The organism is Streptomonospora halophila (genome assembly GCF_039542725.1).
In the GTDB taxonomy this organism is placed as follows: Bacteria; Actinomycetota; Actinomycetes; order Streptosporangiales; family Streptosporangiaceae; genus Streptomonospora; species Streptomonospora halophila.
The window spans coordinates 1-56,389 of the sequence record NZ_BAABIK010000003.1; the positions used below are offsets into that span (position 1 = coordinate 1).

The 56,389-nt window shown below is 71.9% G+C and carries 51 protein-coding genes (1 of these 51 cut by a window edge); 29 read left to right on the forward strand and 22 right to left on the reverse strand.

All coding sequences use genetic code 11. From position 1 onward, the window contains the following. The coding region (locus tag ABEA15_RS03550) for an acyltransferase family protein (RefSeq protein ID WP_345555465.1) at window positions 1-1,599 on the forward strand (1,599 nt) is incomplete at its 5' end. 281 nt (window positions 1,600-1,880) lie between these two features. Here ABEA15_RS03550 and ABEA15_RS03555 read toward each other — a convergent pair. Continuing rightward, window positions 1,881-3,077, reverse strand: coding sequence for a DUF418 domain-containing protein (locus ABEA15_RS03555; RefSeq protein ID WP_345555466.1), 1,197 nt, complete (start codon window positions 3,075-3,077; stop codon window positions 1,881-1,883). 60 nt (window positions 3,078-3,137) lie between these two features. Between ABEA15_RS03555 and ABEA15_RS03560 the strand changes: the two genes are divergently transcribed. Further along, a complete protein-coding gene (locus ABEA15_RS03560; protein ID WP_345555467.1) occupies window positions 3,138-3,653 on the forward strand; it encodes a helix-turn-helix domain-containing protein in 516 nt (171 codons plus the stop codon). Between the two features lie 348 nt (window positions 3,654-4,001). Here ABEA15_RS03560 and ABEA15_RS03565 read toward each other — a convergent pair whose 3' ends face one another. The 3 genes from ABEA15_RS03565 to ABEA15_RS03575 all read right to left on the reverse strand — a co-directional run bounded on the left by ABEA15_RS03565 (window position 4,002) and on the right by ABEA15_RS03575 (window position 6,458). After that, window positions 4,002-4,613: a DUF1707 SHOCT-like domain-containing protein gene (locus ABEA15_RS03565; RefSeq protein ID WP_345555468.1), complete on the reverse strand. Its 612-nt coding sequence runs from the start codon at window positions 4,611-4,613 to the stop codon at window positions 4,002-4,004. 143 nt (window positions 4,614-4,756) lie between these two features. Then, window positions 4,757-5,956 carry an alpha/beta hydrolase gene (locus ABEA15_RS03570; RefSeq protein ID WP_345555469.1) on the reverse strand — a complete coding sequence of 400 codons (1,200 nt, stop codon included), beginning with the start codon at window positions 5,954-5,956 and terminating at the stop codon, window positions 4,757-4,759. Window positions 5,957-6,017: 61 nt separating this feature from the next. Continuing rightward, on the reverse strand, window positions 6,018-6,458 hold the full coding sequence (locus ABEA15_RS03575) for a DUF6069 family protein (protein ID WP_345555470.1): 441 nt from the start codon (window positions 6,456-6,458) through the stop codon (window positions 6,018-6,020). Between the two features lie 224 nt (window positions 6,459-6,682). Between ABEA15_RS03575 and ABEA15_RS03580 the strand changes: the two genes are divergently transcribed. The 4 genes from ABEA15_RS03580 to ABEA15_RS03595 all read left to right on the forward strand — a co-directional run bounded on the left by ABEA15_RS03580 (window position 6,683) and on the right by ABEA15_RS03595 (window position 10,834). Next, window positions 6,683-8,005 carry a sensor histidine kinase gene (locus ABEA15_RS03580; RefSeq protein WP_345555471.1) on the forward strand — a complete coding sequence of 441 codons (1,323 nt, stop codon included), beginning with the start codon at window positions 6,683-6,685 and terminating at the stop codon, window positions 8,003-8,005. Then, entirely contained in the window at window positions 7,993-8,655 is a 663-nt protein-coding gene (locus tag ABEA15_RS03585) for a response regulator (protein WP_344140974.1), read from the forward strand. The genes ABEA15_RS03580 and ABEA15_RS03585 overlap by 13 nt, the downstream gene beginning before the upstream one ends. A 135-nt stretch (window positions 8,656-8,790) precedes the next feature. Beyond that, window positions 8,791-10,017, forward strand: coding sequence for a helix-turn-helix domain-containing protein (locus tag ABEA15_RS03590; protein WP_345555472.1), 1,227 nt, complete (start codon window positions 8,791-8,793; stop codon window positions 10,015-10,017). A 526-nt stretch (window positions 10,018-10,543) separates the two neighbouring features. Further along, window positions 10,544-10,834 (forward strand): hypothetical protein, encoded by a 291-nt coding sequence (locus ABEA15_RS03595; RefSeq protein WP_345555473.1) that lies wholly within the window; start codon window positions 10,544-10,546, stop codon window positions 10,832-10,834. A 55-nt stretch (window positions 10,835-10,889) separates the two neighbouring features. Here ABEA15_RS03595 and ABEA15_RS03600 read toward each other — a convergent pair whose 3' ends face one another. Both ABEA15_RS03600 and ABEA15_RS03605 read right to left on the reverse strand, forming a co-directional pair. Further along, complete coding sequence (locus tag ABEA15_RS03600) at window positions 10,890-11,816, reverse strand: YDG/SRA domain-containing protein (protein ID WP_345555474.1); 927 nt, start codon at window positions 11,814-11,816, stop codon at window positions 10,890-10,892. Window positions 11,817-11,923: 107 nt separating this feature from the next. Next, on the reverse strand, window positions 11,924-12,424 hold the full coding sequence (locus tag ABEA15_RS03605; protein WP_345555475.1) for a GyrI-like domain-containing protein: 501 nt from the start codon (window positions 12,422-12,424) through the stop codon (window positions 11,924-11,926). Between the two features lie 414 nt (window positions 12,425-12,838). On the opposite strand from ABEA15_RS03605, the gene ABEA15_RS03610 reads away from it, so the two are divergent. From ABEA15_RS03610 to ABEA15_RS03630, 5 genes are all read left to right on the forward strand, one after another. Beyond that, on the forward strand, window positions 12,839-13,876 hold the full coding sequence (locus tag ABEA15_RS03610) for a LacI family DNA-binding transcriptional regulator (protein WP_344140960.1): 1,038 nt from the start codon (window positions 12,839-12,841) through the stop codon (window positions 13,874-13,876). A 224-nt stretch (window positions 13,877-14,100) separates the two neighbouring features. Continuing rightward, window positions 14,101-15,423, forward strand: a complete 1,323-nt coding sequence (locus ABEA15_RS03615; RefSeq protein WP_345555476.1) for an extracellular solute-binding protein — start codon at window positions 14,101-14,103, stop codon at window positions 15,421-15,423. Window positions 15,424-15,486: 63 nt separating this feature from the next. Continuing rightward, window positions 15,487-16,485 (forward strand): carbohydrate ABC transporter permease, encoded by a 999-nt coding sequence (locus tag ABEA15_RS03620; protein WP_344140958.1) that lies wholly within the window; start codon window positions 15,487-15,489, stop codon window positions 16,483-16,485. Beyond that, the gene (locus ABEA15_RS03625; RefSeq protein ID WP_344140957.1) at window positions 16,478-17,317 is read left to right on the forward strand and encodes a carbohydrate ABC transporter permease; all 840 of its coding nucleotides are present in this window, start codon (window positions 16,478-16,480) and stop codon (window positions 17,315-17,317) included. Before ABEA15_RS03620 ends, ABEA15_RS03625 begins: the two co-directional genes overlap by 8 nt. Before the next feature lie 135 nt (window positions 17,318-17,452). Then, entirely contained in the window at window positions 17,453-18,253 is an 801-nt protein-coding gene (locus ABEA15_RS03630) for a potassium channel family protein (protein WP_345555477.1), read from the forward strand. 257 nt (window positions 18,254-18,510) lie between these two features. Here the strand turns inward: ABEA15_RS03630 and ABEA15_RS03635 are convergent, their stop codons facing one another. After that, complete coding sequence (locus ABEA15_RS03635) at window positions 18,511-19,329, reverse strand: IclR family transcriptional regulator (RefSeq protein WP_345555478.1); 819 nt, start codon at window positions 19,327-19,329, stop codon at window positions 18,511-18,513. A gap of 101 nt (window positions 19,330-19,430) precedes the next feature. On the opposite strand from ABEA15_RS03635, the gene ABEA15_RS03640 reads away from it, so the two are divergent. From ABEA15_RS03640 to ABEA15_RS03660, 5 genes are all read left to right on the forward strand, one after another. Then, complete coding sequence (locus ABEA15_RS03640) at window positions 19,431-20,645, forward strand: CaiB/BaiF CoA transferase family protein (protein ID WP_345555479.1); 1,215 nt, start codon at window positions 19,431-19,433, stop codon at window positions 20,643-20,645. A gap of 6 nt (window positions 20,646-20,651) precedes the next feature. After that, entirely contained in the window at window positions 20,652-21,434 is a 783-nt protein-coding gene (locus ABEA15_RS03645) for an enoyl-CoA hydratase-related protein (RefSeq protein ID WP_344140952.1), read from the forward strand. Window positions 21,435-21,595: 161 nt separating this feature from the next. Then, window positions 21,596-22,597, forward strand: coding sequence for a Bug family tripartite tricarboxylate transporter substrate binding protein (locus tag ABEA15_RS03650; RefSeq protein ID WP_345555480.1), 1,002 nt, complete (start codon window positions 21,596-21,598; stop codon window positions 22,595-22,597). After that, window positions 22,597-23,346, forward strand: a complete 750-nt coding sequence (locus ABEA15_RS03655) for a tripartite tricarboxylate transporter TctB family protein (protein WP_345555481.1) — start codon at window positions 22,597-22,599, stop codon at window positions 23,344-23,346. The genes ABEA15_RS03650 and ABEA15_RS03655 overlap by 1 nt, the downstream gene beginning before the upstream one ends. A 42-nt stretch (window positions 23,347-23,388) precedes the next feature. Further along, complete coding sequence (locus ABEA15_RS03660) at window positions 23,389-25,077, forward strand: tripartite tricarboxylate transporter permease (RefSeq protein ID WP_345555482.1); 1,689 nt, start codon at window positions 23,389-23,391, stop codon at window positions 25,075-25,077. 137 nt (window positions 25,078-25,214) lie between these two features. Here the strand turns inward: ABEA15_RS03660 and ABEA15_RS03665 are convergent, their stop codons facing one another. Further along, a complete protein-coding gene (locus tag ABEA15_RS03665; RefSeq protein WP_425579352.1) occupies window positions 25,215-27,173 on the reverse strand; it encodes a heavy metal translocating P-type ATPase in 1,959 nt (652 codons plus the stop codon). A 104-nt stretch (window positions 27,174-27,277) separates the two neighbouring features. Between ABEA15_RS03665 and ABEA15_RS03670 the strand changes: the two genes are divergently transcribed. Next, entirely contained in the window at window positions 27,278-27,676 is a 399-nt protein-coding gene (locus ABEA15_RS03670; RefSeq protein ID WP_344140948.1) for an ArsR/SmtB family transcription factor, read from the forward strand. A gap of 226 nt (window positions 27,677-27,902) precedes the next feature. Here the strand turns inward: ABEA15_RS03670 and ABEA15_RS03675 are convergent, their stop codons facing one another. Beyond that, on the reverse strand, window positions 27,903-28,526 hold the full coding sequence (locus tag ABEA15_RS03675; RefSeq protein ID WP_345555484.1) for a class I SAM-dependent methyltransferase: 624 nt from the start codon (window positions 28,524-28,526) through the stop codon (window positions 27,903-27,905). A 453-nt stretch (window positions 28,527-28,979) separates the two neighbouring features. Here ABEA15_RS03675 and ABEA15_RS03680 point away from each other — a divergent pair, with 453 nt between their 5' ends. Then, complete coding sequence (locus ABEA15_RS03680; RefSeq protein ID WP_345555485.1) at window positions 28,980-29,231, forward strand: hypothetical protein; 252 nt, start codon at window positions 28,980-28,982, stop codon at window positions 29,229-29,231. 1,412 nt (window positions 29,232-30,643) lie between these two features. Here the strand turns inward: ABEA15_RS03680 and ABEA15_RS03685 are convergent. The 4 genes from ABEA15_RS03685 to ABEA15_RS03700 all read right to left on the reverse strand — a co-directional run bounded on the left by ABEA15_RS03685 (window position 30,644) and on the right by ABEA15_RS03700 (window position 34,287). After that, window positions 30,644-31,282, reverse strand: coding sequence for a response regulator (locus ABEA15_RS03685; RefSeq protein ID WP_345555486.1), 639 nt, complete (start codon window positions 31,280-31,282; stop codon window positions 30,644-30,646). Next, a complete protein-coding gene (locus tag ABEA15_RS03690) occupies window positions 31,270-32,751 on the reverse strand; it encodes a sensor histidine kinase (protein ID WP_345555487.1) in 1,482 nt (493 codons plus the stop codon). The genes ABEA15_RS03685 and ABEA15_RS03690 overlap by 13 nt, the downstream gene beginning before the upstream one ends. Window positions 32,752-33,097: 346 nt before the next feature. After that, complete coding sequence (locus ABEA15_RS03695; RefSeq protein ID WP_345555488.1) at window positions 33,098-33,673, reverse strand: GNAT family N-acetyltransferase; 576 nt, start codon at window positions 33,671-33,673, stop codon at window positions 33,098-33,100. A gap of 140 nt (window positions 33,674-33,813) precedes the next feature. Next, entirely contained in the window at window positions 33,814-34,287 is a 474-nt protein-coding gene (locus ABEA15_RS03700; protein ID WP_345555489.1) for a nitroreductase/quinone reductase family protein, read from the reverse strand. Window positions 34,288-34,635: 348 nt separating this feature from the next. On the opposite strand from ABEA15_RS03700, the gene ABEA15_RS03705 reads away from it, so the two are divergent. Together ABEA15_RS03705 and ABEA15_RS03710 are read left to right on the forward strand one after the other, a co-directional pair. After that, window positions 34,636-35,286, forward strand: coding sequence for a PadR family transcriptional regulator (locus ABEA15_RS03705; RefSeq protein WP_344140941.1), 651 nt, complete (start codon window positions 34,636-34,638; stop codon window positions 35,284-35,286). Between the two features lie 201 nt (window positions 35,287-35,487). Next, complete coding sequence (locus tag ABEA15_RS03710) at window positions 35,488-36,711, forward strand: FAD-dependent oxidoreductase (protein WP_345555490.1); 1,224 nt, start codon at window positions 35,488-35,490, stop codon at window positions 36,709-36,711. A gap of 289 nt (window positions 36,712-37,000) precedes the next feature. Here ABEA15_RS03710 and ABEA15_RS03715 read toward each other — a convergent pair whose 3' ends face one another. Continuing rightward, entirely contained in the window at window positions 37,001-37,396 is a 396-nt protein-coding gene (locus ABEA15_RS03715) for a hypothetical protein (protein WP_345555491.1), read from the reverse strand. Window positions 37,397-37,555: 159 nt separating this feature from the next. Between ABEA15_RS03715 and ABEA15_RS03720 the strand changes: the two genes are divergently transcribed. Further along, window positions 37,556-38,233 carry a TetR/AcrR family transcriptional regulator gene (locus tag ABEA15_RS03720; RefSeq protein WP_345555492.1) on the forward strand — a complete coding sequence of 226 codons (678 nt, stop codon included), beginning with the start codon at window positions 37,556-37,558 and terminating at the stop codon, window positions 38,231-38,233. A 1,098-nt stretch (window positions 38,234-39,331) separates the two neighbouring features. Here the strand turns inward: ABEA15_RS03720 and ABEA15_RS03725 are convergent. The 3 genes from ABEA15_RS03725 to ABEA15_RS03735 form a co-directional block, all read right to left on the reverse strand. Next, a complete protein-coding gene (locus ABEA15_RS03725; RefSeq protein ID WP_344140936.1) occupies window positions 39,332-40,960 on the reverse strand; it encodes a peptide chain release factor 3 in 1,629 nt (542 codons plus the stop codon). 16 nt (window positions 40,961-40,976) lie between these two features. Beyond that, the gene (locus ABEA15_RS03730; protein ID WP_344140935.1) at window positions 40,977-41,390 is read right to left on the reverse strand and encodes a MerR family transcriptional regulator; all 414 of its coding nucleotides are present in this window, start codon (window positions 41,388-41,390) and stop codon (window positions 40,977-40,979) included. Between the two features lie 444 nt (window positions 41,391-41,834). Next, window positions 41,835-42,836 (reverse strand): LacI family DNA-binding transcriptional regulator, encoded by a 1,002-nt coding sequence (locus ABEA15_RS03735; RefSeq protein WP_345555494.1) that lies wholly within the window; start codon window positions 42,834-42,836, stop codon window positions 41,835-41,837. A 149-nt stretch (window positions 42,837-42,985) separates the two neighbouring features. On the opposite strand from ABEA15_RS03735, the gene ABEA15_RS03740 reads away from it, so the two are divergent. The 5 genes from ABEA15_RS03740 (at window position 42,986) to ABEA15_RS03760 (ending at window position 48,833) form a co-directional block, all read left to right on the forward strand. Further along, entirely contained in the window at window positions 42,986-43,549 is a 564-nt protein-coding gene (locus tag ABEA15_RS03740; RefSeq protein ID WP_345555495.1) for a TRAP transporter small permease subunit, read from the forward strand. Continuing rightward, window positions 43,546-44,820 (forward strand): TRAP transporter large permease, encoded by a 1,275-nt coding sequence (locus tag ABEA15_RS03745; RefSeq protein WP_345555496.1) that lies wholly within the window; start codon window positions 43,546-43,548, stop codon window positions 44,818-44,820. The genes ABEA15_RS03740 and ABEA15_RS03745 overlap by 4 nt, the downstream gene beginning before the upstream one ends. A 118-nt stretch (window positions 44,821-44,938) precedes the next feature. Then, window positions 44,939-45,937: a DctP family TRAP transporter solute-binding subunit gene (locus ABEA15_RS03750; protein ID WP_344140930.1), complete on the forward strand. Its 999-nt coding sequence runs from the start codon at window positions 44,939-44,941 to the stop codon at window positions 45,935-45,937. Between the two features lie 47 nt (window positions 45,938-45,984). Then, the gene (locus ABEA15_RS03755; RefSeq protein ID WP_345555497.1) at window positions 45,985-47,889 is read left to right on the forward strand and encodes a bifunctional sugar phosphate isomerase/epimerase/4-hydroxyphenylpyruvate dioxygenase family protein; all 1,905 of its coding nucleotides are present in this window, start codon (window positions 45,985-45,987) and stop codon (window positions 47,887-47,889) included. Then, on the forward strand, window positions 47,886-48,833 hold the full coding sequence (locus ABEA15_RS03760) for a shikimate dehydrogenase (protein WP_425579353.1): 948 nt from the start codon (window positions 47,886-47,888) through the stop codon (window positions 48,831-48,833). The genes ABEA15_RS03755 and ABEA15_RS03760 overlap by 4 nt, the downstream gene beginning before the upstream one ends. Window positions 48,834-49,521: 688 nt before the next feature. Here ABEA15_RS03760 and ABEA15_RS03765 read toward each other — a convergent pair. Next, the gene (locus ABEA15_RS03765; protein ID WP_345555498.1) at window positions 49,522-50,085 is read right to left on the reverse strand and encodes an ATP-binding protein; all 564 of its coding nucleotides are present in this window, start codon (window positions 50,083-50,085) and stop codon (window positions 49,522-49,524) included. A 229-nt stretch (window positions 50,086-50,314) separates the two neighbouring features. On the opposite strand from ABEA15_RS03765, the gene ABEA15_RS03770 reads away from it, so the two are divergent. After that, window positions 50,315-51,169 (forward strand): helix-turn-helix domain-containing protein, encoded by an 855-nt coding sequence (locus tag ABEA15_RS03770; RefSeq protein ID WP_345555499.1) that lies wholly within the window; start codon window positions 50,315-50,317, stop codon window positions 51,167-51,169. Continuing rightward, complete coding sequence (locus tag ABEA15_RS03775) at window positions 51,166-51,558, forward strand: DUF397 domain-containing protein (RefSeq protein ID WP_345555500.1); 393 nt, start codon at window positions 51,166-51,168, stop codon at window positions 51,556-51,558. The genes ABEA15_RS03770 and ABEA15_RS03775 overlap by 4 nt, the downstream gene beginning before the upstream one ends. A 39-nt stretch (window positions 51,559-51,597) precedes the next feature. Here ABEA15_RS03775 and ABEA15_RS03780 read toward each other — a convergent pair whose 3' ends face one another. The 4 genes from ABEA15_RS03780 to ABEA15_RS03795 all read right to left on the reverse strand — a co-directional run bounded on the left by ABEA15_RS03780 (window position 51,598) and on the right by ABEA15_RS03795 (window position 55,866). Beyond that, on the reverse strand, window positions 51,598-52,479 hold the full coding sequence (locus tag ABEA15_RS03780) for a tripartite tricarboxylate transporter substrate binding protein (protein ID WP_345555501.1): 882 nt from the start codon (window positions 52,477-52,479) through the stop codon (window positions 51,598-51,600). 128 nt (window positions 52,480-52,607) lie between these two features. Beyond that, a complete protein-coding gene (locus tag ABEA15_RS03785) occupies window positions 52,608-54,230 on the reverse strand; it encodes a tripartite tricarboxylate transporter permease (protein WP_345555502.1) in 1,623 nt (540 codons plus the stop codon). An 18-nt stretch (window positions 54,231-54,248) separates the two neighbouring features. Continuing rightward, complete coding sequence (locus ABEA15_RS03790) at window positions 54,249-54,842, reverse strand: tripartite tricarboxylate transporter TctB family protein (protein WP_345555503.1); 594 nt, start codon at window positions 54,840-54,842, stop codon at window positions 54,249-54,251. Window position 54,843: 1 nt separating this feature from the next. After that, on the reverse strand, window positions 54,844-55,866 hold the full coding sequence (locus tag ABEA15_RS03795) for a Bug family tripartite tricarboxylate transporter substrate binding protein (RefSeq protein WP_345555504.1): 1,023 nt from the start codon (window positions 55,864-55,866) through the stop codon (window positions 54,844-54,846). Window positions 55,867-56,122: 256 nt separating this feature from the next. Here ABEA15_RS03795 and ABEA15_RS03800 point away from each other — a divergent pair, with 256 nt between their 5' ends. Continuing rightward, window positions 56,123-56,389, forward strand: the start of a protein-coding gene (locus ABEA15_RS03800) for an ATP-binding protein (RefSeq protein ID WP_345555505.1). The gene runs 1,368 nt beyond the window's last position; the window shows 267 of its 1,635 coding nt (coding positions 1-267); its start codon is at window positions 56,123-56,125; its stop codon lies beyond the right edge, outside the window.

Sequence of the window (56,389 nt, forward strand, 5' to 3'; positions counted from 1 at the left end):
TTCTGGTCGCTGGCGGTGGAGGAGCAGTTCTACCTGCTGTGGCCGCTGCTGTTCGTGGCCTGGGCGGCGGGCGGCCCGCTGTGGGGGCGCCGGCGGGCGATCCTGGCGGTCACGGCCGGGGTGTTCGCGGTGTCGCTGGGGTTCTCCGCGGTGCTGACCGCCTCCGACCCCCAGTCGGCGTACTTCCTGCCGCAAACGCGGATGTGGGAACTGGCCGCGGGCGGCGTGCTGGCGGTCGCCGCCGCGCGCATCTCGTGGCCGGCGGCGGCGCGCTGGGTGCTGGGGTGGGCCGGTCTGGCCGCGATCGGCTATGCGGCGCTGAACTACAACGACCAGACGCCGTTCCCGGGGCTGGCGGCGCTGGTGCCGGTCGCGGGGGCGGTGGCGGTGATCGCCGCCGGGCAGAACGGCGAGCACTGGTCCACCTACGCGCTGCTGGCCGGCCGTCCGGCGCGCTTCGGCGGCGACCTCTCCTATTCGCTGTACCTGTGGCACTGGCCGGTGATCGTGTTCGCGCTGGTGATGACGGGCTCGTCGGAGCTGGAGCCGCTGTATGCGGGGCTGGCGGCGGTGGTCTCGGTGCTGCTGGCCTGGGCCACGAAGGTGGCCGTCGAGGACCCCGTGCGCCGGTGGGGGCTGCTGCGCTCGGGCAGGCACGCGGCGGCCTTCGCGGTGGCGGCCGCGGTGGTGGTCGGCTTGATCGGCGCCGGTCAGGCGGCGCGGTACACGTGGCTGCAGAACACGGAGTTCGATCCGGTGCAGCATGTGGGGCCGGCGGCGCTGGGCACGTCGGAGCCGGCGGGATCGGGCGATGCGCCGCTGTATCCCTCGCCGGTGGCCGCGGGTGACGACCTTCCCGACGTCTGGGCCCGATGCCAGGCCGATCCCGGGGCCGTGAAGCTGCAGTCGTGCGTCTACGGCCCCCAAGACGCCGATACCACCGTCGCTCTGGTGGGCGACTCCCACGCGGCCCAATGGGCGCCCGCGCTGCGCAGGATCGCCGAGGAGCGCGACTGGCGGCTGCACGTCTACGCCAAGTCCTCGTGCTCCTTCACCCTCACCACGTTGGGGCGCGACGGCAAGGCGTACAGCGAGTGCACCGAGTGGAACGAGGCCCTCTTCGACGAGCTGACGGGTGAGGTCGGGCCCGACATCCTGTTCACCACCTCCAGCGCCAACAACGAGGCGGCCTCGGCGGCGACGCAGTCCGAGGGCGCCGTCGACATCGCCGCCGGCATGAACCGGCTGTGGGGGCCGCTCGAGGACGCCGGAACCGACGTCGTCGCCATCCGCGACACCCCCCGCATGGCAACGCGCCTGCCCGAGTGCGTGGCGCTGCACAGCGAGGACCTGTCGAAGTGCGAGAGGTCGGCCGAGGACGCCTTCTCCAACGAGGACCCGCAGCTGCTCGCCGCCGAGAACGACGCCGACGCCGACGTCGTCGACCTCACCGACGAGTTCTGCATCGGCGACACCTGCCTCCCGGTGATCGGCAACGTCCTGGTCTACCGCGACAGCAACCACATCACCGCCACCTACTCCGAGCTGCTCGCCCCCAAGCTCTCGCAGGCACTCGACGGAGTCCTCCCGGCCCCCTGACCCCCGCCACCCCGCCCCCACCCCGCCCCCACCCCCACTCGGTCATCCACCCATATCCGAGGCGCGGGAGGGCTCCGCGCGCCCCTCCGCCGGCTCCGGCCGGTCCGGCAGCGGTTTCGGCCTGGTCCTGCGGGTGTCCTCGACTTCGTGCCCGACACAGGTGAGGCGCGGGCCGTCGCCGCCGGATGGTGGCCGAACCGGCTCAGGGGCGCTCGCGGAGCGCGGAGGCTCTGCGAGGTCGAAGCACGTCGTGGGCGCGTGAGGGGTGCGTCCGGACGCCACTACGACGCGGCGGGTGGGGACGGGCGGCCGTAGGTCATGCGGCGCAGGAGCCACTCCGCGGGGCCGCCGCGGAGCCCGGCACGCCGCATGGCGTCGGCGAGCAGGACCGTGGCCAGCCACACCCCGGCACCCAGGGCGACCGCACCGGTGTCGTTCCACCCGGGCCCGAGGCCCAGAGCGTAGGGCGGGACCAGCACGGCCCAGGCCGCCGACTGGAGCAGGTAGCAGGTCATCGAACGCTGCCCGGTGGCCGCCAGCGCTGTGACGACGGGGCCGCGCCGAGCGCCGGAGCGGTTGTCCAGCCAGTGGGCGGCCAGCGCGATGAGGGCGGCGTAGCCGAACCCCGCCGCGTAGCCGGTGAGCAGGTGCAGCCAGAAGACCGCGGTTGCGGTGACCGGGCCGACGTGCCACACCTCGACGTTGATCAGGGCTTGCGGCACACCGCCGGCGACCCCCGCCGCGATCCCCCAGGCGGCGGCGCGCCGCAGCAGGGGCAGGTGGTCCTGCGGCCGCTCCAGCAGGCGGCGGCGTCCGGCCCACACGCCGACGAGGAACGGGAACACCGAGATGGCGACCATCAGCGGCAGGAAGAACGGCAGCACGGCAAGGCGCATGAGCGCGTCCGACAGCCAGGTGACCTCGGCCCCGGCGTTCTCCGAGGCGGCCGGGAAGAGCTGCGTGGACACCAGGGCGTAGGCGAGGGTGCCCGCCGCCATCCAGGCGGAGGCGTGGACGAGCAGCCGCCGGTCGCCCATCCGCATGGCCGCGGTGAATGCCAGGGCGATCAGGCCGTAGGCGGCGATGATGTCGCCGTAGAACAGCAGGCCGGTGTGCGCGACTCCGATGGCCACCAGCGCGAGCCCGCGCCGGCGCAGCAGGCGGTGGACCCACGGCCATTCGCGTCCCTCGGCTGTTCTCCGGCGGTGGATCTGCGCGAGCCCGTATCCGAAGAGGGCGGCGAACATGGGGTAGCCGCGGTTCTCGGCGAAGAGCGCCATCACGGCGGTGACGCCGGTGTCGGCCGGGCCCTCCAGAGAGAATCCGCCCGCGCCCGCGACCTGCCGGAACAGGTGCGCGTGTACGGTCGCGATGATGAGGAGCATGACGCCCCGGGCCAGGTCGGGGGCGAGCGAGCGCTGCCCGGCGGGCAGCGCTCCGGGAGCCGACGGCGATTCGCCGCGGGTGGTGTGGGACATCGACCGGTCCTCGCAGGTGAGGGGAACAGCAAGCTACGCTTGCGTATCTAATGAGCGGAGTTGGAGGAGGCCGTCTACACGGCCGCCCTGGAGGAGACCGCCGAGCTCGGCTTGGCGCGCGTCACCATGGAAGGCATCGCCCGCCGGGCCGACACGGCCAAGACCTCGCTGTATCGGCGCTGGTCGTCGCCGGAGGACATCGTGCTCCGCGCGCTGTACCGGGCCTATCCGGTGGAGCAGCCCTCGCCGGGCGCCGACGATCTGCGCGGCGACAGCGAAGCCCAGCGCCGTCCTGACCTGCACGAACGCCTGTATGCAGAGGTCTTCGACGCCCGCGGCAGCCGCTTTACCCGCACTGTGCTGCGGCACTACGCCGACAACGGGCAGATCGACCCGGCCCGGCTCACCCCCGTTGTGGCGGACATCGGCGAGGCTTTGATGCTCAAGTACGGCATCGACTCGATGGAGCTGCCCGGCGACGACTACATCGCCGCCATCGTCGACCAGGCCATCCTCCCCGCGGTCGGCCGCGCCCCCGACGCGCGGGACGAAGACCGGCGGGGCCGCCTTGAGTAGCCGCTGGGTTGTCAGTCGGCGCCCATGGCCATGGCGGCGTCCGATGGTTCCCGTCAACTGGGAGGACGGCGCCATGGCCGACTGGTCCGGACGAGTGATCACGATCGTCGGCGAGTCGCCTGAATCGGACGGCTGTGGGGATTTTCCAGCTCCGCGAAGACGACGGATTTGGCGACACCTTCCGCAGCGCGGCCGTGAACTCGCCCGCGCCCTCGACCGCCTGGCCGGTTTCACCGGCTGACCCGGGACCCGGCGGAGCCGAGTGCTCCCCCCGCGCTTGCCGCAGCGATCGGCGCAGCCGCGCCCCATGCGTGCCCCGGGCGGGCAAGCCCGTTCGTGGCGGCTCCCTCAGGCCGGGCGCCGCAGCAGCCAGGCCCAGAAGCCGCGGCGCGGATGGCGCGCCTTGATCGTGCCGGACTTCACCGTGCCGCTGACCCGCAGCCCGGATGCCCCGGGAGCAGGCGGCCCCTTCACCTTGTTCACGACGGTGCCGCTGGAAGCCGACGCGTCGTCCAGATTCACCCACCAGCCGCGCGGCACCACCAGTACGACCGAACCCGACTTCGCGTGGGCCTCGACGGCGACCTCGCGGTGCGGGCACTCGGCCGCCGTGAAGTCGAGCTTGACCGCGCCGGACGTGCACTCGACCGTGATCCGGTCCGGCACCTGCCAGTAGCCGTCACGCTTCAGGCTGCCGCTCGTGGTCTCCAGCACCAGCGGTGGCGCCTCGCCGCCGGACCGGGGCGCTGTGGGCTCGGCGGGCAGATCGGCGGTGAGCGGTTCCAGATCGGCCCGGGTCTTGGCCGAATACACGGCGGAGAGGCGCTCGTCCAGTTCGGCGAGCTCAAGGCGGCCCACGGCCACCGCCTCACGCAACCGTTCGGCGGCGGCGTCGCGATCTTCGTCGGCGATCCGCAGAGCCGGCGCAGCGGGCGCCGGTCTCTCCTGTGCATCGCTCACGTCCGGCTCCCAACCAGTTCGGGTCGCGCCCTCTACCCCTATGAGCATACGACCCGCGGGCCGCCGCTCACGGGCCGCCGGCGGAGCGGGGCGCAACGGCGCCTTCGGTCCCGCGGCGGCGGATCGGCGGTACGCAACACCGGCTATGACCCCCGCTCGGTCCGGTCGCGCGACCGGACCCAGGCGGTGAACGCCTCCACCGCGTCGACCACCGCTTCGAAGCGCAGGGAGTGGACGATGTCGAACGCGTGCTGGGCGCCGGGAAGCTCCGCGTAGACGACCGGCTCGGCCGAAATCCCGCGCAGCGCGGCCGTGAACCCGCGGGCGCCCTCCACCGGCACGACGGTGTCCCGGTCGCCGTGTACGGCGAGGAACGGGGGCGCGCCGGTGTGCAGGTGGTCGGCGGGCGAGGTGGGCGGGTCGGCCGCGGCGCCCGGCCGGGCGTAGTAGCGGCCGTAGTAGCCGTACAGCGAGACCGCGGCGGTCACCGAGGTGTCGGCGTCCTCGAACCCGGGCTGGAACGCGGCCTCGCCCGGCGTCAGCGCGGCGATCGCCGCCAGGTGGCCGCCGGCGGAGCTGCCCGCGGCGACCAGCACCGACGGGTCGGCGCCGTAGCCGGGGCCGTGCTCGCGCGCCCACGCGATCGCCTTCTTGAAGTCGGCCACGTGCTCGTCGAAGCCAGCATGCGGACGCAGCCGGTAGTTCGCGCTGACGCAGACCCACCCCCGGCTCGCCAGGCGGTAGAGCAGCGGGCGCCCCTCGCGGTCCTTGCGGCCGCTGAAGTAGCCGCCGCCGTGCGCGTAGACCAGCACCGGGCCGCCCGCCGGCCGCGAGCGGTGGCGGTAGACGTCCAGCCGGTGGCGCTTTCCGGCGTCGCCATAGGCGATGTCGGCGATGCGCTCGACGTCGCGGCGGCGCACCAGGAACGGGCGGAGCAGGATGCGCGCATAGGGCGGGCGGCGCCGCAGCCCCGCGGCCAAGTCCTCCCGGATCGCGGACCGCCAGTCCGCGCCGAGGCCGTCGTCCAGCGCGCGCTCCAGTACCCGGCGAGCGCGCGTCCCCCTGCGCACGATCACCGCGAGGCCGACGGCGGCCAACCCCGCCAGGGCGGCCACCGTCCAGGCGGCGGCACTGCGGAGGTCGCCCTGGGCCCAGGCCAGCCCGGTCGAGGCGAGCAGGCAGTACAGGGCGAAGACGGGCATCTCGTTGATCACCAGTCCCAGCCGGAAGCTCACCGCGTCCCACGGGCGCGGACGGCGCAGGGGAGCCAGCGCGAAGGCGGTGCACACCGCGACGATCGCGACGGACACGAGGTAGCCGTAGGGCAGGTAGCCGAAGGGCATGGTCACCCCCGAGTGCGGCCGGTCGGCGGGCCGGCCCCGGGGGACCGGCGGTGTTCGGCGCTCATGGACGGCGCGCCGTGGGTGCCAGAACGAGGATGACCACGGCGCCCACGACCAGGTGCATCCCCAGGAGCACGACCATGCTCGCGGTGTCGGCGGCGGAGACCACCGGTCCCGCCAGCGACAGCAGCAGCACCGCGGCCGCAACGGAGGTCCAGATCGGTCCCGGCCGTCGCGTCAACCGCTCCAGCACCGCGAGCAGCGCCCAGCCGGCCAGCCCCATCATCAGGGCCGAGGCGCCGATGGACACGGGACCGATGGGACCGACGGTCCCCGCCCGGTCGCCCGCGACCTCGATCCCCGCGATCGGGACCGCCACCGCCCACACCGCCAGTGCCGCGACGGCCGCCCCGACCCCCGCCAGTACGCGGCGCAGGAGGCGGCCGCCGCCCGCGGGGGCGGTGTTCTCAGAGGCGCGTGCGGCCTCGGATCGACTGGTCATCCCTCTGTCTCCTTCCGCCCGCCGGGGACGCCTGTCCCGCGGGCCGGACTGCTGTGCGGCGGGGCCGCCGGCTGCGCCGCCGTCCCACCCGGACCTTTGCAGACTCCCAAGGGAGCCGGTGCCTGCGCATCGGGCGGGCGAACATCCTCGCCTCGACTCCCGACGGGAGCACCCCCTACTTCGGTCGGTGTCGGCCGCGCGGCCCCGGCGGTTAGCCTTGCCCGGTGAACGAGGAGGTCATCGCCGCTTCGGCGAGCGAACCCGAAGTCCCGGCGGCGCGCAGGCGGCGCGCCGCGGTCGGCGTAACCGCGGTGTCGGCCGTCCTGGTCGCCCTGACGATCTGGGCCCGCCACGGTGCGCAGCCCGACGCCGCGACGCTGACCCTGGACATCGCTGTCGGCGCGCTCGGGTGCGCGCTCACGCCGCTTCTCATGTGGCGCCCGGTGACCGGCGCGCTGGGATTGGCGGTGCTGGCGGCGCTGTCACCGGCGGTGACGCCTCCGGCCACGCTCGCGGTGCTGCAGGTCGCGCAGCGGCGGCGGCTGCCGGTCGCCGTCGCGGTCGCCGCGACGGGCGTCGCCGCGCACGCCGTTCAAGGATTGTGGCAGCCCAACAGCGGGCTCTCCTACGGCTGGTGGCTGGTGCTGATCACCGCGGGGTACGGGGGGCTGGTCGGCTGGGGCGCTCTGGCCCGGGCCCACCGCGCCCTGGTCATGTCCCTGCGGGAGCGGGCCCGGCGGGCCGAGACCGAGCAGGGCCGGCGGGTGGCCGAGGCTCGCATGGCCGAGCGCACCCGCATCGCGCGCGAGATGCACGACGTGCTCGCCCACCGGCTGTCGCTGCTGGCCACCTACGCCGGCGCGCTGGAGTACCGCCCCGACTCGCCGCCCGAGCGCCTCGCCCAGGCTGCGGGGGTGGTCCGCACGGGAGTGCACCAGGCGCTGGAGGAGCTGCGGGAGGTCATCCTGGTGCTGCGCGACGAGGACGCGGCCGAGGAGGCCGCACGTGTCGCCGGCCGCAGCCCGGTGCTGGCCGACGTCCCCGCACTCGTCGAGGAGTCGCGCGGCGCCGGGGTCCGTGCGCGGCTGCGCGACGAGGCGGCCGAGCCCGAGAACGTGCCCGCCGCTGTCAGCCGGACCGCCTACCGCGTGGTCCAGGAAGGGCTGACCAACGCCCGCAAGCACGCGCCGGGGCGGCCGGTCGAGGTGGAGCTGAGCGGGCGTCCGGGAGAAGGGCTCGCGGTGACGGTGACCAACCCGGTCGGGGGAGCGGACGACGGGAGCGGTGCGGACGGCGCGAACGGCGCCGACGGTGGTGCCGGAGCTGCTGGTGCGACCGGTCACTCGGACGCTCGGGCGGTCGGCGGCGGGCGCGGCGCCGCGCCCGCGGAGGCGCAGCGTGCCGCGGCGCAGGCAGCGGCGGCGGTGGGCAGCGGGACGGGTTTGGTGGGCCTGACCGAGCGCGTGCACCTCGCCGGGGGCGTGCTCGACCACGGCCTCCACGGCGACCGGTTCCGCCTGCACGCCCGGTTACCATGGCCCGCATGAGTCGTGCGCTGCGGATCCTCATCGTCGACGACGACGCCCTGGTCCGCGGTGGGCTGTCGATGATGCTCGACGGTGTCGACGGCATCTCCGTGGCGGGCGAGGCGGCCGACGGCGACGAGGTCGCGGCCGCCGTCGACAGGCACACGCCCGACGTGGTGCTGATGGACCTGTGCATGAAGCGGGTCGACGGCATAGCCGCCACCCGCAAGGTGCGCGCGCGGCCGCACGCGCCCGAGGTCATCGTGCTGACCACCTTCGACAGCGACGAGAACATCCTGCACGCCCTGCGCGCCGGAGCGGGCGGGTTCCTGCTCAAGGACACCGCGCCACCGGAGATCGTCGACGCGATCCGCAAGGTGGCCGTCGGCGACCCGATCCTCTCGCCCCGCATCACCCGCCGCCTGATGGACCGCGCCGCAACCCAGGCGGGCACCTACGAGCAGGCCCGCGCATCGCTGGAAACCCTGAGCCCGCGCGAACACGAGGTGGTGGTGGCGGTCTCGGAGGGCCGCTCCAACGCCGAGATCGCGGCCCGCCTCTACATGAGCGTCCCGACGGTCAAGGCCCATATATCCAGCATCCTCACCAAACTCACCCTCGACAACCGCACCCAGATAGCCCTCCTGGCCCACGACGCGGGGTTGGCGTAGACCCGACTTCCTGGAGGAGGCGGGAACGCGGGGAGCTCCGCAGCGGGACGAGGATAGAGCACGGAACATCTGACGAATGAGAAACCCCGCCCTTATGCTGGCGAGTGTCGAGCCCTCTGGCAGGACGGGGATCTGATGACAGAGCGTGTCCCAGACCAAGCACTGACGTTCGGCCAGCGTGTCCGCCGCTTGCGCGAGCGCAACGGCCAGACCCGAGCGGTTGTGGGCGGCTTGGTGGGCCGCTCGCCCGAATGGGTCAAATTCATCGAGTCCGGACGGCTTCAAATGCCACGGCTTCCTCTGCTGCTGCGCCTCGCTGATGCTCTTGGGGTGGACGAACTATCCGACCTCACTGGAGATGAGCGACTGGCTGCAGCAACGTTCACAAAGGCGGCCCATGACGCGCTGCCCGCTATTAAGGATGCGCTGAGCACCTACCGGTTCGATGCCCCGGCCGAGGAGCAGCAGACGGCTGCCGAGCTGGCTGAGCGGGTGCGGCACGCGTGGCAACTCTGGCACGGGGCTCGCGCTCATCGCAGCAGAGTAGCCGCCGTGCTCCCCGACCTCCTGCGCGATCTCCAGCAGGCCGCGCGTCATCTGGACGGACGCGATCGGCGCCGCGTACTTGTGGCATCGGCTGAGGCTTACCACCTCGCTCAGCTCTTCCTCAGTTTCCAGCCGACACCGGAGCTCGTGACCCTCACTGGCGATCGGTCCATGTCCGCCGCTCAGGACGCTGACGACCCGCATGCCATCGCCGTGGCGGCCTGGTATCTGAACCATGTCTTTCGCGATGCCGGAGAGCAGCACGAAGCGCGAGTCGACCTCGCGATGCGCGCCGCCGGACTTCTCCATCCGGACAACGATCCTGAAGACCTTGCCCGGTGGGGTCTTCTCCACCTCGCCGCCGCGCTGTCGTTTGCGAAGGTCGGCCGCTCTGGAGACGCATGGCGCTTCTGGGATCGGGCCGAGAGCGCGGCTCGGCGCTTGGGCGAGCGGTATAACCACCAGTGGCTCATCTTCGGCTTGGGCATGGTCCATGCGTACGCCATCACGATGAACAACGACCTCATGAAGCCGGGAGCCGCAGTTGAGGTGGCCGAGCGCATCGATCTGGCTCCGATGCCGTCAGCAACTCGGCGGAGCTTCCACCTCATCGAATCCGCACGCGCCCACAACATGAAGGGCGAGGACATCGCCACCGTTCATCTCCTCCATAAGGCGTATGACGAATCACCCGAAACCGCCCGATTCAACCTTTTCGCTCGGTCGGCTGTTTCGGAGCTTAACGTCTCGGGTCGCGCGATGATTCGGGATGACATTCGCAACCTTGCACGCAAGATCGGCGTCCAGGCAGCCTAAAGGTACAACCTGTACCTGCCGAAGAAGGGGTAGCTTTGCTACCCCTTTCTTTGTGCGCGGTGGCTTAATGTCTCAGCCGTAATAGACCCCCGCGACGGTGTGGGCCGTCCGGGGGCGCGGCCACCAGCTAGCTAGGAGCTGATGACATGAGGCAGAGTAGCCGTCTAGGTAGGAAGTCCGCGAGGCGGTGGGGCCGTTCACCCGAGCACGCGGCCGCCCACGCGGCTGCCGCCAACCTCCAGGCCCGTCACCCGGGCTCTGTGATCTGGTTCGGCGAGATCTCGCACCGGTACTACGTCATGGACCCCGCCGGTCTCCATGAGTTCCCTGACACGGACGCCGTCCGGGTGTACCTCTGGGGCGGCCTTGGGCGTCGCCGGGTACACGCCGAGGACCGCGCAGTCCGCTTCGGGGACGGCCTCGACGACCTCCGCAGTGACCTCAGCGGTCCACTGCGCGCGCTTGTCGCAGTCCGTCCGGACGCGCGCCCCATTCCCGCACCCATGGCGGGGGCGAGGTGAGCACTGTGACTACATCCGACACCGACGCGGTCCTCCTCGCCATGCTGAAGGCCCGCTACGGCGACCAGTGGAATATTCGCCGCACCGAACACCTGTGGCTCGCCACAGCCAAGGACCCGGATACCGACAACGCTCCCACCATCGTGCAACCCGACGTAGAGGCCTTCGTCCGCGAACTGGAGAACCCACCGCCCCGAGCAGGCCGCCCCTCGCTCCTATCGTCGAGCTGGGCCGCAGCCCACTTCGACCAAGCCGGCGACGGCGCCTACGTCTCGCGTCGGCCGCCTATGACCTGACTAGCAGAGGCTCTGCCGTATATGGGGCGTCCCCAAGAACGTCTACTGGCAAGTCTTAGGGGACGCCTCCGCTCGAGAACCAATGGTTCCGGTGATATCGAATGTAGTCGATATTGATTCGATGTTGTTGATGAACTCTTAGGCTTCCGATAGTGGTCTTCCACATAGAGTCGACGACTTCAAAGTTATCCCGAATGTAGAGAGCTCCATGGTCAAAGCGTAGGTGGTCGTTCGGGCATAGACATAGAGCATTGGGCTCTTCGTCCGGGCCGTTGTGGGGCGTTCCGAGTGGTCGAATATGAGCTGTTTCGCTTGTGGGTCCGATGGGAAGCTCAATGATAGTATTGCATATCTGACATTGATTTTCATGCCAGGTCTTGATGTTATTTCTTACTGTGGCTCGCCGTTGGATCTTATTGACAGCCGTAGGTACTCGCTGGGCGGGAGGTCCTGAGGAGAATGTCTCGACCTCTATATCATTGTTCCTCTCCGGGAACATTTTGATTACATCTTCTGTATCAAAGAAGCTTCCGATTTTAACTAACAAGAACTGGCATACTTGGAACCCATCGTCGCGCACCTTGTACCAATGCGAAACGACACGGTAAAGCCCCCCATAACGATATCCTTTGGCGGGTGCATGCTCGGATTTTGGGACGGCTCCGCGAATAATTCGGACAGGAAGGCTGGCATATTGGCTTTTTACTAGGCCTGCGTTTCCGCGGTATGAGAAACTTTGGTGGTCGACCTGTTTCCCTTCCTTCTGGCCGCCCTGTCCTGTATATACGATTATGTCGCCGTAGTCCTTATCGTCCTCGTATCCTCCGCTGAGGACGATGGCGTCTGTTCCCTCGCGCTGCGTTCCCGATATTCCGGCTTGTCTCTCGGCATGGAGGCCTGCCGCTCGGAGATCGTCACGGTTGTGATACCAACTACCTTCTGGGTGCCCATAGACTTCGCCGAAGGTTCTCGTGTATGCCATGGCATATCAGTCTAATTCGGATCTGTCTGGTATGGACACGTCCGGGGTGGGCCGAAAATGATCTTGGAACTTGAGTTGCAGCCAGCAACCGCTCGATGCGGTGCTACTCACCCTTCCAGGAGAAGGTTCAGTTCTACTCGGAGGTCGTCGGGGTTCATGTCGGGGGTGGGTTCGGTGAGGTAGACCTCCCATTGGGTGGTCGTGGGGTTGTGGCCCTGGTCGCCGACCCAGGCGAAGAGGCGGGCCCAGGACTGCGCGAGGTTGTCGAAGGCTCCGGTGTGGACCATGCGGGCGACTCGGCCGGCGGGCAGGGTGCCGGCCGCGGCGTCGCCGGAGGGGTCGATCGGGCGGTCGGTGGGGAAGCCGACCTCGATGTCGACGGGGTCGCTGGGTAGGCCGCGGAACAGGCCGAACGCCGGGCCGGTGATCTGAGCGCCCTGGGAGGCGATGGTCGGGGCGAGCGTCTGGAACGAGCCGTCGTAGAACGACGGGAGGTCGTCCTGGGCGACGGTGCCGCGGATGACGGCGGTGGTGACGCTCTCGGTGGCGACGATCGCGGGCTCGAACTCCGACTCGAAGCCGGCGGGGCCGCTGGCGGGCTGCTGCATCGGGACGCCTTTCGTGATTGACGGTGGGTACCTGGGTGCTGATGGGCGGGCGGGCGGTACCGACCTCGCCGTCCGTGCCGACGGCGATATGGCGAGGGCCTTCTTCCACCTCCCGGCGACCGCCCACCCCGATTACCGACTCCGGCCGCGCCGGGAACTCATCGCTGGATTCACTGTTCGATGGGCGCAGGTCTCCTCACCTTGCTCGCCCTCCCCGCCCCTTCGCCTCGCTGCCCCTGCTGCCCCGCTGCCCGCGACCGCCGGCGGCGAACGCCGATCTACCCGCGCCCCCGGCTCCGCAATCGCGCGCCCCGCCGATCCCCGCCGATCCTCCCCCGGCCCGTCCGCATCCCCCGCCCCTCCCGGCACACGCGCCCACAGGTCCCCGCGGTGCGGCGGGCTACCATCATCCCCATGACAGCCGGGAACACGGGACGCAAGCGCCCCACGATCAGCGACGTCGCCCGACGCGCCGGCGTGACGAAGGGTGCTGTCTCGCGGGCGCTGAACAGCGGCACCGGCGTCAGCACCGGCACGCGCGACCGCATCCGCCAGGCGGCGGTCGAGCTGGGGTGGAGTCCCAGCTACGCCGCACGCGCGCTCAACGGCAAGCCGCTCGGCACGATCGGCCTGGTCGTGCGCCGCTCCCCGGAGATCCTCGACTTCGACGCGTTCTTCCCGTCGTTCCTGTCCGGAATCGAGTCCGTGCTCTCCGGCGAGGAGCACGCCACGGTCATCCGCTTCGTGCCGGACGCCCAGACCGAGGCCGCCACCTACGAGCGGCTGTTCGGCGACCGCTTCGTCGACGGGTTCCTCGTGACCGACCTGCGGGTGGACGACGAGCGTCCCGCGATGCTGCACCGACTGGGTGCACCCGCCGTCGTGGTCGGCGCGCCCGAGGGCTCCTCGGACCTGCCCACCATCACCAACGACGCCGAAGAGGCGATTCGCGGCCTGGTGCGCCGCTTCGCCGACGCCGGCCACCGCCGCATCGCCCACGTCCAGGGCGACCGCCACATGCTGCACGCGCTCCAGCGCCGCCGCCACTGGGAGCAGGCGATGCGCGAGTTCGGGCTGGAACCCGGCCCCGTGGAGTACGGCGGCTACACCATCGTCGGCGGGGCCCAGGCCACCGAGCGCATCCTCGCGCGCGGCGGCGAGCGCCCCACAGCCGTCTTCTATGGCAGCGACCTCATGGCCATCGGCGGGTACTCGGTGCTGGGCGAGTCCGGCCTGGCCATCCCCGCCGACATGGCGGTGGCCGGCTTCGACGACATCCCCCTGGCCTCGTTCGCCTCGCCGCCGATGACGACCGTGCGCAGCAAACACCGCGCGCTGGGTAGCGCCGGCGCGCGCATCCTGCTCGACATGCTCAAGGGCCAGGAGCCGCCCCTTTCGACGGTGCTGACCGGCGAGCTCTGCATCAGGGATTCGTCCGGCGACCCCGCGTAACACAAGTAACGACTCTGTAACCCCCTCTCCTGTGCCGGAGTGATCTCCCCTACACTCACGCGGTAAACCGGTTTACTTACGTAGTCAGGGCCGCCTGAGCAGCACACGGTCCGCCAGCCCCGCCCCCCGCCTACCGACTCGCCGGCCATGCGGTCCCGGGTCGGCCGTCCTCGTGCCACGCGCCGAAGACGGTGCCGGGCCCGCATGACCACAGAGAAACGGAGATGGTCGTGAAGATTCCCGCCAAAGCAGTACTGTCCGCCTCGACCGCGCTCGGTCTCGTCGCCGCGCTGACCGCCTGCGGCGGCTCCGGCGAGGAGTCCGGAGACCAGACGCTGACCTACTGGGCCAGCAACCAAGGGGCGAGCGTGGAGGAGGACAAGAAGGTCCTCAAGCCCGCGCTCGACCGCTTCACCGAGGAGACCGGCGTCGAGGTCGAGCTTGAGGTCATCCCCTGGAGCGAGCTGTACAACCGCATCCTCACCGCGGTCAGCAGCGGCGACGCGCCCGACGTGCTCAACATCGGCAACACCTGGGCGGCCAGCCTGCAGGAGACCGGCGCCTTCGTCCCCTACGAGGGCGCCGACCTGGAGGCGGTCGGCGGCAAGGGCCGCTTCGTCGAAACCAGCTTCGCCACCGGCGGCGCCGAGGGCGAGGCGCCGACGTCGGTGCCGCTCTACGGCCTGTCCTACGCGCTGTTCTACAACCCCACCATGTTCGAGGATGCGGGCATCGAGGAGCCTCCCGCGACCTGGGAGGAGTTCGTCGACACCGCGAAGAAGCTGACCAAGGACACCGACGGCGACGGCAAGCCCGACCAGTACGGCCTGGCGATGGAGGCCGGCAGCGAGCGGCAGAACTCGCACTTCGCGCACATCCTGGGACAGCAGTACGGCGGGCAGCTCTGGAAGAACGGGCCCAACTTCTCCTCCGCCGAGCAGGTCGACGCGGTCAAGATGTGGGTCGACATGATGGCCGAGGAGGAGATCGTCGACCCCAGCAACGCCGAGTTCAGCGACGGCACCCAGTCCATCGGCGACTTCGTCGACGGCAAGGCGGCCATGATCATGATGCAGGGCAGTGCCCGCACCACCATGGCGGCCCGCGACTTCGACAACTACGAGGTCGCCCAGGTCCCGATGCTCGACCCGCTGCCCGGCAAGCCCATCCAGAGCCACGCGGCCGGCATCAACATCAGCGTCTTCAACGACACCGAGAACAAGGAAGGCGCGCTGCAGCTGGTCGAGCACCTGACCAGCCCTGAGGAGCAGGTCTACCTCTCGCAGGAGTTCCAGACGCTGCCGGTGGCCACCAAGGCCTACGACAACGAGGAGCTGCAGAGCGAGTCCATGCAGACCTTCCGCACCATCCTCACCGAGCACGCCTCCCCGATGCCGCTGATCCCCGAGGAGGGCCAGATGGAGACGGTCCTCGGCGAGTCGATCGCCGGGCTCTTCGCCGACGCGGCGACCGGCAGCAAGGTCACCGAGGCCGACGTCCGCGACGCCATGAAGGAAGCCGAGACCCAGATGGACGCCGCGAACTAGGCGGTGCAGTCCGCCGGCCGCCCCGCCCCTTGCGGCGGGGCGGCCGTTCGATGGAGGCGCTAGATGTCGACCACTGAAGAACCGCGGTCCGGTGCGGCCGAGGAGGACCCGCCGACGGAGGCCGGGCCTGCGAGCGGGTCCCGCAGGCGGCGCCCGCGCCGCCCGGGTGTGCTCCTGCCCTACGGCATGGTGCTGCCGGCGGCCGTGCTGGAGCTGCTGATCCACATCATCCCCATGATCCTGGGGATCTACATCGCGTTCACCTCGCTCACGCAGCTGACCATCCGGAACTGGACGTCGGCTCCGTTCGTGGGCCTGGAGAACTTCGTCCGGGGGCTCGACCCCAGCGGCGCGCTCGGTTCGGCCCTGTTCCAGAGCCTGTTCCGCACCGCCTTGTACACCGCCCTGGTGGTGGGGCTGTCCTGGGTGCTGGGCATGGCGGCCGCCGTCTCGCTGAACACGAAGTTCCGCGGGCGCGGGGTGCTGCGCACGCTCTTCCTGGTGCCCTACGCCCTGCCGGTCTACGTGGCCGCCATCATCTGGGCGTTCATGTTCAACCACCGGGACGGCATGATCAACCGGCTGCTGGTCCAGGACCTCGGCCTGCTCGACGACCGGCCGTTCTGGCTTATCGGCGAGAACGCGTTCTGGGTGCTGGTGGTGGTGTCGGTGTGGCGGCTGTGGCCGTTCGCGTTCCTGATGCTGCTCGCCGCGCTGCAGAGCATCCCCGAGGACATGTACGAGGCCGCGGCGATCGACGGCGCGTCGACCTGGAAGCGGTTCACCGGCATCACGATGCCCATGGTGCGTCCCGCCAACGCCGTGGTGCTGCTGGTCATGGGGCTGTGGACCTTCAACGAGTTCAACATCCCCTTCCTGCTCTTCGGTGACACCTCGCCCGACAGCGCACGCCTGATCTCGCCGCTGATCTACGAGCACTCCTTCGTCAACTGGAACTTCGGACTCGGCGCCGCGATGAGCGTGCTGCTGCTGGTGGCGCTGATCATCGCCTCGGCCGTCTACGTCCGGATGGTCCTGCCCAAGGGGAGCAGCAATGACTGAGACACCCGGCTTCCGCTGGTTCCGCCGGATCACCCTGACCGTCCTCACCGTGTTCACGGTCATGCCGCTGTACGTGCTGGTGGTGACGTCGGTCAAGCCGCTGGAGAACGTCCGGGGGCTGTTCACCTGGGTTCCCGACCGCGTCACCTTCCAGCCCTACGTGGACATGTGGTCGACGATCCCGCTGGCGCGCTACCTCACCAACAGCCTGATCGTCACGATCACGGCGACGGTCCTGGCGCTGATCGTCGCCGTGCTGGCGGCCTACCCGCTGGCACGGCTGCGGTTCCGCGGCAAGCGCGTGTTCAGCATGACCGTGCTCTCGACCCAGATGTTCCCCGGCATCCTGTTCCTGCTGCCGCTGTTCCTGATGTTCGTGCAGGGCGAGGAGCTCCTCGGCATCCAGCTGACCGGCTCCTACTTCGGGCTGATCATCACCTACCTGACCTTCGCCCTGCCGTTCTCGATCTGGATGCTGGCGGGGTACTTCCAGGCCATCCCCGAGGGCCTGGAGGAGGCGGCGATGATCGACGGCACCAGCCGTATCGGGGCCCTCGTCCGGATCATCCTGCCGGTCGCGCGCCCGGGAATCCTCGCCGTCGCCGTGTTCGCCTTCATCACGGCCTGGGGAGAGGTGCTGTTCGCCTCGGTGCTGACCGATACCGAGACCCGCACGCTGTCCATCGGGCTCAAGCTCTACACGAGCCAGACCGACACCCTGTGGAACGAGTTGCTGGCCGCGTCGCTGACCATCTCCCTGCCGGTGATCGTCGCCTTCATGCTGGTCCAGCGGCACCTCGTCTCCGGGTTGTCGGCGGGTGCCGTGAAGTAGCGCCCCGGCGCCGCGCCCGGCCACCGCCCCGACCGCCCTTGCTAGCGTTGCCGCCGGCGGATCGGCGGGGGCGGCGCCGGCCGCTCCGTCGAACCGCCCCGCCGCCCCGTGAAACGGCTCGAAGGGCGGGTACACATGATTGAGGCGGAGGGCCTGCGCAGCGAAGCGCCGCCGGACGAGGCGGCGCTGGACCGGTGGCGCCGGCTGACGATCGTGCCCATGATGGCGGCGGCGGCCCTCTTCCTGGGCGCCTACGCCTGGCCGATCATCGACCCCGGCATCGCCGCGGGCTGGCAGAGGGCCTGCGACGTGGCGATGTTCGGCATCTGGGTGCTGTTCGGCGCCGACTACCTGGTGCGGCTGCGCCTGGCTCCGCGGCGTTGGGAGTTCGCCAAGCGGAACTGGTTCGACCTGCTGATACTCGTGGCGCCGATGCTGCGGTCGCTGCGGCTGGTGCAGATCATCATGGTGCTCGGCCTGCTCGACAAGCGGGCGGGACTGACCCTGCGCGCCAACGTCGCCAGGTACGCCGGGGCCGCCGCCGTGCTCGTCGTGTTCTGCGCCGCGCTGGCGGTTCTCGACGCCGAGCGGGGCGTGGCCGGTTCCGTCATCCGGACGTTCCCCGACGCGCTGTGGTGGGCGGCCACCACCGTGACGACGGTGGGCTACGGCGACCTGTACCCCGTCACCGCGGAGGGCCGCCTGGTCGCCGGCGTCCTGTTCACCGCGGGCATCGCCCTGCTGGGTGTGGTCACCGCGACGCTGGCCTCGTGGTTCGTGGAGAAGTTCAACGAGGGCCAGGAGAGCGCCGCGGCCACGCAGAAGCAGATGGCGGAGCTGACCGAGGAGGTGCGGTCGCTGCGCGCCGAACTGGCCGCCAGGGGCGCGGGCGCCGGAATCGCCGCCGGGGAGGCCGGCTCGGGCCGCCGACCGTGACCGGACGGCCTCCCTCAGCGCGGCTTCTGGGCGCCTTCGGCACGCCCCGCCGCCCGGTCTGCGGCGCGCGTCCGCCCCTCTTGGTCCTTCGAATGCGCCGTGTTGTACTCAGGCGAACACATCCGGTGAAGTTCCGGATTGTTTCCGAATGTTAGCGCGCGCATTGGGTCGCTGAGCAGCCGCTCCGGCGCCCCCGAGCCCTCCGCGGCCCGGGGGCGCTCCGTCGTCGGCGGGACCGCCCCGCGCGGCCGCGGCGGTCACTCGCGGGTGCAGCCGAGTACCTCGGAGACCTCCCCGGCCGTGCGCACGACGACAGGGCCCAGCTCGAACATGCGGTCCTCGGGCATCCGCGACTCGGGAGCACTGACGCTGATACTGCCGGCCACCCCGGACTCGTGGTCGAAGACGGGGGCCGCCACGGTGCGGATTCCGGGGGTGCGCTCGGAGAAGGACAGGGCATAGCCCCGCTCGCGGATCGCCTCCAGCTCGATGCGCAGCCGGGCGGGATCGGTGATCGTCGCCGGGGTCACCGCGTCGATCGGCCCGGCGAGCAGCTCCTCGGCCGCCGGACGGGGCAGGAACGCCAGCATGGCCTTGCCCGGCGCGCCGTAGACCAGGGGGATCGGCACGCCCAGCTCGGTGTAGGTGCGGCGCAGTGCGTGGTGGCTCTCGACCTGGTCGATCACGGCGCGCTCGTTGCCCGGCAGCAGTTCGTGCAGCCCCACCGTCTCGTCGACGATCGCGCGCAGCTCGCGCATCGCGCCCAGGGCCGCATCGCGCAGCGTCGTGGGGAACGCCCCGCTGCGGGCCAGCTGGACCAGCAGGGGACCCAGAGCGTAGCGGCGCTGCGCTGTCTGCCGGACGAGCCCGTTGGCCTGCATCGACGCCAGGATGCGGTGCGTGGTGCTGGTCGACAGCCCGGTCGCGCGGGCGATGTCGCTGATGCCCATCTCCGGCCGGCGGGGGCTGAAGCATTTCAGGATCGCGACGGCGCGGTCGATCGCCTGCACGGCCGGTCGTGCGGCCCCGTTGTCCTTCGCACCTGCGCCGGTGCGGCCCTCGGTCGTCTCGCTCAATTCGGCCCAACCCATTGACGTTAACGTGCTTGCAATCGTACGTTCCTGTTATACGGGATCGCATCCCATTATACGGGATAAGTCACGGAACAGGTGCGTGGATGAAGCCACTCGACGGATTCCGGGTTCTCGACCTCACCCGCTTCCTCTCCGGCCCCTACTGCACGATGGTGCTGGCGGAGATGGGGGCCGACGTCGTCAAGGTGGAGCAGCCCGGGACCGGGGACGACTCGCGTCGGCTGGCGCCCAAGGTCAACGGCGAGAGCTACCCCTTCGGCATGCCCAACCGCAGCAAGCGCAGCGTCTCCCTGGACCTCAAGGACCCGCGCGGCCGCGACGCCTTCCTGCGCATGGCCGAGCGCGCCGACCTGGTCATCGAGAACTTCCGGCCGGGCGTGGTCAAGCGGCTGGGCATCGACTACGAGTCCCTGCGCGAGGCCAATCCGGCACTGCTCTACTGCTCCATCAGCGGTTTCGGCCAGAGCGGCCCCTACCGCGACCGGCCGGGCTTCGACATCATGGCCCAGGGTGCGGTGGGCTTCATGCGGATGACCGGCCACCCCGACGGCGGCCCCGCCAAGGTGGGCATCGCGATCAACGACATCGCGGCCGGCGCCACCGCCATCTACTCGATCCTGGCCGCCGAGCTGAACCGGCGCGCCACCGGCGAGGGCGACTACATCGACATCTCCCTCGTCGACGCGGGCCTGGCCTGGACGGTCTGGGAGTCGGGCGCCTACTTCGGCAGCGGCGAGCAGCCCGCGCCGACCGGTACCCGGCACCGCCGCTCCACGCCCTACCAGGCCTACCGCACCGCCGACGGCTACGTGACGATCGGCGCCAACAACGACCGGCTGTGGCGCCGCCTCGTCGTCGACGCCCTCGACCGGCCCGCCTGGCTGGAGGACGAGCGCTTCGCCACCCTGACCGCGCGCATGGAGCACATCGACGAGCTCCAGGAGGAGATCGAGGAGGTCACCGCCGCCCGCACGACCGACGAGTGGATCAAGATCCTGGACCGCGCCGGTGTGCCCGGCGGGCCCGTGCTCACCTATGCCGAGGCCCTGGACGATCCGCACATCATCGCGCGTGGGATGATCAGTGAGGTGGATCACCCCATCATCGGTCCGATGCGGACGATCTCCCCGCCCGCCAAGTTCGGCTCACTGGAGTTCGGCATCCAGGGCCCCGCCCCCTGGCTGGGCCAGCACACCAGAGACGTCCTCGCCGACGCCGGCCTGAGCGACGACGAGATCGAGGCGCTCTACGCCGAGCGCGTCGCCTTCGACGAGCACCCCGAACTGCACGGAAGGTAGAAGCCCATGTCCGACGACCTCCAGGTGGAGCGCTCCGGCGCGGTGGCGACCCTGACCCTCGACCGGCCCGAGAGCCGCAACGCCATCAGCCTGCAGATGTACCGCGACCTGCCCGGCATCCTGCGCGGCATCGACGACGACCCCCGCGTCAAGGTGCTGGTGGTGCGCGGCGCGGGCACCAAGGCCTTCGCCGCGGGCGCCGACATCAGCGAGTTCCGCGAGGTCCGCTCCGACGCCGAGAGCGCGCGCTCCTACAACGAGCAGGTGGCCGCCGCGGAGCAGGCGCTGGAGGGCATGGCCAAGCCCACCGTCGCCATGGTGCACGGCTACTGCGTCGGCGGCGGCTGCGGGCTGGCGCTCGCCTGCGACCTGCGGTTCTGCGACACCGCCGCGAAGTTCGCGATCACCCCGTCCAAGCTCGGCCTCGTCTACAGCCTGGAGTCCACCCGGCGCCTGGTCGACCTGGTCGGCCCCGCGCAGGCCAAGTGGGTCCTGTTCTCCGGCCGGCGGATGGACGCCGAGCACGCGCTGCGCACCGGTCTGGTCGACACCGTGGCCGAGCCGGACGGGCTGTCCGAGCAGGTGTACGGCTTCGCCGAGCTGGTGGGCACCCGGGCGCAGTACAGCGTCCGTGCGGCCAAGGAGATCGTCCGCCGCATCGTGGCCGGTCAGCGCCGCGACGACGCCGAGACCACCGACCTGCGCAACTCCTCCTTCGACACCGAGGACTACGCCGAGGGCGTGCGCGCCTTCCTGGAGAAGCGCCAGCCGGAGTTCACCTGGTCGTGACGGCGGCGCGCCTCCTCCGCCGCCGCACGGCCCGCATCGCGACCGCGGGGCGCCGACCCGATGCCCGCCCCGCACCCACCGTCACAGCGACGGCACGCCCACAGCGGAACCCCGCACCCCACCCCCCGTAACAGCCACTGTGCCGGCAAGGAGGCACCGCCATGCCGATCAACAAGCCCGTATTGCTACCGGTCCTGGCCTCACTGGCCTCGGCCGCCCTCGTGGCCGCGCTCACCGCCTGCGGCGCGGGTTCGTCGACGGTCCAGGAGAACCCCGACGACTACCCGAGCCGCGAGCTCGACTGGACCATCGCGTTCGGCCCCGGCGGCGGCAACGACATCATGAGCCGCACCATCGTCGAGATCCTCAACAAGAAGGACCTGTACCCCGCCGACATCGTCGTGGAGAACCGCGAGGGCGGCAGCGGCGCCAAGGGTTGGGGCCACCTGCTCAGCAACTCCGGCGACCCCTACGTCATCTCGTCCACCTCGGGATCGTTCATCACCACGCCCCTGCAGGCCGACACCGGCTGGACCCCCGCCGACTTCACCCACATCGGGCTGTTCGCCACCGACGACACGCTGTTCGTCACCCCCGGCTCCAGCGACCTGACCACCTGGGAGGACTGGGTGGCCCACGCCGAGGACGAGGGGAAGGTGACGGTCGGCGGGATCGGCACGGTCAACGTCGACTACATCATCCAGGCCGCCCTGGCCGAGCAGGCCGGCTACAAGATCGAGTACGTGCCCTTCAACGAGGAGGGCCAGTTGCAGACGGCCCTGTCGTCGGGCTCGCTGGACGCGATCGTCTCCAACCCCGGCTCGATCATGGGCCAGGTCGAGAGCGGCGACGTCAACCCGCTGCTGTTCACCGGAATGAAGCGGCTGAAGGCGCTGCCCGACGTCCCCACCGGCGAGGAACTGGGCTATGAGGACCTGGTCTCGATGCCGCGCGGGCTCATCCTGCCGCCCGACGCGCCCGACTACGCCCGCGAGTGGTGGATCACGACGATGAAGAAGGTCGTCAAGACCGACGCCTGGCAGGAGTACCTGGACAAGAACTACCTGACGGCGGACGTCCGCTGGGGCGACGACTTCACGTCCTACCTGGACGCCACCGGCACGCGCTTCGAGAAGGAGCTGAAGGAGCAGGGGGCCATCTGATGGCCGGGACGCCGACCTCGCGGGTGCGGCTGCCGTTCCAGCGCGCCTCCGCCGAACGCACCGCGGGCGGCCCCTCCGGACAGGGCCCGTCCCCAGCGCAACCGGAGGGCGGCGGCCCCGGGGGGCCCGCGGGCGGCCGACGCCGCCCGCGGGTATCGGGGGAGACCGTCTTCTATCTCATCGTCGGCGCGGTGCTGACCGGCTACACGGTCATGGCGTTCGGCATGGAGTGGCAGACGACCGCCGGCCGGGTGGGGCCCGGGCTCTTCCCGCGCATCATCGGCGTCCTGGGTGTCGCCGCCTGCGCGATCTGCACCGTGCAGAGCGTGCTCCGGCGGCGTCCGGAGGGCGCGGACGAGCGGGACGCGGGTGAGCAGACCGCGGACAGCGGGGACGGCGCCGCCGCGGCCGGGGAGCGGGACACTGCGCAGGCCGAGCGGCCCTCCGGCGCCGAGCCGGCCGCCGCGGCCGGGGAGCCCGCCGCGGCCGGCGGCGGGCAGGCGCAGCGGCGCCACCCCTGGGCCGTGGTGGCGCTCTGCGCGATCCTCGCCGCCTTCGTCACCGTGCTGGTGCCGGTGGGTGCGGTGGTCACCGGTTCCGTTGCGCTCATCGCGGCCCTGCTGGTCTGCGACCGGTCGCACCCGGTGCGGTCCGTGGTGATCGGAGCGATATTCCCGGTGGCGCTGTACGCCGTGTTCGTGTACGGCCTCAACGCCCCGCTGCCCGCCGGGATCCTCCCGCTGTACTAGCGCCCATCCGCAAGCCGAGACCGCAGATCCCTCGGAGCCAGCATGGACATCTTCGCCAACCTGGTGAACGGCATCATCGGAGTGCTGTCGCCCACCACCCTCCTCTTCCTGTGCATCGGCGTGCTCGTGGGCATGTTCGTCGGCGCGATCCCCGGCCTGGGCGCTTCGGCGGGGCTGGCGATCCTGCTCCCGCTCACCTTCGGCCTCGACCCCACCACGGCGATCGTCATGCTCGCCGCCGTCTACTACGGCGCGATGTACGGCAACACGATCACGGCGGTGCTGATCAACACCCCCGGCGACTCGGCCGGGGTCGCCACCACCCTGGAGGGCCATCCCATGGCCCAGAAGGGGCGGGCCGGACCGGCCCTGGTGATCGCGGCGGTGGCCTCGTTCGCCGCCGGCACGATCGCGGTCGTGCTGCTGACGGTCACCGCGCCGATGATGGCGGGCGTCGCCGCGTCCTTCGGCCCGCCCGAGCTGTTCCTTCTCGTCGTCATCGGGCTGCTCACCCTCATCGTGCTCGTCGGCCGCAACTGGCTGCGCGGTCTGGTCTCGGTGCTGATCGGCTTCGCCATCGGCACCGTGGGGATCGACGTCGGCGGCGGCACGCAGCGCTACACCTTCGGGTCCACCGAGCTGATCAACGGGATCAACTTCATTCCCGTGGCCATCGGCCTGTTCGGGCTGGGCGAGATCCTGTGGACGCTCTACCGCGGCGGGCACCTCGACGGCGCCTCGCCGATGCGGCTGGACCGGCGCGCCGGCGCATTCTGGCCCAGCAGGCAGGAGTGGCGCCAAGCCCGGATGCCGATCGCGCGCAACACTCCGCTGGGGTTCGTGCTCGGCGTGATCCCGGGTGCCGGGGCCACCGTCGCCTCGCTGATCGCCTACAGCGTGGAGAAGGGCCTGTCCAAGCGCCCCGAGCGCTTCGGCAAGGGAGCCGTCGAGGGCCTGGCGGCGCCGGAGTCGGCCAACAACGCGGCGGCCACGGGCGCGATGGTGCCGCTGCTGACCCTGGGCATCCCCGGTTCGGCCTCCACGGCGGTGCTGCTCGGCGGCTTCCTGATGTGGGGGCTGCAGCCGGGGCCGCTGCTGATGGCCGAGGAGCCGCAGTTCGCCTGGGGCCTGATCGCCAGCATGTACCTGGGAAACGTGATGCTGCTGCTGGTCAGCATCTTCTGCATCCCGATGTTCGCCGCTGTCACCAGGACGCCGTTCCGCACCCTGGGCCCGCTGGTCATCATCCTGTGCGCGTTCGGCGCCTTCGCCGTCAACGGCAGCGTCGTCGAGGTGGGCATCATGTTCGCCTGCGGCGTGCTGGGGTTCTTCATGCGCAAGCACGGCATGTCGCCGGCGGCGACGGTGATCGCGCTGGTGCTGGGGCCCATCGCCGAGGAGACGCTGCGCCAGACCCTCCTGCTCGACGGCGGGACGGAGGTCTTCCTGCACCGCACGCCGTCGCTGGTGCTGCTGGGCGTGATGGTCCTGGTGCTGTGCGCGCCGCTGCTGGGGGCGCCGCTCAAGCGCGGCGCGGCCCGGCTCGCGGGTCGGCGCCGCGCGGCGGGAGCGGCCGCGGGCGCCGGCGCCGAGCCGGGAGGCGGGCCGCGCGACACGGGTGAGCCGGGAGGCGAGCCGGGTGGGTCGGACGGTTCGCACGGCGGTTCGGCGGGTGCGGCCGTCGGCGGCTCCGAGGACGATCGCCGGAACGAGGGCTCCGGAGGAGGCTGAGCAGCGCAGACGCCCGAGCGCGCCCGCCGGTCCCACCCCTCCGGGGCCGGCGGGCGCACCGCGTTGGCGCGGCGCGGCGTGGCCCATTGGGGCACGGGCGCGGCGCCGTGTGGCACAGCGGGGTGCGGCGCAGTCCGTCACCCGGACGCGGCGCTCCGCCAGGCCCGTTCGCCCAGCAGGCGCAGACCGTTCAGCGCGACCAGGACCGTCGAGCCCTCGTGCCCGGCGACCGCGAGCGGCAGCGGAAGGGTGCCCGCCAGGTCCCACACCACCAGCCCGGAGATGAACACCGAGGCGATCACCAGGTTCTGCACGACCAGCGTGCGCGCCCGGCGCGCCAGGCTCACCGCGGCGGGCACGGCGATCAGCTCGTCGCGCACCACGGCGGCGTCGGCGCTCTCCAGGGCGAGGTCGGAACCCGCGCCGCCCATGGCCATGCCGCAGTCGGCCGCCGCCAGCGCGGGCGCGTCGTTGACCCCGTCGCCGACCATCAGCACCCGGTGGCCCGCGTCCTCGGCCGAGCGGACCGCGGCGACCTTGTCCTCGGGCAGCAGCCCGGCGCGGACGTCGGTGATGCCCGTCTCGGCGGCCGCGTGCTCGGCCGCGCGCGGGTTGTCGCCGGTGAGCAGCAGGGGCGGGGCGCCGGTCAGCGCGGTCAGCCGGGAGACGGCCGCTGCGGCTTCGGGACGCAGCCGGTCGGCGACGCCCAGCACCCCCGCGGGCTCGCCGTCGACGAGCACCACCACCGCGGTCCGGCCGCGCTCCTCCAGCAGCCGGGCCTCGTCGGCCGCCGCCGCGGCGGCCGCGCCCTCGCCGAGCAGGCGCGCCGGGGAACCGGCCTCGACCCTGCGCCCCTCCACCGTCGCGGACACGCCCAGTCCGGGAGCGGCGGCGAACTCCGCGGCGGGGGCGATCGGCAGCCCGCGGGCGCGGGCGCCACCCACGACGGCGGCGGCCAGCGGATGCTCGCTGGAGTGCTCGGCCGCGGCCGCCAGGGCAAGTAGCCCGTTCTCGTCCAGCGGGCCGCCTGCCAGCGGGCGCACGTCGGCCAGTCGGGGGGAGCCCTCGGTCAGCGTCCCGGTCTTGTCCAGTGCGACGCGGTCGCACAGCGCAAGCCGCTCCAGCGCGCGGGCGGACTTGACCAGTACACCGTGGCGGCCGGCGTTGGCGATCGCCGCGAGCATCGGCGGCATGGTGGCCAGGATCAGCGCGCAGGGGGAGGCGACGATCATGAAGGTCATCGCGCGCAGCAGGGTCGGCTCCAGCTCGGCGCCCCACAGCAGTGGCACCGCGAAAAGGGCCACGGTGGCGGCGACCATGCCGATCGAGTAGCGCTGCTCGACCTTCTCGATGAACAGCTGTGTTCCGGCCTTGGTGCGGGTGGCCTCCTCGACCATGGCGACGATGCGCGCGATCACCGAGTCGCCGGGGTCGCGCTCGACCTCGACCCGCAGCATGCCGGTCCCATTGACCGTGCCCGCGAAGACCTCGTCGCCGACCTCCTTGGCCTTGGGCAGCGGCTCCCCGGTGATCGAGGCCTGGTCGACTTCGCCGGCACCCTCGATCACGCGCCCGTCGGCGCCCACGCGCTCGCCCGGTCGCACCACGATCACCTCGCCCGGACGCAGGTCGGCGGCCGGGACGACCTCTTCGGCGCCGTCGGCGCGGACCCGGCTGGCGCGGTGCGGGGTCACGTCGAGCAGGTCGCGCACCGAGTCGGCGGTGCGGGCGGTGGCCACGGCCTCCAGCGCGCCCGAGGTGGCGAAGATGACGATGAGCAGCGCACCGTCCAGCACCTGGCCGATCCCGGCGGCGCCCAGCGCGGCGGCCACCATGAGCAGGTCGACGTCCAAGCGCCTCTCGCGCAGCGCGCGCAGCCCTTCCAAGGCGGGCTCCCAGCCGCCGGCCGCGTAGGTGAGCGCGTACAGCGGGGCCCACGCCCAGACGGGGGCGCCGAGCAGGTCCAGCGGCAGGGCGGCGGCGAAGAGCGCGAGAGCGGCGGCGGCCCAGCGCACCTCCGACAGCGCGAACATCCGGGCGAGCCGTCCCGGCGCGCGGCCGGTGCCGGGCACGGGCGGGGAGAGCACAGCGGTCACAGCGGATTCCTTCCAGGCGGGCGGCGGGACCGGCGGGCTCCACTTTACAGGAATACATGAACATTAGTTCAAGTGTTCATTGGTCCGGCCGGTAGACTGTCCGCATGGGTCACCGAGTCACCACTCCCGCTGAGGCCGTCCCCCGTACCCGGCTGGACACGGCCGACGCCGAGCAGGTGGCCACCACCCTTCAGGCGCTGGCGACCCCGTCACGGCTGCTGATCCTCGCCCGCCTGCGTGAGGGCCCGCTGCCCGCCACGGCTTTGGCCGCCGAAGTGGGGCTGGAGCAGTCGGCCTGCTCCCACCAGTTGCGCCTGCTGCGCAACCTGGGGTTGGTCGTGGGGACCCGCCAAGGCCGGTCGGTCGTCTACGCCCTGCACGACGACCACGTGGCCGCGCTGCTCGACCACGCGCTTTATCACGTGGAGCACCTGCGCCTCGGTGGCGGCGGCGTCGACGCCTCCGATGGCGCGCGCGAGGGGGAGGCCGAGACCGTCCGCTGAGCGTGGAGCGGCGAGGAGCGAGGGGAGCGGGCTCCCTCGGAGCGGTGTATGCCGGTCGCCGGTCCGGCGCATCGTTCGGTCGGCTGGGGCGCTTCGCCGGCCCGGGCGCCAGAGCACGAGTGCGCCGGGTGCCAGGGTGCCCGCACATCCGCGTGCCTGCTGCGCGCCCGGCGGCGCGGGGTCCGGTGCCCGGACGCGGCGGTGACCAGGGGCTTGCGGGGTCGGGCTAGCTGCGGCGCAGCACCCACTGCAAAGCGCGCAGCGGGCGGCCGTTGAGGCTGGTCGACTCCGTCGCACGGGCCTCCACGAGTTCGCACCCCGGGAAGAGCGACTCCAGGTGCGCAGGGTCGTGGTGGCGGAACACGCCGCCGTCGGGGTTGGTGAAGACCCCGTGGACGGGATGGGACGAGACCGCGTAGGAGGCGCGGTAGTGCTCGCTGTCCTGCAACGGGTAGTCGCACAGGAACACCAGCCCGCCGGGTGCGCACAGCCGCTCGATCTCGGCGGCGACCCGGCGCTGCTCGTCGTCGTCGGGGATCACCGCGAGCACCGAGATGAGCAGGACCGCGTCGAACGCGCCGTCCGGGTGCGCCAGCGGAAGGCGGGGCGCATGCTCCAGCCGCAGGTCGGGCGACTCGCGGCGGCCGCGTGCGATGAGCGCCGCCGACGGGTCCGCGCCGATGGTGTTGCGGAAGCCCGCCCGCGCGAGGTCGCGCATCGCCCGCCCGTAGCCGCATCCGAAGTCCAGGATGCGCGCCCCTGTATCCAGGCGCGCGGCGATGGCCTGGAGCGGGACGGGATACGTGAACGCCTTGGCGGCTCCGGGGCCCTCCCAGTAGGCGCTGACCACGGCCTGCCTCCTTCCCGACCGGTCCTCGCGCTCCGCGCGGCCCGCGGGCGGCCGGTCGGCACGACTATGCCACCGGATGGGCCCGGGTTGGAGCGGTCGCAGGTCCCGGAATCCGGCGGACTTAGCGGGGGCGCCTCGGGTGGCGGGCGCCGGTTTGCGGGCCGCGCGGGTTGGCGGGCGTCGCGGGCTTGCAGGCCTCGCGGGTTGGCGGGGCGCGCCGTTGGCGCCCGCAGGCGGGCGGGCGCGCAGGTGGCGGCTGCTCAGGGGCGGCTGCGCAGGCGGGTCGATGGTCGGGGAGGCGGTGTGCAGCCAACTGGACACCGGATCGGCGAGCGGAGGGGATCGAGCGCGAAGGGGGCCGATCCGTAGCGTTCATGGTGTCGCTAAGGCGGTGTCTGCCCAGGTCGGACACCGTATCCCGAACGAGCAGCACCGATTCGCCGAGGAGTATCAGTGTCCGAGCCCGACCGCACCTCCCCGCCCTCCGCCCCCTCCTCCGCGCAGGCCGGCTCGCACACGCGACGCCCCGCCGACCGCGCGATGCTCGTACAGATTCTGCTGTGGACCCTGTTCGCCGTGTTCCTCGGCGGCAACGCCGCGGCCTCGCTGGTGGGTCTGCACCTGGCACTCGACGCCGCCTTCGGCGCAGGCGCCCTCGCCTGCCTCGCCGCCGCGATCATCCACCACCGCACGACCCGCCGTTGACCGCAGCCGAAGACAGAGTGCGCGCCCCTCGCCCGCCTGGCGGGTGAAGTGCGGGCAGTGAGGGCGGCGGGCGGTTGCGCGTGCGGTTATCGGGTTGCGTGCTCGGTGGTTGGTCGCCCGGCGGTGCGGTGAGGGCGGTGGATGGTTGGGCTTGCGGTGGTCGGTTCGGGTGCTCGCCGGTGCGGTCGAAACGGGGCGGCGAAGGCGGTGGATGGTTGCGCCTGCGGTGGTCGGTCCGGGTGCTCGCCGGTTGCGGTCGCGGCGGGGCGGCGAGAGCGGTGGTCGGCCTGAGTGTGCGGCGATTACCCGCGACGCCGCGCGCGCCGAAAGCGACGCGGCCTCAGGCACCACCAAGCGCGCGGTGAAGTTTCCCCTTATGTCTTAATTGCCGCCCAGTTCGCGTGTCGCCGTGTCGACGAACCCACCGAATGCACCACTGAGTGGCCTATGAGCGTGGTTTTCCGCCCTCTCGTCGCCGCGCGGGTGCCCGTAGCGAGTTTCTAGTTGGAACAAATCGGGCAATCCCCCCTGAAATATTCCGGATTGCGGACTCTTCTGTGGGCGGCGATGTCCCCGACCTGCAAGATGCCGGTTCGTGGGGCCGCAGGGGCGCCGACCAGGATTCGTTCGTCCGAACAGTCCGAGCTTCCGCGCCCATTCGCCGTACTCGTGGCTCGTCGCGCGGCGGTCGTCCGTCCGTGGCTTCCAGGTGCGGCTTCTGGAAGTGAACGCAACGGGAGGAATCGGTCATTCGGGGCAGGGGGGGCGGGTTGAGGGGGCGACGGAACTGCTCCAATGCACACGGCGATCCTCCGGCGTGGCGCAAACTCCCTTCATGGAAGGGGATTCGTGGTTCTATGTCCGCAATGCCCTGGGAGTTGACGGCTCGGACGCGCTGCCGGGGGTGACGAGACCCGCCGGATGCAGCACTGGACGGCCTCTCAATGCGGTTTTTCGCAGTCTCGTCGCTGAGCGGATGCTCGCGGCGGGCTTGAAAACAGGTGAAACCGGTCAAATGGACTCGCGGTCTTCTGCATCGCGGAACTTTGATGGAGTCGGTGCGTCGCTCGCTGGTCTCAGCGGGCCTCGTGCATTTCAGACGCTCGGTCGCGGATCAATCTGCCCGAGTATGCCGACCCTCAGCCGACCGGCCAAGGTCCGCGCCCGAGAACGGATTGGCTCGCCGCTCACCCGAGCACCCCGCTGCCCTTGCTGCCGCATCGTCGGGTGCCGAGCCGGTGGGTATCGGGTGCGGTTGGTCGCGGGCTGGTGCGTGCGCTGCCGTCGCTGCCTCGTCGGGTGGTCAGCCGGCGGGGACCGGGTGCGATGGTCGCAAAACCCGAGCCCCCCTCACCGCCGCCGTCCTCCGCTCATCTCTCCCCGGGAACACACTCCCTTCCCTCCCCGGGAACTCACGCGCCCAGGTAGGCCAGCACCGCGCGGACCCGGCGGTGGCCCGTGTCGCCGTCGGCGAGGTCGAGCTTTGTGAAGATGCGGCCGATGTGCTTGTGGACCGCGCCCTCGGTCACCACCATGCGGTCGGCGATGGCGGTGTTGTCCAGCCCTTCGGCCATCAGCGCCAGCACCTCCCGCTCACGCGGGGTGAGCCGTGCGAGGGGGCGCTCCCGGCGGGTCAGGAGCTGGCCGACGACCTCGGGGTCCATCGCCGTTCCGCCCGCCGCGACCCGGGCCAGCGCGTCGAGGAACTCCTCCACTCGGGCGACGCGGTCCTTGAGCAGGTAGCCGACGCCGCGGGCGCCGTCGGCGAACAGCTCGGACGCGTAGACCTCTTCGACGTACTGGGAGAACACGAGCACGGGCAGTCCCGGCCGGGCGTGGCGCGCGTCGATCGCGGCGCGCAGGCCCTCCTCGCGGAAGTCCGGGGGCAGCCGCACATCGGCGATCAGCACGTCGGGGGAGTGCTCGTCCACTGCGTCGAGCAGGCCTCGGGCGTCGCCGAGCACGGCGGCCACCTCGTGGCCCCCGGTCTCCAGCAGCAGCTTCAACCCCTCGGCGAGGATGGTGTTGTCCTCGACGATCACGACTCGCACGGCAGCTCCACAGTGATCCTGGTCGGGCCGCCCGCGGGGCTGGTTACCGACGTCGTTCCGTCCAGTGCCGCCACACGGCGGCGGATTCCGCTGAGGCCGGTGCCTCCGGACGCTCCGGCGCGGGTCGCGCCGCCTCGGGCCACCGCGGCCCCGGGCGCGCCGTCGCCGGATACCGCCGCCCCGGTGGGGCCGCCTCCGGCTCCGCCGTCCCGGCTGCCGTCCACACCATCCGTATCCATCGCGGCATCCGTATCCATCGCGCCATCCGAGGTCACCGCGCCGTCCGGGGCCACCGCGCCCTCCGCGCTCCCGGCATCACCGTCCACGCCGCCTGCACCGGCTGCGAGGAGTGCGTCCTCTGCCCCGCCGACGCCGTCATCGGAGACCTCCACGATCAGGGTGGCCCCCACGCGGTCGACGCGCACTGCGGCGGCGGAGGCCCGCGCGTGCTTGGCGGCGTTGGTGAGCGCCTCGGCAACCACGAAGTAGGCCGCTGCCTGCACCGAAGCCGGCACAACGCCGAGCTCGCCCATCTCGACACGCGTGGGCACGGCGCATCGGGCGCCGAGTGCCGAGACGGCGCCGTCGAGGCCCCGGTCGGCGAGGATGGGCGGGTACATGGTGCGGATGACGTCGCGCAGCTCGGTCATCGCCTCCTCCGCGCGGCCGCGGATCTGGCCCAGGAGCTCGGCCGCCCGGTCAGGGTCTTTGGAGAGCATCTGCTCGGCGACGCCCACCCGCATGGCCAGCTCGACCAGCCGGGCCTGCGTGCCGTCGTGCAGATCGCGCTCGATGCGGCGCAGCTCGTCGCCGTGCGCCTTCAGCGCCTCGGCACGCGTGTGCGACAGCTCCTCGACGCGCTGGCTCAGGCGCGCCGCCTCGATCTCGGCGGGCGAAGGCGAAAGCAGCCGGTCCATCAGGCGGGCGTAGCCTCCGGCGATGACCTGAGTCCCCCAGAGGAAGAGCGCCGCGTACACCAGCACCTCGGCCACCCCGCCGAGGAGTACCGACGTCCAGCCGGTGGCCTCGAACCACAGGAAGGTCGGGGGCTCGGGGGCGCCCCACCACACGGCCATCTCCAGCAGAGTGGCGGGAACTCCGAGGGAGGCCATCACACCGACGACACCGGCGAACGGGCCCAGAAGCGCGTGCACGAGCAGTCCGCGCAGGGCGCGCCGCGTCGCCGGCTCGCCCGCCAGCGCGCGCAGTTGCCGCGGTGCATCGGAGGGCGGCGCGGCGGGAAGCGGGGTGAGGCCGAGCCGGTGAAGGGATCGGCGGTGTTCCCACTCCGCCCACTGGCGCACGGCGGAGAGCAGCGGAAGCAGGAGGAAGACGCCCACGCCGAGTGGGACGAGCACGGTGCCCAGCAGCAGCAGCGGCAGCATGACGAGCGCCGCGATGCCGGTGGGAAACGACGCCAGCAGGTAGAGCGTCGCGCGCCCGCTGCCGAGCAACCGTTCGATGTTCATAACGCGGCCTTCCGACTCCCTGCCCGTGCCCGCTGAGGCTCGGCATGCCTTTTGATTCTGCCGCAATCGGGTGTACGGCGGCTGTCCCGCCAACTGGACATCCCGCAATCCCCGCCGCTGCACCCGGCGGCGGCGTTCGGTCGCAGAGCGCTCCGCAACCGCCGGCGGGTGCGGTCGAATGCGCATCCCCGAGCGGGGCTGCGCGTCCCCGAGCGGGGCGGAGCGTCCCCGAGCGGGGCGGGCCGGTCTCGGCGACGCACGTGCGACGACCCCGCTCCGCTCATGGAAGCGCTGGAAGCGGGTGCCCGCCGGACAGCGTTCGCCCGGAAGGCGGCCTGAGCCGCTGTCAGCGGCCGGCCGAGGTCGTGTCCGGGTGGCTGTCAGCCACGGGCGGGCGGTCGATGCGGTAGACGTGGTGCAGCGGTTCGTCGAGCGGGTTGTCGGGCTCCATCGCGCCGCTGGCCACGCGCTGCAGTCCGGCGTTCTCCAGTGCGCGCCACGACGCCGTGTTGGCGGCGACGACGGCGACCATCACGGACGGCGCCTCGGGGCAGTCGTGCCACGTCTTCTCGATGAACGCCCGGATCATCCTGGTTCCGATCCCGCGCCCCACCCGGTCGGGCGGCCCGATCAGATAGTCGATCACGACCGTGCCTTCGGGCACCGCGGTGATCGCGGACAGGGAGGCGAGCTCCTCGGGGTAGTCTGCCGGCCGCGACCGCTGGACCAGGCCGACGGGGTCGCCGCCGAGCAGCGCGAGCCAGTCCTGCGAGGGCTCCTTGCCGCGAGCGGCGGGACCGAAGTCGCGTGCCACCGCCTCAGCAGAGGTCTCGTGGTTCCACCAGCGCGATACGTGCGGCTGCGCCAGCCACTCGCACAGCAGCGGGAAGTCCTGCGGGCCGATCCGGCGCCAGGTGAACATCGTGCCCCCGAGCGGTTCGTGAGTGACCCGAGCATACGCCGACCGGCAAGCCCCGGGCCCGCCCCCTGCCGACCGGCGAAGTGCGAGCGGCCGCGGGCCCTGACCGCCCCGACCACCGCGGCCAGGCCTCCCGGCGCCGGTCAGTCCGGTTCGCCGGGCTCCTTGGGCCCGCTCCGCGTGCCCCGACCGCCGAGCACCTCGAAGACCGGATGGTCTGGCAGGTCGGCGGCGAACTCGTGGACGGGGGAGCCGGGACGGGTGCGCAGCCAGCGGCCGCGGGCGACCTCCTCGGCGAACACCTTCAGGGCCGCGCAGGCGTCCTCGCCGCCGACCTCGACCAGCCGCACGGGCTCGCTCCCTCCGCGTCCGCGCAGTGTCGCCGCGCCGTCAGCGCGTGCGTTGGCGACCCAGGCGGCCGCGCCGCTGCTGGCGACCAGCCACCGCCGCCCGTTCCACCGGACCGGGCTGACCGGGGTGGAGCGCAGGGCCCCCGACGTCCGTCCGACCACGGTCAGCACGTGCGCGCGCCCGACTGGGAGACCGATGCGCACCGCCAGCCGCACGACGGTGTTGAGCGCGCGCATGCCTGCCGTAGCGCGGAACGGACGACTCACCGAGGGCCTCCTGAGGTGTACCGGAATGCGTGCCCGGCCGATGCTAGCCGCGCACCCGGCCGCGGGGGCGGCTGCGTCCGGTTCGGGACAGCGCCGCCCCCGCGGCTCGTCTTCGCCGGCACCTCTGCCACCGCGCCGGGGAGGTCCACCCGGGCCGGAGCCGCGCCGCCGGATCGCCGTTACTGCAGCCGCCGCGATGCCGTGCGGGCGGCGGTCGGGCGCTGCCTGCCAGGAGCGGGCGGTCCCTGCCAGGAGCAGGCAGTCCCGGGCAAGACGGCACGAAGGCGTTGCCGACCATCACTCGTCAACGTATATTCGTATGCGAGTAACCGTAGACGAGGAACAGATATGGCGAACCGCCGCAAAGTAGGCAACCTGCTCGCCCTCGCCGTCCTCTCGGTGGTGGTCCAGCGCCCGATGCACCCCTACGAGGTCGCCTCAGTGCTGCGCGCCCGCGGTAAGGAGGACGACATGGAGATCAAGTGGGGCTCCCTCTACACGGTGGTGCGGAACCTGGCCAAGCACGGGTTCGTGGAGGCCGTCGAGAGCGAGCGCGCGGGTGCCCGCCCGGAGCGCACGGTCTACCGGATCACTGATGCCGGCCGGGCGGAGCTGGTCGACTGGGCCGCCGAGCTGGTGTCGACGCCGCAGCCGGAGCGGCCGCGCTTCAAGGCCGGCCTGTCGGTGCTCGCGGCCCTGGAGCCCGACGAGGCCCTGACGATGCTCCGGCGCCGGCTCGACGCGCTCGACAGGGGCAACGCGTCCCTGCGCGAGGCGCTGGACCGGAACCGGCGGGACGTGCCGCGGCTGTTCCTCGTCGAGGACGAGTACGAGATCGCCGTCCGTGAGGCCGAGGCCGACTGGGTCCGCTCGCTCGTCGGCGAGCTGTCCTCCGGGAGTTTCCCCGGCCTGGAGGAGTGGGCCGGGTGGCACGCGACGGGCGAGGTGCCCTCCGGAGTCGCCGAGCTCGCGGAAGCGGAAGGGGAGGACGACCGATAGGGAGAACGGCCCCGGCGGAGGTGTTGCAGCACCGTCGCCGGGGCCGGGCACTCGAACCGCACCCGGTAGAAGCGAGTCCGGTCGCGAAGTGGCAAGCGCAGCATATCCGGCTCACCTCACGGGACGCGGTTCGGAGCAGACCGAACCGAACACAGAGGGCACGGGTACCACCCGGTCCCTCGGAGAGTCCTGAGGAGTGTCATGTCGAGTACGAGAACGGCGCTGGTGATCGGTGGGGGCATTGCGGGCCCCGTCGCGGCTCTGGCGCTGCGGAACGCGGGCGTCGAGGCGACCGTCTACGAGGCCCATCCCTCCACCGCCGACGGTGTCGGAGGCAGTCTCGCGATCGCCCCCAACGGCCAGGCGGCGCTGGAGGTGGTCGGCGCCCGCGACGCCGCGGAGGCCGGCTCCATCCCGCTCCACCGCTCGGCGCTGTCGTTCGGCGGGCGGGAGGTCGAGCTACCGCATCTGGCCGGGCTGCCCCCGATGCGGCTCGTGCAGCGCGGCGACCTGTACCGCGCGCTGCACGACCTGGCGGCGTCCCGAGGCGTCCGAACGGAGTACGGCAAGCGCCTGGTCGCGGCCGAGGAGAGGGCCGACGGCGTCACCGCCCGGTTCGCCGACGGCACCTCGGCGGGCGCCGACGTGCTCGTCGGCGCGGACGGCGTGCACTCGGTGGTCCGCAAGCTGATCGACCCCGACGCGCCCGACCCCGGCTACACCGGTGTCCTGGGCTTCGAGGGGGTGGCCGACCACCGGGTGCGGCGCGAATCCGGTTCCCTGACCTTCACCTTCGGCAAACGGGCCTACTACCTCTACTGGCCCCGCCCCGACGGCCGTACCGGCTGGGGCGCGAACCTGCCGCAGGAGCGGCCGATGCCGCTGGCCGAGGCGCGCGAGGTCCCGCCCGAGGAGTGGCTGCGGCTGCTGCGCGAGGCGTACGGCGACGACGACCCGGGCGGCGACCTGATGCGCAGCACTCCCGCCGACCTCCTGCAGGTCAGCGGCTCGCTGCACATCCTGCCGCACGTGCCGCGCTGGCACAGCCGGCGCATGGTGCTGGTGGGCGACGCGGTGCACGCGCCCTCCAACAGCTCGGGGCAGGGAGCGTCGCTGGCCGTCGAGAGCGCGGTGGAGCTCGCCCGCTGCCTGCGCGATCTCCCCGACCCCCGCAGCGCGTTCGACGCCTACGAGCGCAGCCGCCGGCCGCGGGTGGAGAAGGTGGCCGCCCGCGCGGCCAAGACGAACACGCTCAAGGCGCCCGGTCCCGTAGCACGGGTGCTGATGCCTTTTCTGATGCGGCTGCTGCTCAGGACGGCGCTCGACCCGGAGAAGGCCTTCGGCGCCGAGCAGCGGTACAGGATCGACTGGGACGCTTCGGTGCGGGCGGCGGAGACGGATGTGGAGGCGGCGCCGGGGGCGTGAGCGTGGTGGGGGCGTGAACGTGGTCGGGGTGCGCCAGGGGAGCGGCGACCGGTGAGCCGCCCGGTTCGCGGGGTTCGCGGGATCTGCGGAGCGGCGCGGGGTGGATCGGCGCCGGCGGCGGCGCTGATCGCCACACCCCTCCGGCCCTGACCACCGCCGGATCGGCAGCGGGCAGGGCCGGCACGGAAGCGGCGCCGGTCGCACCAATGGCGCGCGGCCGAAGGCGTGGCGGACGGGTGGTCGCTTAGCGGCGGCCGCCCGTCCGCGTGGCTGCGCTGGCGGGCCCGGGTCAGGCGGCGGTGCCGGCGGCCGGGCTTTCGCCGTCCTCTCTGCGGTCGTCGAGGCGCACTGTGAGGCTGACGCGGCCCTTGGCGTAGGGCCGGGCGACCGCGTGTCCGGTGCGAACCTGTTCGTCCAGCTCCAGGGAGATGGGCCGGCCCTCGCCCGTGAAGTTGCGCCACCACCGCTTCCGCTCGGGCATGGCGACGTTGATCGTGACGGTCTCCCCGCTGCGGCGGTAGGAGACCGGCGTCGAGAACGTGCGCCCCGAGCGCCGGCCCGTGTAGGTGACGACGGTCAGGCGCCTGCGCGCAAGTCGCCCCCATCGCGGGGAGGTGCGCAGTGCGGTCGTGAACCCGTTGATGGGGCGGATCAGCCAGTGCGGAAGCGGTCCCTTGTATCGCACGAGACCTCCTGGTGTGCGGGCGTGGGGGCGGGTCGAGTGCAGGCCGCGGCCGCCTGGACCTGCGGCGGCGACCTCGGCGGGGTGGACCCGCGTCTCCGTTCGCCGCAACACTAGCGGGGTAAGTGGAGACCCCCATCCGGTTGCACGGAAGTGAGAAGAATGGGCGCCGAAGACTCTCGCCTGCGGCCCGACCGCCGGGCTCCGGCCCAGGAGCCGCGCCTGCGCGCCGACGCGCTGCACAACCGCAACCGGATTCTGGAGGTCGCCGCCGACCTGCTGGCCGAGCGCGGGCTCGACGTGCCGATGGCCGCGGTCGCCAGACACGCCGGCGTGGGGGTGGCGACCCTCTACCGGCGCTTCCCCACGAGGCGGGCCCTCATCCAAGAGGTGTTCGCCGACCAGTTCGCGGCGTGCGTCGCGGCCGTCGACGAGGCGCTCACCTGCCTCGACCCCTGGGACGCGTTCCGCGGTGCCGTCGAGCAGGTGTGCGCGGTGCAGGCGGGCAACCCGGGTTTCAACTCGGCGTTCGTCGCTGCCTACTTCGAGGAGTTCGGCATCAGCGGCGAACTCGACCGGGTGACGTGCGGGCTGAACGAGCTGGCGCGCCGAGCCAAGGACGCCGGCCGCCTGCGGGCGGACTTCGCGACCTCGGACTTCACCCTGCTGATCATGGCCAACAGCGGTATCTCCGCCCAGGCACCCGAAGCCGCTCCAACGGCCTCCCGCAGGCTCGTCGCCTATCTGCTCGACTCCTTCCGCGCCGACAGGGCCGCACCCGCCGACTCCCTTCCGCCGCCCGCCCCGCTCGACCTGTACGACATCCTCCGCTCGCGGTAAGCGGCAGGACCACCAGGCTGCTCGCTTGCTCGCACGGCCGGGACGCGCGGAGTGTTCGCCGGTGGCGGTTGGGAGGGGCGGAGGTGGCGGTGGGGGATTGAGGCCGCGCGGGTCGGTTCGGGTGCTTGCGGGTTGCGGTTGCGACGGGGCGGCGAGGCGAGGGTGGGGGTTCGGGTGGCGTCATGGGCTCGGCGCGCGGATGGTCGCGCGTGACAGTCGGACGAATCAGGCATTTGGAGTGCACGCACGGCTTGGAGGAGCGACGAGACCGCCCTGAGCCTTACGTCGGCGCTCCGGTGCGCCGTGGCGCCCCTCCGGGGAGAGGGATAGCTGGATGAATGCCCCTTTTGCGCCCCTGATGGAGCGGCCCGCACGGGGGTCAGTGTCGACGAAACCCCTCTGATGCACCTCTCAAGGGTCTTTGAGTGCTGTTTTCGGCGGTCTCGTGGCCGTTCAGAAGCTCAGAGCGATCGCAAAAGCAGGCGAATCGGGCAAATTGCCTGGTGAGTTTCCGTATAGCGGAAGATCGGCGGGGGCTGGCTGCTTCGCTGCTGATCGAGCCGTGCCCGTTTCGCCTCGCGGAGGCAAGCGCTATCCATCCGCCCGAAATGTCCGCCGTGGGCTTCAGTGCGCGCTGCTGGTACTGCGTTCGCCGGGGCCGCGACCGGCGGGCACCCGGACCGATCACCGCGCGCCCCGCCGTCCGCCGCCCTCGCCGCCTGCCTGGTTCACCGGCGGGTACCGGGTGCGGTGGGTTGGGGCTCAACCGTCCGCTTGCCCGCTGCTTCGTTGGGGCCGTGGCTGGCGGGCACGCGGTGCGATGGGCGCGTGCCCCGCCGTCCGCTGTCCCCGCTGCCCCGTCGGGACCGTGACCGGCGGGTGCGCGGTCCGATTACCGCGTGCCCAGCCGTCCGCTGCTGTCGCTGCCTCGATGGGGCCGTGACTAGCGGGCTTCCGATTCGATACCGCGCGTCCGCCATTTACCGCCCTCGCCGCCGCGTCGGAACCGCGAGCGGCTACGGACCCGGACTGATGGGCGCGGCCCTCACCGCTCCCCACTGGCGGCCCTCACCAGCCCCGGTCCCGCCTACCGCGCCTCTAAGCCTCGGCGTCGGCGCCGCCGGCCAGGAGAGGCTCCAGAACCAGGTTCGGGTTGTCGCGCGTGATCACCCTCAGCCGGTACTTGTTGTGGACCAGGACCAGCAGCTCACCATCGGCGCGGCGCTTGAGGACCTCCGCGCCCGAGAGGGCGTGGGCGGCCGGGGCCGAGGCGGCGTCGGTGCGCCGTGCCAGCGAGTATTCCAGGTGCGCCAGCTCGATCGGGGCGCGGAACTCCTCGGCCATGCGGTGGGCCACCACGTCGAACTGCAGCGGGCCGACGGCCGCCAGCACCGGAGCCTGCTCGCCGCGCACGTCCGAGGTCAGCACCTGCACCACGCCCTCGGCGTCGAGCTGGGCGATCCCGCGCTGGAACTGCTTGTAGCGGCCGGCGTCCTTGGCCCGGGCCACGGCGAAGTGCTCGGGCGCGAAGCTGGGGATCGGCGCGTATTCCACCTTCGGACCCGAGTAAAGGGTGTCGCCCACGCTCAGCGCGGCGGCGTTGACCAGCGCGATCACGTCGCCCGGGTAGGCCGACTCGATGGTGGAGCGCTCGCTGCCGAACACCGCCTGGGTGTACTTGGTCGCGAACGGGCGCCCGGTCGCTCCGTGGGTGAGCACCATGCCGCGGTCGAAGCGCCCCGAGGAGATGCGCAGGAACGCCATCCGGTCGCGGTGCGCCTTGTCCATGTTCGCCTGCATCTTGAACACCTGGCCGGAGAAGGGGGCGCCGACCGGCCGCCGCTCGCCGTGGACGTCGACCGGGTCCTCGGGAGCCGGCGCCAGCTTCACCAGCGTCTCCAGCAGTTGCGACACGCCGAAGTTGGGCAGCGCGGCGCCGAAGAGCACCGGCGAGGACTCCCCGGCGAGGAAGGACTTCTCGTCGAAGTGCGCCTCGATCTCACCGAGCAGCTCGATCTCCTCGACAGCCTGGGTCCAGGTCTCCTGCTCGGTCTCGGCCGCCCGCTCGGCGTCCATCCGCTCCTCGACGGCGCGGGTGGCGCCGCCGGGGGTGCGCGTGAGCTTGGTGTAGGAGCCGTCGGAGCGGTCGATGAGCCCGCGGAAGTCGCCGGCGATGCCCACCGGCCAGTTCAGCGGGGTGGGCCGCAGGCCGATGCGCTGCTCGATCTCGTCCAGCAGCTCCAAGGGCTCGCGTCCGGGCCGGTCCCACTTGTTGACGAAGGTGATCACCGGCATGTTGCGGGCGCGGCAGACCTCGAACAGCTTCAGGGTCTGGGGCTCCAGGCCCTTGGCCGAGTCCAGCAGCATGATCGCGCAGTCCACCGCCGAGAGCACCCGGTAGGTGTCCTCGGAGAAGTCGGCGTGGCCGGGGGTGTCGAGGAGGTTGAGCACGCAGTCGCCGTAGTCGATGCGCAGTGCCGCGGAGGTGATGGAGATGCCGCGGGCCTGCTCCATATCCATCCAGTCGGAGGTGACCCCGCGCCGCTCGCCCTTGCCGTGCACTGCGCCCGCCGAGGTGATGGCGGCGGCGTGCAGGGCCAGCGCCTCGGTGAGCGTGGACTTGCCCGCGTCGGGGTGGGAGATCACAGCGAAGGTGCGCCGCCGCGCGGCCTCGCCGGTGACCTCCGCGGTCGTCTTCGCGTCGCTTTCTGTGGCCGTCGTATTCAACGCTGCTGCTCGTTCCTCACCTGTCGCCGGTCGGTGCGAGGTGCGCGCGCCGCTGGTCGCTCAACCGCTCGGCGAACTCCTCGGCCATTGCCAACTGCTCGCGCAGGGCGCGGCAGCGCTCTTCGGCGGCCTGCTCGAACATGTCCAGCCGTGCGGCCAGGTGCGCCCGCCGTTCCTCGGTCAGACCGGGTTCGGCGAGGCTGTCCAGAACCTCCAGCAGGTCGCGGGTCTCCTCCAGGCTGAAGTCGAGCGGTTTCATCCGCTTGATCAGCAGCAGTCGGTCGAGGTCGGCCTCGGTGTAGAGCCGGAACCCGCCGCGTGAGCGGGCCGAGGGTTCGACCAGCCCGACCTCGCCGTAGTAGCGAATGGTTCGCAGCGACAGGCCCGTGCGTTGGGCGACCTGACCGATCTGCATGTGCTCGGCGCCCATCCACGCACCTCCTGGCCACAACTCTACCCTCACGTGAGAAACGCGGGTCCGGCTTCGCCGTTCCGTCGTCGAGGGTAGCCCTCTCGCGTTCCCCGGGCGCCGCGGACAGCCGGACCGCAGCACGCGGGTACGCGGACGCGCAGCGCCCGCCGTCCCGCCCGCGCGCCGGCTTGGCCGCGCCCCGCCTGCGCAGGACATGTCCGCGCCCGCTTGTCCGCCCGAGCACCGTCCCGCCCGTGCGTCGGCTTGCCGCACTCTCGCCTGCGCAGGGTATGGGGTGCGCCCGCCGTCCCGCCCGCACGCAGGCTTCGCCGCGCCCCCTGGCCGCAGGTCGGCTTGGCCGCGCGCCTGTCCGCGCGCCGGCATCGCCGCGCACGCCCGCGAAGCGAGGCCGGCGGGCGCGACCGCCGGCGCGGTGGCCCGACCGCCGGCGCGGCGGTGCGGTCACGCCGGGGCGGGTCCGGTGGAGTCGCGGATGACCAGGTGGGAGGGCAGTACCACGCGGCGGGGGCCGTCCTCGGCGGCGCGGGCCGAGGCCTTGTTCAGCAGGATCTCCACAGCCGCGCGGCCGGCCTCCTCCTGCGGGCCGGCCAGCGTGGTCAGGGCGGGCACGCAGAAGTCGGCGCCGAAGATGTCGTCGTAGCCCGCCACGCTGAGCTGGTCGGGCACCGACACCCCCCGCTCGGCCAACCGCCGCAGTATCCCGATCGCCAGCAGGTCGTTGTGGGCGACGACGGCCGTCGCGCCCGAGACCAGCGCCGCGTCGGCGGCGGCTCCGCCGCCCGCGACCTGCGGTGGGAACGGACCCAGCCGCGTCGCGGCTATCCCGCGCTCCTCGGCCCCCGCGCTCAGCGCCCGCCAGCGTTCGCCCGCGAGCCACGACCCGTGCGGGCCCGACAGGTAGACGAGCGAGCGGTGCCCCAGCGAGGCGAGGTGGTCCACGAGCTGCCGGCTGCCCGAGGCGTTGTCTATGACGACGCCGGGCAGGCCGTCGACCTCGCGGTCGATGAGGGCCAGGTTGTGCTCGCGGGCGAGGTCGGCGGTGGTGGCGTCGGGCATGCGGCTCGACGCCAGCACGAAGCCGTCGACCGATCGGGCCAGGCGCTCGATCTTGTCGCGCTCGGTGTCGGCGGACTCGTCGGTGAACCCGAGGATGAAGGTGATGTCCGCGGCCGTCGCACGGCGCTCCGCACCGCGGATGGTGCCGAAGAAGTGCGGGTTGGCGATGTCGGGCACGAGCATCGCCACGGTCGCCGTGCGGCCCGACTGCAGGGCGGTGGCCAGCGGGTTGGGGTGGTAGCCGAGGCGCTCGGCGACCGCCAGCACGTGCCGGCGGGTGGCCGCGTTGACCCGGCGCGGGTTGCCGAAGGTGCGGGAGACCGTGGAGGCGGCGACACCGGCCTCGCGGGCGACGTCGTAGACGGTCGTGCGCTTGGGGGTGGTCATGATGTGTCCGTTGTACGTGAGATGACAACATTTGGCAATCGCTTGTCATGCAATGCGGCGGAAATCTAGGGTTCACACAATCCGTGCTGCGGACCGGCGTTCACCGGCCTGAGCAGCACTGTCGTTGTCCTCGTCGAGTGGAGCCCCGGATGTCCGACACCCCCGAAGCAGCCGGCGAGGGGCCGCCGCCGCGGTCCCGCCCGGCGGCGGTGCGGTGGCTGGAGGCCGCGGAACTGACCGCGGGAGTAGCGCTCCTGGCCCTGATCCTCGTCCTGATGCTGACCCAGGCCCTCCAGCGGCACCTGCCGGTGACCGGATGGGTGTGGACCGGCGAGCTGGCCCGCCTGGGCCTGGTGTGGCTGGCGTTCTCGCTCGCGGGCTACCTGATCGGCCGCGACGAGCACATCACCCTGAAGCTGGTCGACTTCGCGCCGTCGGCATGGGTCCGCCGCGGGGTGTGGGTCGCGGCCAACCTGGTGGTGGCGGCCGTATGCGCGGCGTTCACCGCCGAGGCCGCCGAGCTGGTCTTCGGCGGCTCGCCGATGACGACCCCCGCTCTCGGTATCCCCATGGCCTTCGTCTACGCGATCCCGCTGGTCGGGCTGGCGCTGGCCGCGCTGCGCGCCGCCGCCAACGCGTTCCTGCCGGGCCCGCCCCCGGCCGAGCCGCTGCCCGCCGACGCCGGCACCGACGCCGGGGAGGCCGACCGATGAGCGCGACGCTGGTCGTCTGCGGAATCCTGCTCCTGCTCGTACTGCGGGTACCCATCGCATTCGCCATCCTCGGCCCCTGCATCGCCTACATGGCGCTGACCGACCAGTCCACCGGGCTGAGCCTGCGCACGGCCGCGGAGGAGATCGACAGCTTCCCGCTGCTGGCCGTGCCGCTGTTCATCCTCGTCGGGGTGACCGCCAACCACACGGGCATCGCCGACCGCATCTTCGCCTTCGCCCAGGTGCTCTTCGGCCGGGTCCGCGCGGGGCTGGGCTACGTCAACATCGGCGTCAGCGTCGGCTTCTCCTGGATGAGCGGCAGCGCGCTGGCCGACGTCGCCGGGGTGGGCAAGATGACCGTGCCCGCGATGACGAGCCGCGGCTACTCCCGCCGCTTCTCCCTCGGACTGTCGGCGGCGTCGAGCCTGATCGGACCGGTGATGCCGCCGAGCATCCCGGCCATCGTCTACGCCTCGGTGGCGGCCGTCTCCACCGCCGCCCTGTTCGCCGCCGCCGTCGTCCCGGCGCTGCTGATCGCGGCGGGACTCGCGGTCGCGGTCTTCCTCTGGGGGCGCCGCCAGCCCCACCTGGCCGGGCGCCGCCCCGAGCCCGGCGAGGTGCGCGGCGCCGTGCTGCGCGTGATCGGCCCGCTGGGCGCGCCGGTGCTGCTGCTCGGCGGCATCCTCAGCGGCCTGTTCACCCCCACCGAGGCCGCCGCCGTCGGCGCCGCCTACGTGTTCCTCCTCGGGTTCTGCTACCGGGAGCTGAACCCCGGGGCGCTGTGGCGGATCGCGGTGGAGACCGCCACGACCGCGGCGTCCATCGCGATCATCCTGGCGGCCTCCGGCCTGCTCGGCTGGATCCTCGCCCGCGAGCAGGTCCCCCAGGCCCTGGCGTCGTTCCTGCTCGGGTTCACCGACAGCACGGTCGTCTTCCTGCTGCTGGTCAACGTCGCGCTGATCCTCATCGGCACGGTCCTGGAGCCCGTCGCCGCGCTGGTGATCACCGTGCCGGTGCTCCTGCCCGTGGCGATGCAGTTCGGCGTGGACCCGGTGCACTTCGGCGTCATCACCATCGTGAACCTGATGATCGGCCTGCTCACCCCGCCCATCGGGGGAGTGCTGTTCGTCCTCGGCTCGGCGACCCGCACCCCGATGCAGGAGGTGTTCCGGGGCACCGCCCCGTTCCTCCTCCCGCTCATCGCGGTCCTCGCCCTGCTCACCGCCGCCCCGGACCTGGTGCTCTTCCTGCCCGGATACCTGGGCCTGTAGCCCCTCCGCCCCCGACCCGGACCCGACCCGTCCGGACGAGAAACGCCCTACTACGTACCGCACACCCCTGCGCCGCCGGACGCGGCGCCATCCCCCGGACCCCCTTAGGAGGCGTTCGATGCGCACCACCCTTCGCTGGGCGGCCGTCCTGCCCGTAGCCGCCCTGACTCTCGCCGGCTGCGGCGGCGGTGGCGAGTCCGCCGACGACGGACTCACCCTCTCCTTCGCCAACAGCTACTCCCAGGACCACCCGCACACCCGCTGCGGCATCGACGTCGTCGCCGAGAAGGTCGAGAAGGCCGACGTGGGCATGACCGTCGACACCTTCCCCGACAGCCAGCTCGGCGACAACACCGAGACCTTCGCCTCGGTGATGTCCGGCGACATCGACATGGACGTGCAGGGCTCGGCGGCGCTCGGCTCGACCTACGAGCCGATCGGCGTGTTCGACGCCGCCTACGCCTTCGACGACGCCGACCACCTGTTCGACTTCTTCGACTCCGACGCCTCGGAGACGATCAAGAAGGACTTCGAGAAGGCCACCGGCGCCAAGATCCTGGACGTCTGGTACTTCGGCGACCGGCACTTCACCGCGAACAAGCCCATCCGCAAGCCCGCCGACCTCGACGGCCTGCGGATGCGGTTCCCCGACTCCCCGATCTACCTGGAGAACGCCAAGGCCCTGGGCGCGGAGGCGACCACCGTCGCGTTCGAGGAGGTCTACCTGGCCCTGCAGCAGGGCACCGCCGACGGCCAGGAGAACCCCATTCCCACCATCCACAGCGACAGCTTCGACGAGGTCCAGTCGCACATCAGCCTCACGAGCCACCAGATCGGCTCGCAGATGATCGTCGTCTCCGGCAAGACGTGGCAGAAGCTCTCCGCCGAGCAGCAGGAGGCTTTGCAGAAGGCGGTCAGCGAGACGCGCGCCCGGAACCGCGAGTGCATCGAGAAGGCCGAGGCCGAGATCGTCAAGGAGTGGAAGGCCAACGGGACGATCGAGATCGTCGACGACGTCGACGTCGAGGCGTTCCGCTCCAAGGCCAGGGACTACTTCCAGAAGAACCTCGACGGCGACTCGCTGGAGCTCTACCAGGCCTTCCAAGAGGCACGGTAACCGGCGCACGGCCACGCCGAAGGACGACGGAGCGGAGAGCAACCGACATGCGGCGCAGTATCGCCACCGTATCGCTCAGCGGCACCCTGGAGGAGAAGCTGCGGGCGGCCGCGGCAGCGGGGTTCGACGGGGTCGAGGTCTTCGAGAACGACCTCGTCGCCTCCCCCCTGCCCCCGCGCGAGGTCCGCGCGGCGGCAGCCGAGCTCGGCTTGGGGATCGACCTCTACCAGCCGTTCCGCGACTTCGAGGGAGTCGACGACGCCGGGCTCGAACGGAACCTGCGCCGGGCCGAGGCCAAGTTCGAGCTGATGCTGGAACTCGGCGCGGACACGCTGCTCGTCTGCTCCAACGCCGCGCCGGCGGCCCTCGGCGACGACGCGCGCGCGGCGGCCCAGCTGCGCCGCCTCGCCGAGGCCGCCGCGCCCTACGGCGTGCGCATCGCCTACGAGGCGCTGGCCTGGGGCCGCCGCGTCGACACCTACGAGCACTCCTGGCGCCTGGTGGCCGAGGCCGACCACCCGTCGCTGGGGGTGTGCCTGGACAGCTTCCACATCCTCTCCAAAGGCGGAGACCCCGCCGGAATCCGCGCCATCCCCGGCGACAAGATCTTCTTCCTGCAGCTGGCCGACGCCCCCTACATGGCCATGGACCTGCTGCAGTGGAGCCGGCACTACCGGTGCTTCCCCGGCCAGGGCGCCTTCGACCTGACCGGTTTCACCCGGCACGTGCTCGCGGCCGGGTACACCGGGCCGCTGTCGCTGGAGGTGTTCAACGACGTCTTCCGCGCGGCCGATCCCCACCGCACCGCCGCCGACGCGATGCGCTCGCTGTCGGTGCTGGAGGACGCGCTCGCCCGCGAGCGGGCGGCCGAGCGCGTCGGCGGGGAGCCCGGGGCCGACGGCGCACGGCCCCGGGCTTCCCTCACCCGCCTGCCCGACCCGCCCGACGACGCCGGCTACGCCTTCGTCGAGGTCGCCGCGCAGGAGGGGGGCGGCGCCGAGCGCGTGCGCGCGGTGCTCGCCGCCCTCGGGTTCTCCCACACCCGCGACCACCGGTCCAAGCCCGTCCAGTTGTGGAGTAGCGGCGGCGTCCGCCTGCTGCTCAGCTCCACCGACCCGCGCCTGGGCCACACCTGGGACGGCGACGCCGCCGTCACCGCCCTCGGCGTCGAGGTCGCCGAACCCGAGCGCGCGGCCGAGCGGGCCGAGCGCCTGCTCGCGCCGACCCTGCCGCGCCGGCGCGACCCGGCCGAGTCGCGGATGAACGCGGTCGCGGCTCCCGACGGCACCGCCGTGTTCTTCTGCCCCGGCAGCCGGGAGGGCCGGGAGTGGCTCGCCGACTTCGGCGCCGAGGCGGTGCGCGACCGGCACGCCGGCGGCGACGGCGCGCCGCTGTCGGCGATCGACCACGTGGGGCTGTTCCAGCCCTTCGACCACTTCGACGAGGCCGCGCTGTTCTACCGCTCGGTGCTGGGCCTGACTCCCGACGAGAGCCTGGAGGTGGCGGCGCCCGACGGGCTGGTGCGCAGCCGGGCGCTGGCCGGCGACGACGGCGGGCTGCGCATCGCGCTCAACGTGTCGGTGCTGGGCCGGGGTGCCCGCTGGGACGCGGCCGGCGGAGCCCAGCACGCCGCCTTCGCCTGCGACGACGTGTTCGCGGCGGCCGAGGCGATGCGCGCCGGCGGCGTCGCACCGCTGCCGATCCCCGACAACTACTACGACGACCTCGCGGCCCGCACCGACCTCGCGCCCGCGGTGCGCGAGCGGATGCGCGCGAACGGGGTCCTCTACGACCGCTCGGCCGACGGAGGCGAGTTCTTCCACTTCTACACACCGATGCTGGACAACCGGCTGTTCTTCGAGGTCGTGCAGCGCACCGGCGGCTACCGCGGTTACGGCGCCGCCAACACCGCCGTGCGCATGGCCGCCCACCGGGCGGAGCAGGCCAGGTGACCGGCGCGATCGGCGACGACGCGGCGCTGCGGGCGGTGGGCGAGGACCAGGCGAGGGGCGCGGCCGGAGCCGGGCCCCGCGGCACGGCGCCGTCCTACCTCGTGGGGCTCGTCGGGGCGGGTGTCGGCCCGTCGCTGACGCCGTCCCTGCACGAGCGTGAGGCGGCCGCGACGGGACGGCGCCTGATCTACCGCACCATCGACATCGCCGAGCTGGACCTGCCGCCGGAGTCGGTGGCCGACCTGGTGCCGGCGGCGCGGCGGCTCGGTTTCAACGGGCTGAACATCACCCATCCGTGCAAGCAGCTGGTGCTGCCCGTGCTGGACGGGCTCACCTCCGACGCCGCCGCCATCGGGGCCGTCAACACGGTGGTCTTCGACGGCGGCTCGGCCATCGGGCACAACACCGACGGGTCGGGCTTCGCGCGCTCGCTGGAGCGCGGCCTGCCGCACGCGCCGCGCGAGCGGGTGGTCCTGCTGGGCGCGGGCGGCGCGGGTGCGGCCGTCGCGCACGCGCTGCTGGAATCGGGGGTGCGCACCCTGGTCGTCGCCGACCTGGACACCGGGCGGGCGGCCGAGCTGGCCGAGCGCGTCGGCCGCCGGTTCCGCGGCGCCCGCTGCGAGCCCGCCGGCGCCGACGACCCCGAGCGCCTGCTCGCCGGAGCCGACGGTCTGGTGCACGCCACCCCGGTGGGCATGGCCCACCACCCGGGCACCCCCGTCCCGCGGGAGCTGCTGCGCCCGCCGCTCTGGGTCGCCGACGTCGTCTACCGCCCGCTGCGCACCGAACTGCTGCGCGACGCCCGGTCCCAGGGTTGCGCCACCCTGGACGGCGGAGCCATGGCCGTCTTCCAGGCGGCCGACGCCTTCCAGCTCTTCACCGGCACACCCCCCGACCGCGAGCGCATGCTCGCCCACTTCCACGACCTCCTGGCGGCGGAGTAAGCGGTCCCGGCTGCGCAGCGGACCTTCCCGGGCGGGCCGAGTCGCGGTCGGCCTGTCCGCGGCTTCCTTCATCGTGCAGGGCACGCGCGTTCGCGATTTCAGCGGCGGGGCCGTGCGGTTTCGGCCCGAAGGGCGAGTACGAGCGTGTCGGCGTCGGGGGCCTCGACGAGGCCGGCGGGGGTGGCGGCCCACTAGGACCGGGTGGCTTCACCGAACCAGACGACGGCGCCGCGGCATCGGGCCTGGACGGCGGCCGCGGTGCGGTGCTCGGGCGCGAACTCCGGAGTCCGTCCGTACATGCGGTCCTGGCGACCGGCGCGGCGGGTGCGGCACAAGGGATGGGCGCAGTCGGTGCAGGGTCGCCGGGCGGGTGGGGCGTCCGCGGTGTCGGCGGGCTCGCGCGGGGGCGGCACCGGGGCGGGTGCGGGGGGACGCGCCCGGCCCGGTGCGGGGGTGCCGGTGCGCCTGTGGACGAGGGCGGCGGTGCGGGCGGGAGCGAGGGTAATGTCAGGCATTGATTCCGTTCCTTTCGCATTGAAACGGGTTGTGGGATCAGGGCCCGGGAGGTGGTGGTGCACCTTCCGGGCCGCTTGTCCTCGGGCGGCAGTGAGGTCGGGCGGCAGTGGGCAGGACAGGAGTGGGCGGGTCGGCGGGAGCCGCGGCGGTCGCCGGCCTGTCGCGTCTTCGTTCAGGCGGCGGCCCAGGCGGAGCCCGCGAGGTCGTAGGCCAGGTGGAACCACACGTGGCGGTAGGCGCGTACGCCGTTGTCGCCCCAGGCGGTCGCCAGCGCGTCCACGAGGGCGAGCCCGCGTCCGGCGGTGGCGTCGGCGTGCAGCCCGGCGGGATCGGGCTGGAGGCGGGCGCGGTCGCGGCGGTCCCGCAGATGCGTGTCGGGCAGGCCGCCGTCACGGCAGGTGAGCGTCAGCCCCGCGGCCGAGCGGTCCACGCGCAGCGTGAAGGTGCCGCCGGGCTCGCCGGAGCGCGTGTGCCGGACGGCGTTGCCCGCGAGTTCGGTGCCCAGGAGATCGAAGACGTAGCGGTAGTCCGGGCCCCGGTCGCCCGCGCATCCGTTGAGGAAGGCGTGGACCAGGGGGAACAGGGCCGCATCGCCCCAGAACGTGAAGGCGCGGGACCGGTAGGGCGTGCGGGGGCCGATGGTGTCGAAGTAGTGCTGCTTCTGCCGTGGGATGAGGAGAGCGAGCGGGACGGTTACGGGCGGTAGCTGACTGAGGGCAGCATGAGAGGAGGACATGGCGACTCCTTGAGGCGTGGGTTGGGTGGAGGCGGCGGCGTGATCACGCCGGGTGTGTGGTCCGCTTTTCGGGCAAGGCAGAGGGCGGCTAGCGGAGTAGCCACTGAGCACATGCGGTGATCTCGCAGTGACTTGAAGCACATCCACGGTTGCAGTGGATTCCACTTCGGTCAAGTGTTCCGAGTGGAATCCACTATGTTTTTCTTTCGGTCTCTCCTAGACTCTCCGCATGCCTGCTCCCTATAGCCCCAGCATCCGGCGGCGCCGCCTCTCCGCCGAACTCAGGCGGTTGCGCGCCGAAGCACAGCTCACGCTCGTTGAGGCGGCAAAAGAGGCTGGCACCGGAAAGTCGAACCTGAGCAAGATCGAGCAGGCAGAGTCGAAGCATGTACCCGCGAAGACGCTGGACAAGCTGCTGGACCTGTACAAGGTGGAGGACACGCAGCTACGCGCGTCGTTGCACGAGCTCTCCCGTCTGGCAGGTGAACGGGGCTGGTGGTCGCAGTACAAAGACCTTGTCCCCGAGATGCTGGCCGACTTCGAGGCGGAAGCGTGTGCGTTCCGCACGTACCAGGCTCAGGTGATACCCGGCATGCTGCAGACTCCCGAGTACGCCGACGCGATCTTTCGCGCCAATAAGGTCAGGGACGATACTGAGGTCGCCCAGCGTGTCGCGGCACGGATGAAGCGCCAGGAAGTACTCAACCGCGTCGATCCCCCGTCCTATTCAGCAATCGTCGATGAAGGAGCGCTACGACGACTCGTAGGTTCCTCTGCGGTGATGCGCGGACAGTTGGAGCATCTGACGCACCTGGCCATACGCCACAACGTCGACATCTATGTGCTGCCGTTCGGGGCTGGCGCCCACCCTGCCACCGAAGGCAGCTTCGTAACTATGGACTTCCCCGACGCCCGAGACTCCAGCATCGCCTACCTGGAGACTCCCGTGAGTAGCCTGTACCTGGAGGAAGAACAGCAAATCCGGACGTGTAACGATATGTTCGGGAGTGCCCAAGCGTGCTCTCTAACACCCGCGCAGTCCGTCACATTTATGCGCGGCGTCCTCGACGAGCTGGAAGAGTGAGAGCAGTGTCCAACCAGTTGGTCTGGCGAACCAGTAGCTACAGCGGCGTCAACGGCAACTGCGTGGAGGTCGCCCCCGTGGACTTGTCCTTTCGCAAGAGCAGCTACAGCGGTGCCAGCCAGAACTGTGTCGAGGTAGCCCCCATCCCGCCATCCTTCCGGAAGAGCAGCTACAGCGGCGTCAACGGCGATTGCGTCGAAGTCGCTCCCATAGCCCCGTCCTTCCGGAAGTCCAGCTACAGCAGCGACAGGGTGAACTGCGTCGAAGTGGCCGACCTCCCCGCCGGTGCGGCGCTGCGCGACTCGAAGCATCCCGAAGCCGGATACCTCGCCTTCCCCGCAGCCGAGTGGGACGCCTTCCTCAGCGCCGCCCGCTCCGCCGAGCTGTAGCGCGGGCTTCTCGCCGTCGCGGGACGCCGGGCCGGGCGGTCAGGACTTGTCGAGGCGGGCGAGGAGGCCGCCGACGCGGTCGTCCTCGGCGGCGAGGAAGGCGCCGAAGTCGTCGCCGGCGAGATAGGCGTCGCGCCAGTGGTTGTCCTTCAGCGCCTCGCGCCACTCCGGGGTGGTGCGCAGCTCCTCCAGCCCGTCGATCAGCTCCTCGCGGCGCGACGCGCTGATGCCGGGCGGCGCGAGCAGTCCGCGCCAGTTGAGGAACTCCAGGTCGATGCCGAGCTCCCGCAGCGTCGGCGCGTCGATGCCGGGGAGCGGGTCGGGGCCGGTCACCGCCAGCACGCGCAGCTCGCCCGCCTCGACGGCGTGGCGGTACTCGCCGGCACCGGACGCCGCCACGTCGACCCGCTGCTCGACCAGCGCCGACAGCATCTCGCCGCCGCCGTCGTGCCAGATGTAGTCGGTGTTGGCGGCGGGGATGCCCAGCCGCTCGGCCAGCAGCATCAGCGCCAGGTGGTCGGGTCCGCCGGGGCTGGAGCCGCCGCCGAGCCGGACGGGTACATCCGGGTCACGCCAGTCGTCGACCAGGTCGTCCAGAGTCCGGTACGGGGAGTCGGCGGGCACCAGCAGCACCGTTGGCTCCTGCACCATCCGCGCCAGGGGCACGGCGGCGGTGATGCGGTGCGTGTCCTGCAGGTGCGTGCGGGCGACGAGCCCCAGACCCATCTGCAGCAGCAGCCGGTCGTTGCCCGCCTCGTACATCAGCCGGGCCATGCCCGCCGTGCCGGCGGCGCCGGGGAGGTTGAACACGTCGACCTCCGCGGCCAGGCCGGTGTCCTTGAGGGTGGCGGCGACCGTCCGGGCCGTCATGTCGTAGCCGCTGCCGGGCGGGTTGGGCACCATGATGCGCACCTCGGACATGGGGGCGACCGGGGCGCACCCGGCCGCTCCCAGCAGCGCCGCCGCCGCGGACGCGGCGAGCCGGAGCCGCCACCGTGCGCGGGTGCCCCGCGCGCGGCGGTTCCCGGCTTCGGCCCGCATCGTCGCTGCTACCTCCCCTCGGCGGCCTCGTGCCCGTCGCCGGCGGGCGCGGCGGAGCGTCGGGCGCCCCCGGCCCCGCCGCCGGTTCCGTCCTGTGATCCGTCGTCCTCACCGCCGGAGCCCTCCTCCGGCGGTGCCGCGCCCGAGGACGCCGACGGACCGCGCCGCAGCCGCGCCAGCAGCGGCCCCGCCAGCGCCAGCACCGCGAGCACGAGCAGCCCCGCCGAGAACGGGCTGGTGACGAACGTGGACCAGGCGCCGTCGGAGATCTGCAGCGCCTGGCGCATCGACTTCTCCATCAGGCCGCCGAGGATGAGGCCGAGGATCAGCGGCGCCGCGGGGAACCCGTTCTGCCGCATCACATAGCCCAGCACCCCGAACCCGAGCAGCAGCCAGAGGTCGAAGACGGTGAAGCTCAGACCGTACACGCCGATGACGCAGAACACGACGACCAGGGGCAGCAGAACCGCCCGCGGGGTCTTGAGCACCTTCGCGAACAGGGGGATCAGCGGCAGGTTCAGCACGAGCAGCACGAGATTGCCGACGTACATGCTCGCGACCACGCCCCAGAACACGTCGGGGTGGTCGGAGAGCATGAGCGGCCCGGGCTGCACGCCCAGGACCAGCAGTGCGCCGAGCAGGATCGCCGTGGTGCCCGAGCCCGGAACGCCCAGCGTGAGCAGCGGGACGAACGAGCCAACCGCCGCCGCGTTGTTCGCCGACTCCGGAGCCGCGACCCCCTTGATGTTGCCGCTGCCGAACGTCGCGCCGTCGCGGGCGATGCGCTTCTCGGTCGAGTAGGCCATGAACGAGGCGATCGTCGCGCCCGCGCCGGGCAGCACGCCGACGAAGAACCCCAGCAGCGAGCCGCGGGCCGTCGGCGGTGCCAGGGTTCCGATCTCGCGGCGGTTCAGCCGCAGCGAGGTGATGGTGCCGTCACCGCCGCCGGTGCCGCGGCGGGCCAGCATCGCGAACACCTCGGCCAGTGCGAACACGCCCAGCGCGACGATGAGGAACTGCACGCCCTCGAACAGCTCCGGCACGCCGAAGGTGAAGCGCATGGTCGCGGTCTGGGAGTCGATGCCGACGAGCGAGATGATCACCCCCACCACGGCCGCGATCAGCCCCTTGGTGAGGTTCTTGCCGCCCAGGGAGACCACCGCGGTCAGGCCGAGGACCATCAGCGAGAAGTAGTCGGCCGGGCCGAAGCTGACCGCGAACTTCGCCAGCCACGGGGCGATGAGCATCAGCAGCACGACGCCGACGGTGCCGCCGGTGAACGACGCGATCGCGGCGATGGCCAGCGCCTTGCCGGCCTTGCCCTGGCGCGCCATCGGATAGCCGTCGAAGGCGGTGGCCACCGTCCCCGAGATGCCCGGTGCGTTCAGCAGGATCGAGGACGTCGAGCCGCCGAAGACGGCGCCGTAGTAGACCCCGGCCAGCATGATGATGGCCGTGGTGGGGTCCATGCCGAAGGCGATGGGGATCATCAGCGCGATCGCGCTCATCGGCCCGAGACCGGGCAGCATCCCGATGATCGTTCCGGTGAGCACGCCGATGAAGACGAACAGCAGGTTCTCCGGCGCCAGCGCGACCGCGAACCCGTAACCGATTTGGTCGAGCGTTTCCATGAGGGTGGCTCCGCGGGGTCAGAACGGCAGCGGCCCGGTGGGCAGCGCGACGTCGAGGAATTCGGACATGGTGAAGTACAGCGACGCCGGTACACCCACGCTGACCAGGGCGTTGGCCCAGTGGCGGCGGTACCCGAGGTACCAGGAGGCGCCGAAGACGTACACCGCGCTGCTGATCAGGAACCCGAGGGGTTCGAACAGCAGGATGTAGGCGGCGATGGAGGCGGCGAAGGCCGCCAGCTCCAGCCGCGCATCGGGGATCCGCCCGAGGGCGGCGCCCGCCGGGACCGCGGCGCCCGCGGTCCCGGCCGGCGTGCCCGCGGCGCTCTCCGCGGCGTCCGTTCGCCCTTGTGCGCCCTCGGCGCTTCCGGTGCCGGAGGGGCCCGCCGCGGGCACCTGCTCGCCGTCCTCGCCGGGCTCTCCGCGCTGGAAGAACAGCAGCCCGGCGAGCAGCAGCAGCACGACGCCGAGCCAGCGCGGCAGCGTCGACGGCTGAACGGGCACCTCGACCGCGGTGAACTCCGGCATCCGGAACGCCAGCACCAGGTAGCCGACCGCGAACAGGCCGACCACGAGGGCCGCCGCCCGGTTGGAGAAGCCGAACGGCGTCATGTCAGCCCTGCTCCTTCCGCAGCCCGATCTCGCCGAGCAGGTTCTCGGCGTCCTTGCTCGACTTGTCCAGGAACGAGCCGAACTCCTGGCTGTCCATGTAGGAGGTCTCCCAGCCGAGCTTCTTCGCCTCGCTCTTCCAGTCCTCCTGCTCGACCATCCGCTTGAACGCCTTCTCGTAGTAGGCGACCTGCGCGTCGGTCATGTCGCCGGGGCCCATCACGCCCCGCCAGACGTCGTAGGTGTAGTCGACGCCCTCGTCGCGCAGGGTCGGCACATCCGGCAGCGTCTCGGTGCGCTCCGGCGCCGAGACGGCCAGCGCCCTCAGGTCACCGGACTCCACCAGGCCGGCGGCCTCGGAGACCCCGGTGACGGCCGCGTCGACGTGCCCGCCGATCGCCTGGGTGAGGGCCTCGCCGCCGCCGTCGTAGGGGACGTACTTGAGCTTGCGGGGGTCGATCCCGGCCTTGTTCATGGCGCCGGCGAAGGCGACGTGGTCCATGCTGCCGGGTGCGGAGCCGCCGGCGACGCTGAGCGAGGACGGGTCGTCCTTGAGCTTGTCCACGAGGTCGCCCATCGACTTCAGCGGGGAGTCGGCGGGCACCGCGAAGACCATGTACTCGGTCATCAGCCGGCTGATCGGGGTGAAGTCGTCGTGGTCCTGGGAGGACTGGCTGGTGAGGGGCACCAGGGTGATGGGCGGGCTGGTGACGAACAGCCGCGTCGGCTCGGGGGCGCCGGCGACGTAGGCCCAGCCGACGGCACCGCCGCCGCCGGGCTTGTTCACCACCTGGATCGGCTGGTCGACGAGGTTGTTCTGCTCCAGCACACGGGAGCTGGTGCGGGCGAGGGTGTCCCAGCCGCCTCCGGTCGCGGCGGGCGCGACCATCTCGATGGGCTTCTCCGGCGCCCACGCGCCGTCGCCGCCTCCGTCGGAGCCGCCGGAGCCGCAGCCGGTGGCCACCAGCGCCAGCGAGGCGCAGACGGACACCGGGGCGGCCAGGCGTGCGGCCAACGTGCGGAACATGGTGCCTCCTGAATCGTGTCGGGGAAGGGTGATCCGCCGAACAGGCGGATGTGAGGGGAGGCACATGAAAGCAGGGGCGGCCGGGCTCGCAGAACCGTTCTGGCCGTTGTGCGAGCAGTGGTGGTAATGGACGTTTCGGTCGTATTGGTCACGCGCCGGCAGGTCGCCGACGTGCGAGGATGAGGCGGATCGGGTGGGCGCGCCGTCCAACGGCCCCCGGCCGGTCCGGTGTGTGTCGTGACGGCGGGGAGGAGAGGTGCGGATCAGGCTCACGCTCGCGGGCCGCTTCCTGGGCCTGCAGCTGGCGATCGTGGTGGCCGTGCTCGTCGCCGTGGCCGGGGTGTCGATGGCGCAGGCCGACGCCCGCTTCCGCGAGGTCGAGGGCGAGCGCATCCTGTCGGTCGCCGAGACGGCCGCCGCGACCGACGCCATCCGCAGTGGGCTGAGCGACTCCTCCGACGAGGGCATCCTGCAGCCGGCCGCCGAAGGGCTGCGCGGCCTCGCCGACATCGACGACCTGATC

Bases quoted from the DNA above. Each gene is read 5' to 3' on its own strand.
- ABEA15_RS03605 (WP_345555475.1), bottom strand. From the start codon at position 12,424: ATGCAGCAGCCCGCCAGCGGCCCCGCCGGCTTCGAGTCGGAGTTCGAG.
- ABEA15_RS03575 (WP_345555470.1), bottom strand. From the start codon at position 6,458: ATGACCAGTCGATCCGAGGCCGCACGCGCCTCTGAGAACACCGCCCCC.
- ABEA15_RS03655 (WP_345555481.1), top strand. From the start codon at position 22,597: ATGGCCGGGACGCCGACCTCGCGGGTGCGGCTGCCGTTCCAGCGCGCC.
- ABEA15_RS03645 (WP_344140952.1), top strand. From the start codon at position 20,652: ATGTCCGACGACCTCCAGGTGGAGCGCTCCGGCGCGGTGGCGACCCTG.
- ABEA15_RS03790 (WP_345555503.1), bottom strand. From the start codon at position 54,842: ATGACGCCGTTCGGCTTCTCCAACCGGGCGGCGGCCCTCGTGGTCGGC.
- ABEA15_RS03630 (WP_345555477.1), top strand. From the start codon at position 17,453: ATGATTGAGGCGGAGGGCCTGCGCAGCGAAGCGCCGCCGGACGAGGCG.
- ABEA15_RS03705 (WP_344140941.1), top strand. From the start codon at position 34,636: ATGGCGAACCGCCGCAAAGTAGGCAACCTGCTCGCCCTCGCCGTCCTC.
- ABEA15_RS03610 (WP_344140960.1), top strand. From the start codon at position 12,839: ATGACAGCCGGGAACACGGGACGCAAGCGCCCCACGATCAGCGACGTC.
- ABEA15_RS03690 (WP_345555487.1), bottom strand. From the start codon at position 32,751: ATGAACATCGAACGGTTGCTCGGCAGCGGGCGCGCGACGCTCTACCTG.
- ABEA15_RS03615 (WP_345555476.1), top strand. From the start codon at position 14,101: ATGGTCGTGAAGATTCCCGCCAAAGCAGTACTGTCCGCCTCGACCGCG.
- ABEA15_RS03755 (WP_345555497.1), top strand. From the start codon at position 45,985: ATGCGGCGCAGTATCGCCACCGTATCGCTCAGCGGCACCCTGGAGGAG.
- ABEA15_RS03640 (WP_345555479.1), top strand. From the start codon at position 19,431: ATGAAGCCACTCGACGGATTCCGGGTTCTCGACCTCACCCGCTTCCTC.
- ABEA15_RS03590 (WP_345555472.1), top strand. From the start codon at position 8,791: ATGACAGAGCGTGTCCCAGACCAAGCACTGACGTTCGGCCAGCGTGTC.
- ABEA15_RS03660 (WP_345555482.1), top strand. From the start codon at position 23,389: ATGGACATCTTCGCCAACCTGGTGAACGGCATCATCGGAGTGCTGTCG.
- ABEA15_RS03765 (WP_345555498.1), bottom strand. From the start codon at position 50,085: ATGTCCTCCTCTCATGCTGCCCTCAGTCAGCTACCGCCCGTAACCGTC.
- ABEA15_RS03600 (WP_345555474.1), bottom strand. From the start codon at position 11,816: ATGGCATACACGAGAACCTTCGGCGAAGTCTATGGGCACCCAGAAGGT.
- ABEA15_RS03625 (WP_344140957.1), top strand. From the start codon at position 16,478: ATGACTGAGACACCCGGCTTCCGCTGGTTCCGCCGGATCACCCTGACC.
- ABEA15_RS03745 (WP_345555496.1), top strand. From the start codon at position 43,546: ATGAGCGCGACGCTGGTCGTCTGCGGAATCCTGCTCCTGCTCGTACTG.
- ABEA15_RS03555 (WP_345555466.1), bottom strand. From the start codon at position 3,077: ATGTCCCACACCACCCGCGGCGAATCGCCGTCGGCTCCCGGAGCGCTG.
- ABEA15_RS03620 (WP_344140958.1), top strand. From the start codon at position 15,487: ATGTCGACCACTGAAGAACCGCGGTCCGGTGCGGCCGAGGAGGACCCG.
- ABEA15_RS03710 (WP_345555490.1), top strand. From the start codon at position 35,488: ATGTCGAGTACGAGAACGGCGCTGGTGATCGGTGGGGGCATTGCGGGC.
- ABEA15_RS03570 (WP_345555469.1), bottom strand. From the start codon at position 5,956: ATGCCCTTCGGCTACCTGCCCTACGGCTACCTCGTGTCCGTCGCGATC.
- ABEA15_RS03785 (WP_345555502.1), bottom strand. From the start codon at position 54,230: ATGGAAACGCTCGACCAAATCGGTTACGGGTTCGCGGTCGCGCTGGCG.
- ABEA15_RS03770 (WP_345555499.1), top strand. From the start codon at position 50,315: ATGCCTGCTCCCTATAGCCCCAGCATCCGGCGGCGCCGCCTCTCCGCC.
- ABEA15_RS03650 (WP_345555480.1), top strand. From the start codon at position 21,596: ATGCCGATCAACAAGCCCGTATTGCTACCGGTCCTGGCCTCACTGGCC.
- ABEA15_RS03585 (WP_344140974.1), top strand. From the start codon at position 7,993: ATGGCCCGCATGAGTCGTGCGCTGCGGATCCTCATCGTCGACGACGAC.
- ABEA15_RS03730 (WP_344140935.1), bottom strand. From the start codon at position 41,390: ATGGGCGCCGAGCACATGCAGATCGGTCAGGTCGCCCAACGCACGGGC.
- ABEA15_RS03720 (WP_345555492.1), top strand. From the start codon at position 37,556: ATGGGCGCCGAAGACTCTCGCCTGCGGCCCGACCGCCGGGCTCCGGCC.
- ABEA15_RS03695 (WP_345555488.1), bottom strand. From the start codon at position 33,673: ATGTTCACCTGGCGCCGGATCGGCCCGCAGGACTTCCCGCTGCTGTGC.
- ABEA15_RS03780 (WP_345555501.1), bottom strand. From the start codon at position 52,479: ATGTCCGAGGTGCGCATCATGGTGCCCAACCCGCCCGGCAGCGGCTAC.
- ABEA15_RS03795 (WP_345555504.1), bottom strand. From the start codon at position 55,866: ATGTTCCGCACGTTGGCCGCACGCCTGGCCGCCCCGGTGTCCGTCTGC.
- ABEA15_RS03735 (WP_345555494.1), bottom strand. From the start codon at position 42,836: ATGACCACCCCCAAGCGCACGACCGTCTACGACGTCGCCCGCGAGGCC.
- ABEA15_RS03670 (WP_344140948.1), top strand. From the start codon at position 27,278: ATGGGTCACCGAGTCACCACTCCCGCTGAGGCCGTCCCCCGTACCCGG.
- ABEA15_RS03750 (WP_344140930.1), top strand. From the start codon at position 44,939: ATGCGCACCACCCTTCGCTGGGCGGCCGTCCTGCCCGTAGCCGCCCTG.
- ABEA15_RS03740 (WP_345555495.1), top strand. From the start codon at position 42,986: ATGTCCGACACCCCCGAAGCAGCCGGCGAGGGGCCGCCGCCGCGGTCC.